General features: G+C 70.9%; 38 protein-coding genes, 1 tRNA gene and 2 rRNA genes. 12 read left to right on the top strand and 29 right to left on the bottom strand.

Annotated elements, in window-relative coordinates; all coding sequences use genetic code 11:
- The 4 genes from WG212_RS21985 to WG212_RS21970 all read right to left on the bottom strand — a co-directional run.
- On the bottom strand, positions 1-375 hold a 375-nt coding region (locus WG212_RS21985; protein ID WP_337189255.1), incomplete at its 3' end, for a DUF4304 domain-containing protein.
- On the bottom strand, positions 372-1,112 hold the full coding sequence (locus tag WG212_RS21980; protein WP_337189254.1) for a hypothetical protein: 741 nt from the start codon (positions 1,110-1,112) through the stop codon (positions 372-374). The genes WG212_RS21980 and WG212_RS21985, both read right to left, overlap by 4 nt.
- Positions 1,113-1,239: 127 nt before the next feature.
- On the bottom strand, positions 1,240-2,382 hold the full coding sequence (locus WG212_RS21975) for an L-lactate dehydrogenase (RefSeq protein WP_337189253.1): 1,143 nt from the start codon (positions 2,380-2,382) through the stop codon (positions 1,240-1,242).
- A 54-nt stretch (positions 2,383-2,436) separates the two neighbouring features.
- On the bottom strand, positions 2,437-3,198 hold the full coding sequence (locus WG212_RS21970; protein ID WP_337189252.1) for a hypothetical protein: 762 nt from the start codon (positions 3,196-3,198) through the stop codon (positions 2,437-2,439).
- A gap of 176 nt (positions 3,199-3,374) precedes the next feature.
- Between WG212_RS21970 and WG212_RS21965 the strand changes: the two genes are divergently transcribed.
- Entirely contained in the window at positions 3,375-3,707 is a 333-nt protein-coding gene (locus tag WG212_RS21965; RefSeq protein WP_293381460.1) for a hypothetical protein, read from the top strand.
- On the opposite strand, the gene WG212_RS21960 is transcribed toward WG212_RS21965, so the two are convergent.
- The 6 genes from WG212_RS21960 to rlmJ all read right to left on the bottom strand — a co-directional run bounded on the left by WG212_RS21960 (position 3,704) and on the right by rlmJ (position 9,174).
- Positions 3,704-4,390: a cytochrome b/b6 domain-containing protein gene (locus tag WG212_RS21960; protein WP_337189251.1), complete on the bottom strand. Its 687-nt coding sequence runs from the start codon at positions 4,388-4,390 to the stop codon at positions 3,704-3,706. The two genes, WG212_RS21965 and WG212_RS21960, sit on opposite strands and share 4 nt — an antisense overlap.
- 2 nt (positions 4,391-4,392) lie before the next feature.
- Entirely contained in the window at positions 4,393-4,896 is a 504-nt protein-coding gene (locus tag WG212_RS21955) for a cytochrome c (protein ID WP_337189250.1), read from the bottom strand.
- Between the two features lie 58 nt (positions 4,897-4,954).
- Positions 4,955-7,060 (bottom strand): AsmA family protein, encoded by a 2,106-nt coding sequence (locus WG212_RS21950; protein ID WP_337189249.1) that lies wholly within the window; start codon positions 7,058-7,060, stop codon positions 4,955-4,957.
- A gap of 55 nt (positions 7,061-7,115) precedes the next feature.
- Positions 7,116-7,676, bottom strand: a complete 561-nt coding sequence (locus tag WG212_RS21945; RefSeq protein WP_337189256.1) for a sugar transferase — start codon at positions 7,674-7,676, stop codon at positions 7,116-7,118.
- Between the two features lie 40 nt (positions 7,677-7,716).
- Positions 7,717-8,277: a hypothetical protein gene (locus tag WG212_RS21940; protein ID WP_337189248.1), complete on the bottom strand. Its 561-nt coding sequence runs from the start codon at positions 8,275-8,277 to the stop codon at positions 7,717-7,719.
- 69 nt (positions 8,278-8,346) lie between these two features.
- Positions 8,347-9,174, bottom strand: a complete 828-nt coding sequence (gene rlmJ, locus WG212_RS21935; protein ID WP_337189247.1) for a 23S rRNA (adenine(2030)-N(6))-methyltransferase RlmJ — start codon at positions 9,172-9,174, stop codon at positions 8,347-8,349.
- A gap of 66 nt (positions 9,175-9,240) precedes the next feature.
- Here rlmJ and WG212_RS21930 point away from each other — a divergent pair, with 66 nt between their 5' ends.
- Together WG212_RS21930 and WG212_RS21925 are read left to right on the top strand one after the other, a co-directional pair.
- Positions 9,241-10,272 carry a DNA topoisomerase IB gene (locus WG212_RS21930; RefSeq protein ID WP_337189246.1) on the top strand — a complete coding sequence of 344 codons (1,032 nt, stop codon included), beginning with the start codon at positions 9,241-9,243 and terminating at the stop codon, positions 10,270-10,272.
- Positions 10,273-10,358: 86 nt separating this feature from the next.
- A complete protein-coding gene (locus WG212_RS21925; protein ID WP_337189245.1) occupies positions 10,359-11,564 on the top strand; it encodes an LLM class flavin-dependent oxidoreductase in 1,206 nt (401 codons plus the stop codon).
- A 135-nt stretch (positions 11,565-11,699) separates the two neighbouring features.
- On the opposite strand, the gene WG212_RS21920 is transcribed toward WG212_RS21925, so the two are convergent.
- Positions 11,700-13,700 (bottom strand): TonB-dependent receptor, encoded by a 2,001-nt coding sequence (locus WG212_RS21920; RefSeq protein WP_337189244.1) that lies wholly within the window; start codon positions 13,698-13,700, stop codon positions 11,700-11,702.
- Positions 13,701-13,765: 65 nt separating this feature from the next.
- Here WG212_RS21920 and WG212_RS21915 point away from each other — a divergent pair, with 65 nt between their 5' ends.
- Positions 13,766-14,539: an SDR family oxidoreductase gene (locus WG212_RS21915; RefSeq protein WP_337189243.1), complete on the top strand. Its 774-nt coding sequence runs from the start codon at positions 13,766-13,768 to the stop codon at positions 14,537-14,539.
- Positions 14,540-14,842: 303 nt separating this feature from the next.
- The gene (locus WG212_RS21910) at positions 14,843-15,124 is read left to right on the top strand and encodes a hypothetical protein (RefSeq protein ID WP_337189242.1); all 282 of its coding nucleotides are present in this window, start codon (positions 14,843-14,845) and stop codon (positions 15,122-15,124) included.
- A gap of 193 nt (positions 15,125-15,317) precedes the next feature.
- Here the strand turns inward: WG212_RS21910 and WG212_RS21905 are convergent, their stop codons facing one another.
- The 3 genes from WG212_RS21905 to WG212_RS21895 are packed head-to-tail and all read right to left on the bottom strand — an operon-like array spanning position 15,318 to position 18,919.
- A complete protein-coding gene (locus WG212_RS21905; protein ID WP_337189241.1) occupies positions 15,318-16,142 on the bottom strand; it encodes a crotonase/enoyl-CoA hydratase family protein in 825 nt (274 codons plus the stop codon).
- Between the two features lie 12 nt (positions 16,143-16,154).
- Positions 16,155-17,063, bottom strand: a complete 909-nt coding sequence (locus WG212_RS21900) for a glutathione S-transferase family protein (RefSeq protein ID WP_337189240.1) — start codon at positions 17,061-17,063, stop codon at positions 16,155-16,157.
- Between the two features lie 2 nt (positions 17,064-17,065).
- On the bottom strand, positions 17,066-18,919 hold the full coding sequence (locus WG212_RS21895; protein ID WP_337189239.1) for an AMP-binding protein: 1,854 nt from the start codon (positions 18,917-18,919) through the stop codon (positions 17,066-17,068).
- Between the two features lie 123 nt (positions 18,920-19,042).
- Between WG212_RS21895 and WG212_RS21890 the strand changes: the two genes are divergently transcribed.
- A complete protein-coding gene (locus WG212_RS21890) occupies positions 19,043-20,866 on the top strand; it encodes an alpha/beta hydrolase (protein WP_337189238.1) in 1,824 nt (607 codons plus the stop codon).
- 1 nt (position 20,867) lies between these two features.
- Here the strand turns inward: WG212_RS21890 and WG212_RS21885 are convergent, their stop codons facing one another.
- The 5 genes from WG212_RS21885 to WG212_RS21865 all read right to left on the bottom strand — a co-directional run bounded on the left by WG212_RS21885 (position 20,868) and on the right by WG212_RS21865 (position 25,110).
- Entirely contained in the window at positions 20,868-21,596 is a 729-nt protein-coding gene (locus tag WG212_RS21885; protein WP_337189237.1) for a PEPxxWA-CTERM sorting domain-containing protein, read from the bottom strand.
- A 154-nt stretch (positions 21,597-21,750) separates the two neighbouring features.
- Positions 21,751-22,545 (bottom strand): glutathione S-transferase family protein, encoded by a 795-nt coding sequence (locus tag WG212_RS21880; RefSeq protein WP_337189236.1) that lies wholly within the window; start codon positions 22,543-22,545, stop codon positions 21,751-21,753.
- Positions 22,542-23,177 carry a glutathione S-transferase family protein gene (locus WG212_RS21875; RefSeq protein ID WP_337189235.1) on the bottom strand — a complete coding sequence of 212 codons (636 nt, stop codon included), beginning with the start codon at positions 23,175-23,177 and terminating at the stop codon, positions 22,542-22,544. The genes WG212_RS21880 and WG212_RS21875 overlap by 4 nt, the downstream gene beginning before the upstream one ends.
- A 167-nt stretch (positions 23,178-23,344) precedes the next feature.
- Complete coding sequence (locus WG212_RS21870) at positions 23,345-24,142, bottom strand: enoyl-CoA hydratase/isomerase family protein (RefSeq protein ID WP_337189234.1); 798 nt, start codon at positions 24,140-24,142, stop codon at positions 23,345-23,347.
- A 2-nt stretch (positions 24,143-24,144) separates the two neighbouring features.
- Positions 24,145-25,110, bottom strand: a complete 966-nt coding sequence (locus WG212_RS21865; RefSeq protein WP_337189233.1) for an alpha/beta hydrolase — start codon at positions 25,108-25,110, stop codon at positions 24,145-24,147.
- A gap of 160 nt (positions 25,111-25,270) precedes the next feature.
- On the opposite strand from WG212_RS21865, the gene WG212_RS21860 reads away from it, so the two are divergent.
- The 3 genes from WG212_RS21860 to WG212_RS21850 all read left to right on the top strand — a co-directional run bounded on the left by WG212_RS21860 (position 25,271) and on the right by WG212_RS21850 (position 27,605).
- Entirely contained in the window at positions 25,271-25,945 is a 675-nt protein-coding gene (locus WG212_RS21860) for a heme-binding beta-barrel domain-containing protein (protein WP_337189232.1), read from the top strand.
- Between the two features lie 78 nt (positions 25,946-26,023).
- The gene (locus WG212_RS21855; RefSeq protein ID WP_337189231.1) at positions 26,024-26,836 is read left to right on the top strand and encodes an enoyl-CoA hydratase-related protein; all 813 of its coding nucleotides are present in this window, start codon (positions 26,024-26,026) and stop codon (positions 26,834-26,836) included.
- A gap of 4 nt (positions 26,837-26,840) precedes the next feature.
- Positions 26,841-27,605 carry an SDR family NAD(P)-dependent oxidoreductase gene (locus tag WG212_RS21850; RefSeq protein WP_337189230.1) on the top strand — a complete coding sequence of 255 codons (765 nt, stop codon included), beginning with the start codon at positions 26,841-26,843 and terminating at the stop codon, positions 27,603-27,605.
- A 58-nt stretch (positions 27,606-27,663) separates the two neighbouring features.
- Here WG212_RS21850 and WG212_RS21845 read toward each other — a convergent pair whose 3' ends face one another.
- The 4 genes from WG212_RS21845 to WG212_RS21830 all read right to left on the bottom strand — a co-directional run bounded on the left by WG212_RS21845 (position 27,664) and on the right by WG212_RS21830 (position 33,603).
- Positions 27,664-28,284: a hypothetical protein gene (locus WG212_RS21845; protein ID WP_337189229.1), complete on the bottom strand. Its 621-nt coding sequence runs from the start codon at positions 28,282-28,284 to the stop codon at positions 27,664-27,666.
- A gap of 29 nt (positions 28,285-28,313) precedes the next feature.
- Complete coding sequence (gene ppc / locus WG212_RS21840) at positions 28,314-30,953, bottom strand: phosphoenolpyruvate carboxylase (protein WP_337189228.1); 2,640 nt, start codon at positions 30,951-30,953, stop codon at positions 28,314-28,316.
- Positions 30,954-31,148: 195 nt separating this feature from the next.
- Positions 31,149-32,780 (bottom strand): Na+/H+ antiporter, encoded by a 1,632-nt coding sequence (locus WG212_RS21835; protein ID WP_337189227.1) that lies wholly within the window; start codon positions 32,778-32,780, stop codon positions 31,149-31,151.
- Between the two features lie 151 nt (positions 32,781-32,931).
- On the bottom strand, positions 32,932-33,603 hold the full coding sequence (locus WG212_RS21830) for a bifunctional 4-hydroxy-2-oxoglutarate aldolase/2-dehydro-3-deoxy-phosphogluconate aldolase (protein WP_337189226.1): 672 nt from the start codon (positions 33,601-33,603) through the stop codon (positions 32,932-32,934).
- A 206-nt stretch (positions 33,604-33,809) separates the two neighbouring features.
- Between WG212_RS21830 and WG212_RS21825 the strand changes: the two genes are divergently transcribed.
- Positions 33,810-35,399 (top strand): amidohydrolase, encoded by a 1,590-nt coding sequence (locus WG212_RS21825; protein WP_337189225.1) that lies wholly within the window; start codon positions 33,810-33,812, stop codon positions 35,397-35,399.
- Between the two features lie 51 nt (positions 35,400-35,450).
- On the opposite strand, the gene WG212_RS21820 is transcribed toward WG212_RS21825, so the two are convergent.
- Together WG212_RS21820 and WG212_RS21815 are read right to left on the bottom strand one after the other, a co-directional pair.
- Positions 35,451-37,289, bottom strand: coding sequence for a PBP1A family penicillin-binding protein (locus tag WG212_RS21820; RefSeq protein ID WP_337189224.1), 1,839 nt, complete (start codon positions 37,287-37,289; stop codon positions 35,451-35,453).
- A gap of 342 nt (positions 37,290-37,631) precedes the next feature.
- Entirely contained in the window at positions 37,632-37,982 is a 351-nt protein-coding gene (locus WG212_RS21815) for a DUF1428 family protein (RefSeq protein ID WP_337189223.1), read from the bottom strand.
- 173 nt (positions 37,983-38,155) lie between these two features.
- Here WG212_RS21815 and pyk point away from each other — a divergent pair, with 173 nt between their 5' ends.
- Positions 38,156-39,583: a pyruvate kinase gene (pyk, locus tag WG212_RS21810; protein ID WP_337189222.1), complete on the top strand. Its 1,428-nt coding sequence runs from the start codon at positions 38,156-38,158 to the stop codon at positions 39,581-39,583.
- 96 nt (positions 39,584-39,679) lie between these two features.
- Complete coding sequence (locus tag WG212_RS21805; protein WP_337189221.1) at positions 39,680-40,036, top strand: YbaN family protein; 357 nt, start codon at positions 39,680-39,682, stop codon at positions 40,034-40,036.
- A 133-nt stretch (positions 40,037-40,169) separates the two neighbouring features.
- Here the strand turns inward: WG212_RS21805 and WG212_RS21800 are convergent, their stop codons facing one another.
- The 4 genes from WG212_RS21800 to WG212_RS21785 form a co-directional block, all read right to left on the bottom strand.
- A complete protein-coding gene (locus WG212_RS21800) occupies positions 40,170-40,613 on the bottom strand; it encodes a universal stress protein (RefSeq protein ID WP_337189220.1) in 444 nt (147 codons plus the stop codon).
- 178 nt (positions 40,614-40,791) lie between these two features.
- A tRNA-Met gene (locus tag WG212_RS21795) sits at positions 40,792-40,868 on the bottom strand.
- 76 nt (positions 40,869-40,944) lie between these two features.
- Positions 40,945-41,059: ribosomal RNA gene (gene rrf / locus WG212_RS21790) — 5S ribosomal RNA — on the bottom strand.
- Between the two features lie 65 nt (positions 41,060-41,124).
- Positions 41,125-41,381, bottom strand: a 23S ribosomal RNA gene (locus WG212_RS21785); the annotation flags it as partial.

Raw genomic sequence — 41,381 nt, 5'->3', positions numbered from 1 at the left:
CGAAGCCTGGTCCTCGAGCGACGTCACCCGGTCGAACCACGGAAGCCCATGGACCCGGACCATCTCCGCCACCTCTGCCGGCCCCTTGGGATCGTTCTTCCACCAGCGGTCGCGCCCGTCGATCAGATAGCCGATCCGCTGGCCGAACTGGATGATGCCGAGCTGTTCCTCGCAGGGAATCGCCTTCAGAATCCTGTCGGTTTCGAGGTCCTTGGCCCACAGGTTCACGGTCACGGCGCCGTCGATCCAGCTCTTCTGGAGGTCGAGCTGCTCCAGCATGTCGCCGCGGACGCGCGACCACATCCGTTTCTCGCGCTGGAAGCCGAGCGGGACCAGAAGGTTGTCGAGGGCCTTGGTGTAGGACAGACGGCTCATTTGATCGACTTCGGATCGTAGTAGATCGGACGGGTCTTGACTTCGGTGTCCTTGTATTTCTTGACGGCCCTCGCCGCCGCCCGCCGGCCGGAAACGGTATCCGGCTTGAGTTCCATCTGGAACGGCTTGGGCTCCTGCCCTGACGCTCGGACACGGGCGGGTGTCCGAACGTCAGGCTTCAGGACCCTGCCGTCTGGTAGCGTCACGTGGGGGTTGGGGTCCCATCCCGGTTTCTGAGCCACCCGCTCCCGCAACGCCGCATGCGCTTTCCGGCCCGTCCGCGTCGCCCAGTTGTCCCCCACGCGGAGATAGGGTTCCCGCTGAACGAACCGGAGCGGTGGCGCCCGGGCCACGGCCGGCGCCAGGCGCGCGGCGAGCATGGCGCCGGCTTCCACCCCCAGGACCGCTGCGGCCGGCGCGAGCGCAGGTACGGCCATCCAGGCGTTCTCCCGGCTGATGTCGCGCGTGACGCCCTTGAACGCCGCCTGCTGCCGGCGCAGTTCGGCGATGTCGTCGGCGTCGGGGCGATACATCCGCTCGGCCAGCGGCTGGACCGACGCCGGCTGCGTCGACGCCGAAGCAGCCCTCGCCGCCTCGCGCCGCCGCCGCTCCAGCTCGGCCTCCTGCCGGGCGTTGTAGGCGGCCTGCCACGCCACCGACCGGGCATAGGGCTCCGCAAGGGGATCGAGGACGCTGCGGGCGCGGTCGCCGCGAGCGTAGGAACCGGATTCGGCCAAGAGATTTCCCCCAGGGTTCGCGCTTAAGTGAGACGCCGGGATCGGCGGCGGCATTCTCCCGCCGGCAGCTCCGTCATCCGCACGCTCTCACAGCGAAGCCTGAAAGTAAAGAACAAATGGAGAACATCTAGCCCGTGTCGAGTAGGTCCCGCCTCGCCGTCCGCACGTCGTTGCAGCCTGTGAGGATCATCGCCACCGCGAGTTCAGCGCGCAGGGTATCCAGCATCTTCGCCACCGCCGCCTCGCCGCCGGCGCCGAGGGCCCAGGCCCAGGGGCGGCCGACGAAGCAGGCCTTGGCGCCCAGGGCCAACGCCTTGAGCACATCCAGGCCCGAGCGGACGCCGCCGTCCATATAGACCTCCAGGTCACCCCCCACCGCGTCGGCGATACGCGGCAGGGCGGCCACCGACGACTTCACGCCGTCGAGCTGGCGACCGCCGTGGTTCGAGACCACCAGGCCCTGGGCGCCGGCCCTGGCCGCCTCGCGCGCGTCGTCGACGTCCAGGACCCCCTTTATGACGATGGGCCCGTCCCAGTTCTCGCGCACCCAGTCGATGTCCTTCCAGGTGACCGAGCGGTCGAAATTTCGCGCGATCCAGGCCAGGAAATCGGTCACCCGCCGCCCCTCGGTCACCGCCGCCTGCACCGAACCCAGGGTATGGGGCCGCCCCTGGACGAAGACGTCCCAGGTCCAGCCCGGATGCGTCACGCCGTCCCAGGCCTGGGTCAGGGCCGCTTCCAGGCGGGACGCGCCGCTGAAGCCCGACCGGATATCGCGGTACCGTGAGCCCGGCAGCGGCAGATCGACGGTGAACATCAGCACGGGACAACCCGCCGCCTTGGCCCGCGCCAGCAGTTCGCGCATGTAGCCGCGGTCCTTCAGCATGTAGAGCTGGAACCAGGGCGGCGTCCCCGTGGCGGCCACCTCCTCGACCGAGCAGACGCCGACCGTCGAAAGGCAGAAGGGCACGCCGGCTTTCGTGGCTGCGCGGATCGCCTGGGCCTCCCCGCGGCGGGCGTACATCCCCGCCATGCCGACCGGGGCCAGGCCCACCGGCATCTTCAGGGCCTGGCCCAGGGTTTCGACGGTCATGTCCAGGCGGGTCATGTCGCGCATCACCCGCTGGCGCAGCGCGATCGCCTCCAGGTCGGCGACGTTGCGGCCCAGCGTGACCTCGGCGTACGAGCCGCCGTCGATATATTCGAAGAAGATGTTGGGCAGCCGGCGTCGCGCCAGCTCGCGATAGTCCGAAACCGAAGCCGCCCGCATCGCCGTCTCCCCCTGTCCGAGGGTTTTGGAGCCCGTTGCGGGCGGGCGCAAGCCTCAGCCGCCGGCGGCCACCGCCGCGGACTCGGGCCGCGGTCCGAAGCCGCCCGGCGCCAGGGTGATCCAGACCTGGTGGCCCCGGGCGACGCGACGACCTTCACCATCGAAGAGGGCGACGCCCGACATCTCCTTGCGGCCCTCGCGCGCGAGCGGCCAGGCCAGGACCACATACTCCCGCCCCGCCAGCACCGGCGCCTCGATCTCGCCGGTCATGGTGCCGAGCAGCGCGCCGTGACGCCCCTCGCCCTCGACCCAGGCGAAATAACCGGGACAGTCCAGCGCCGCCCAGACGATCTCGGGTCCGATCGCGCCGTCGGCCTCGGCGAAATCCGGATGCGGCGTCCATGTACACGCGACCACGCCCGTGGCGGCGCCTTCGACCTGGCCGGGGAATACACGCAGCCCGTCGCCCGCTTCGCGTTGCGGGCCGCAGGTGAAGCAGATGGGATGGATGCGCTGGGTATGGCCCAGATACCGCTCACCCGCCGCGCGCGCCTGGTCCAGCGTCGGCGCCAGCGGCGGCTCGGGCAGGTGCTGTCTCGCCGGGCCGCCCTGGGCGACCAGGCCGCCGTCCGCGCTCAGCAGCGCCGCGCCCCCCTCCACGCGCGCCAGGTTCAGGTCGGTGTCCAGCGGGATGGGCGCGCGCAGGACGGCCGTGGCCGGCCCCTCCACCTCACGCGAGAGAAGGCCGCACACATAGCCGCCGTTGCCGGAGTTGGGCGGGCCGCAGAACCGGCGGCCGATCTGGAGAAGGCTCAAAATGAAGGAACCCGCACGTCGAAAGAACAAAACAATTCTCGCGCTTTCCCATGCTGACGCCACGCAAGGGAAGCCAGATTCCGTCATCACGGCGTTGGACGCGGCGCCGGGGCGCGCTAAAGGCAGGAGATCAACCGCGCGCTTGCGGAATCGGACACCATCGACGGAGACACTTGGTGAGCGACCGGATCGAACGGCCCTGGGCCCTGATGCGTCACCACGCGGGCTGGGCTGACGTGTTCCACATCGACAGCGAGACCGCCGATTCCATCACCGGCTTCTACCCCGACCGCGAGACGGTCGGTCCCCCCGTGACCTACTCCACCCGCGCGATCCTGGCTCGCTATCCGACGCTGGAATCGGCGCGCGCGGCGCGGGAAGGCGCGGTCGCGGAGTGGCGCAAGCACGACGCCGGCGTCCGCGACGCCGAGACGAAACTGCGCGAAGCCGAAAAGCTGCGCGAGGAAGCCTGGCTCACCTCGCTGCGCGACGCGGCCGATCGCAGCTAGAGCCAGAAGCCTTTCGAGACGGCCCAGGCGGCGGTGGCGGCCAGCACGACGCCGACCGCCAGCCGCCAGAGCGGCGCCCGGGCCAGTCCCGGGTCGCCGGGCAGTTTCCGTCGGCCGGTGACCATGCCGCCCACCAGGTTCGTCCGCTTCCAGACCGCATAGAACGCGATGGCCGCGAGGTGCAGGGCGACCAGCGCCTGGAGCACACGGAAGCTCAGCTCGTGGATGTCGGCCATCCGCCGGCCGGTCTCGAAGCTGACCATGAACGAGAGCGGGCCGCCCTCGAAGCCGTCGATGTCCACCACGAACAGGCCCGTCCCGACCTGGACCAGCACGGACGCCAGGATCGCCAGCACGCTGAGCGCGCCCAGCGGATTGTGGCCCACGGTGGTCGACGGCTCGCGCCGGCCCAGGCTGCGGGCATAGGCCAGGACGGCGCGTGGCCCCTTCACGAAATGGGCGAAGCGCGAAGCCTCGCCTCCGGCGAAGCCCCAGTAGAGGCGGAACACCAGCAGACCGATGATCGCGTAGCCGCTCCAGCGATGCCAGGTCAGGTAATCGTCGGCCGACCACCACGAGAACACGAGCAGCGCCACGAGCAGCCAGTGGACGATGCGGGTCGGCCCGTCCCAGACGCGGACCGGCGCCCCGGAGTCCCTCAGGGACGGTGACGCGTCGGCCACGCCTAGCTCTTCTGCTGCCGATACTTGTCGTGGCAGCCCTTGCACGAGCCGCCGACCGGACGCACGGCCGCCTTCACGGCGTTGATGTCGCCCGAGGCGGCGGCGGCGTTCAGCTTGCCGATCTCGGTGCGGCTGGCGGTGGCCGCAGCGGTGAACCCCGCCGCATCGGTCCAGATGTTGGCCTTGGCCTCGCTCCTCGGCCGGGCCTCCACGCCGCTGCCGCGGGGGAACCATGTGGGCAGAGCGGTGACGAGCTGGTTCATGGTCGCAGCGCTCTTGGCCACCACCGCCTTGTCCGGCGAGCCTTTGCGCAACTCGTCGTTCAGGCTCTTGAAGGCCGCGCCCAGGCGCTCGAAGTTCTCATGGCGAACGTAAGCCGTCTTCGTCGCCGCGCTGGCGTTCGCCGGCATCTTATCGTCGTGGGCGAACGCGCCGCCAGCGGCCACGGCCGCCCCCACGCCGATGGCGATCGCAGCGGCCGTCAGCCTGTTGAACGTCGACGTCATGCTTGAACCTTCCAATCCCGTGGATCGAGGGGAGATTGAGCGGCGGAAGCTTCGCCCGTCAACGGGCGGCGGTCGTCGCGGTCTTCACAGGCGCGCCATCGCGCGAGGCTTCGGCGATCAACGCCCCGCAGTTGGCGTCCTTGGCCAGGCCCGGATCGACGAACGGCAGGATGGCCGCCAACGGCGACAGCATTGTCCCCAACGCCGCCGCCACTCCGCCCTGCGCCAGCGCGGGGCCGGGTTCGACGCCAACCCTGGGCGCCGTCAGCGGTCCCTTCGCGGTCACGGGAACCATCACGCGCACCAGCCGGAACGACTTGTCCTGGCCGCGGACGCGGAGGTCCATGCGTTCGGAGCGCAGGTCGATCTCGCCGCGGCCTGTCACGAGTACAGGCCCCGTATCGAGCACGATGCTGTCGGCGCGCATGACGCCGTTCCGGGCCTGGAAGTGGGCGACCCCGCAGCGGATCGGCGTGGTCGAGGAGTCCTTCGAGAGCAGGAGGCCGAGCCCCTTGACGACATTCACGCCCATCAGTTCGGCCACCGACCTGCGGATCTCGCCGCCTGGCGCCACCACCACCACCTCGCCGTCCGCCGTCGCGAAGGTCTTGCGGACACTGTCGCCCCGGCCGGCCAGGCGCGCGCGGCCCACCAACGCGCCTTCAAACGGGGGCGAACCCTGGAAGGTCACCGGGACCAGGCTCTCGATGCGGGCATTGCTCAGCCGCAGATCCAGGGCGGTCGCCGGCGTCCCGCCCCGGGCGTTCAGGGTGACATGGCCCTCGACGCGGCCGTGCGGCAGGTCCAGCCTCAACGGATCCGCCCGCAGCAGGCCGTCGTCCAGCCGCACCCGCACCGAGCCGGCCCTGAGCTCGATCGGGGTGTCCCGGATGGAAGCCGCGCGATAGGTGACATCGGCGTCCATGGCGCGAATCCTGCGGACATCGAGCGGCGTATCGGGGAAGAGTCGCTGCTGGGCGACCAGGCGGCGCGCCGCCGCCGCCTGTTCGGCTGAGGCGGTCTCGCCGGAGCCGGCCTTGGGCGCGGCGCCGAACACCGCGCCCAGATCGTCGAAATCCAGGCTGCGGGACTGCAACTCGGCCTTCAGCAGCGGCCGCTCGCGCCCGGTCTCCACCGAGAGGACCCCGGCAAGGTCGCTGTCGCCCACCCGGCCGCTCAGTCCGTCCACCTTCCACAGGAAGCCGGCGCGCGAAAGCCGCCCGCGCAGCGCGTAGGGTGGTGTGTTGGGAAGGGCCACGCCGGTGATCGGGAACAGGTCGGCCAGGTCCGGGCCGCGGATCGTGGCGTTCATCTGGAAGCGACCCAGGTCGAACGGACGGGGAATGGCTCCGTTCGCGGTCACGTGCGTGCGACCGGCGCGCAGGTCGACGTCGAAGGGATAGGGTTGGTCGCGCTCGACGTTCACCAGAGGCCCGCCCGTGACCTCGGCCCGGAAGGGTTGCCCGTTGATGGTCCCATCCCCGGTGAGCTGGAAGCCGGTATTCCCGGCGCCCAACCGCTCACGGGCTTCGATCAAGCCCAGGAAGCGGATATTTCGCTGGGCGTCCGAGTATTCGAGCCGTCCTTCGCGGATCACGAAATTCTGGATCGGCGGGAAGTCGGCGGGCGGATCCTGGCGGCCGGGGGAGAAGTCCCAGTTCTGGCGCCCCTGCCCGTCGGCCAGCAGGCGGAAATTCGGCCGATCCACCGCCAGCACGCGCAGGTCGGCCTTCCCCCACAGCAGCGGGACGAGGCGAATGCGTACGCGCAGGCGCTCGATCGTGCCCATCGGGGTCGTCCCTGCCCATTCGGGGTTGGCAATGGTGATGCCGTCGACGGTCGCCGTCGGCCGCCATGAGAACAGGTCGACGTGCAGGTCGCCCGAGATCGTCACCCTGCGATCGAGGCGCGTCGAGGCGGTTCGCTCCAGCGGGCCGCGGAACCAGTTCCAGTCCCAGACCGCGATCAGGACGGCGATGACGATGGCCAGGAGCGCGAGAAGCCCCCCGGCCCAGGCCAGGCGCCGGCGGCGCGGCCGTTCGGCGGCCTGAGGCGGCCGGCGGTCCGGCCGACGGGTGAAGCGTCGCCGGGCGCGACCCACCAGGTCGCGTGCGGCAGGGGCGCGCGAGTGAAGCGACGGGGGTCTGGCGGTCTCCTGGCTCATGATCACGTCTCCGGCGCAGGAAAACGCGCCGGCCGGGCGTGCGTTGCGGCGGAGCTTAGTGGCTCACGCCGCGCCCGCTGAGCGCGGCGCGGGCCGTGCGCGCGATGATCGCCAGGTCGAACAGCATGTTCGCGCGCTCCAGATACTCCCGGTCCAGCCTGACCTTCTCGGGGATCGGCAACTCGTCGCGCCCATTGACCTGGGCCCAGCCGGTCACGCCCGGCCGCAGGACGTGGACACCCGCCTCGGTGCGCGAGGCCACGAGGTCGTCCTGGTTGAACAGCGCCGGCCGGGGTCCCACCAGGCTCATGTCGCCCCGGAGCACGCTCCACAGCTGGGGCAACTCGTCCAGGCTGGATCGGCGCAGGACGCGGCCCAGCGGCGTCACCCAGCGGCCGGGGTCCTCCAACAGATGCGTCGCCACGTCGGGGGTGTCGATGCGCATGGTCCGGAACTTCGGCATGGCGAAGAGGCGGTTGTCCTGGCCCACGCGGCGCGACCAGTGGATGGCGGGGCCGGGGCTGTCCAACCGCACCGCCAGGGCGAGCGCCGCCAGCAGCGGCCACCCCAGGGCCAGGCCAACTGTCGAGACGACGATGTCGAATGCCCGCTTCAGCACCGCCCGTTGTTAGCGCCGGGCGTGCGAACGCGCCACGTCAGGCTTCGTCCGCTTCAGGTTCATCTGGCGCGACGGCCCTCTTCGCCTTGGCTTTGACGGGTTTGGGCGCAGGCTCCGCCGCGGCGTCCAGGGCCTCGGCGACCGGCACAGGCTCGGGCGCGACGGCCGGCACGGGTTCGGGCGACGGGACCGGATCTGCGGGAAGGACCCCGGTCGCGTCCAGCGCGGCCGCGGGTTCGGCTTCCGGCGGCGGCTCCACCACCGCAAGCGGGCTCATCGGCGCAGCTTCCCCGCCCACGGCCACTGCGGGAACCAGGGCCTCCGTCGCCGCCTCGCAGATCGTCTCGACGGCCTCTGCGGCAGCTTCGACCAGTTCGACGGCCGGCTCCAGGGCGGCCTCGACCGGCGCGACCAGCGTGTCGGCGGCCGCGAACAGCGCCTCCAGATTCACGGGACGCGCCAGGCGGGTCATCCACCAGTACGCCACGCCGCCGGCGGCCACCGCTCCAAAGTAGCTCCACAGCGGCGAGACTGCGCCGACGAGGAGGGCCGGAGACACACGAGGTTCGGGGAGGTCGGGAAGGTTGAAGGTCGCCATTTCGGATATCCTCTGCGGCGGATTGTGCGTCGCAGCATATCACGACCCCAGGACTTCGCATGTGCGAAATTATTGTGGCGACAGCCGATAGGTCCGCGCCGCCCCACCGGCGCCCAGAGCATGTGCGACCCAGCCACAGATGGCGGCGAACGCCGCCGAAAAGTCCGGGCCGCCCATCATCACCAGGGCGCAGCCATTCATCTTCATGGGGTCGTCCAGCGGCCGGACCCGCGCCTCGGCGACCAGCATCGGAGCCGGAACCTCGTCCTCGAGGTCGCGAAGGAACGAGTCCAGGGTCTCCAGGTCCTTGATCGGCAGCCAGACGAGGGCCTGGGCGGCCGAATTGCGCCCCTGAAGCGCCGCAAGGGTCTCGACGATCCGCCCGTAGTCGTCGGGACGCTCGAAGGGCGGGTCGATGAGAGCCAGGACGCGGCCCGACGCGGGACATTCCCGCACGGCCGCGTCATAGCCGTCGGCGTTCAGTGTCCGGACGCCGGGCCGCCCCTTCAGCGCCCGGGCGAGCGCCGCATGCTCGTCGGGCCGCAGTTCGCAGGCCAGGTAGCTGTCGCCGGGCCGCAGGGCCCCCGCGATCAGCCAGGGCGAGCCCGGATAGCGCCGGACCGCCCCGCCGCCGTTCAGCCTCGCCACCGCCCGGACCAGAGGCGCGAAATGGGCCGGCGCATCCGCCGCCGCCATCAGCCGCGCGATCCCCGCCTCGGCCTCACCGGACATCTTCGCCTCCTCGCCCGCCAGATCGTAAAGCCCCCGTCCGGCATGAGTGTCGATCACCGTGAGGGGCCCCTGGCCCACGGTCAGCCCGGCCAACACCTCGAGGAGGGCCGCATGCTTCACGAGGTCGGCGAAGTTGCCCGCGTGGAAGGCGTGGCGGTAATTCAAGCGGACCTCCTCGGGCGGAACCGGCGCGCCGCATACCACGTTGCCGAGCGGCGCGTGGAGGGGCCGATGGCCAGAGATATGCCGGTCGAGACGTCCGGGGCCGCCGGCGGGAAGCCGCCGCCCGGCCTGGTCTGGTGCAGCGACGGCGAACCCGGCCTGACCCGCCGCAGGACTCGCAGCGGCTTCGACTATGTCGACGTCGACGGCGTGCGGGTGCGCGACGCCGAGACCCTGGAGCGCATCCGCACGCTGGCCATCCCGCCCGCCTGGAGCGACGTGTGGATCTGCCCTCGGCCTCGAGGCCACATCCAGGCCGTCGGACGCGACGCCCGCGGCCGGAAGCAGTACCGCTACCACCCCCGCTGGCGGGAGGCGCGCGACGGTGAAAAATACGGCCGCCTCCTCGCCTTCGGGCGGGCCCTGCCCCGCCTGCGCCGGCAGGTCGAGGCCGACCTTTCGCGGCGCGGCCTGCCGCGCGAGAAGGTGCTGGCCGCCGTCGTGCGGACCCTGGAGCGCACGCTGATCCGCGTGGGCAACGAGACCTACGCCCGCCAGAATCGCAGTTTCGGCCTCACCACGCTGCGCGACCGGCATGCGCGGATCGGCGCCGAACGGGCGATCTTCGAATTCCGCGGCAAGAGCGGCAAGGTCCACGTCACCGGCTTCCGCGATCGCCGCCTCGCCCGGGTTCTAAAAGCCTGTCAGGATCTCCCCGGCCAGCGACTGTTCCAGTACGTCGACGAGGACGGCGGCCGGCACGCGGTGGAGAGCGGCGACGTCAACGCCTACATCCGCGACGCGATGGGCCAGGACTTCTCGGCCAAGGACTTCCGCACCTGGGCCGGCACGGTCGCGGCCGCCCGGGCGCTCGTCCTCTGTGGCCGCGGCACCAGCGACGCCGACGGGCGGCGCAATGTCCAGACCTGCATCAAGGCCGTGGCGCGCCTGCTGGGCAACACCGCCGCCGTCGCCCGAAGCGCCTACATCCATCCCGCCATTCTCGAGGCTTACGAGGCCGGCCGGCTGGACCTTTCCAACCTCGACGGCCGCCGCTTCGAACTCGCCGTTCTGCGGCAGCTCGAAAGAGGGCCCGGCTGACGCGGGGTCGGCCTCGCGGCGCGCACGCGGCGGCGCTATCGTGATCGCCGACAACGTGCGGACAAACCGCGCGGCCGGAGGATCTGATGCTCAACCCGCGCCTGCGCTTCGGCGCCTTCATCGCGCCCTTCCACCCGGTGGAGGAGAACCCCACGCTCGCGCTCGAACGCGACCTGGAGCTGGTCCAGCACCTGGACGCCCTCGGCTACGAGGAGGCCTGGATCGGCGAGCACCATTCGGCCGGCTACGAGCTGATCGCCTCGCCCGAACTGTTCATCGCCTTCGCGGCCGAGCGGACGAAGCACATCCGCCTGGGCACGGGCGTCTCGTCCCTGCCCTATCACCATCCGCTGATGCTGGCCGACCGGATCAACCAGCTCGACCACATGACCCGCGGCCGGGTGATGTTCGGCGTCGGGCCGGGCGCCCTGATCTCGGACGCCCGGATGATGGGCATCCCGCCCGAGGCGCAGCGCGACCGCATGGACGAGGCCCTCGAGGTGCTGGTGCGCCTGCTGCGGGGCGAGGAGGTCACCCACAAGTCGGACTGGTTCGAGCTCTGGCAGGCGCGGCTCCAGATGACGCCCTACTCCCGTCCCTCGGTCGAGATCGCCGTGGCCAACCAGGTGTCGCCCACCGGCGCGCGCGCGGCGGGCCGGCACGGCCTGAGCCTGCTCTCGCTGGGCGCCACGGGAACGGCGGCCTTCAACGCCCTGGCGTCCAACTGGAACATCGCCACGGAGCTGGCCGCCGACAACGGCAAGACCATGGACCGCCAGGGCTGGCGCCTGGTCGGCCCCATGCACATCGCCCCTACGCGCGAGCAGGCCATGGAGGACTGCCGCTTCGGCCTGGAGAAGTGGATCTACTACTTCCGCGAGATCGCCAACCTGCCGGTCGTCCCCGAGGGACCCGATCCGGTGAAGGCGCTGATCGAGAGCGGCACGGCGGTGATCGGCACGCCCGACGACGCGGTGCGGCGCATCCAGCAGCTCGTGGACGAGAGCGGCGGCTTCGGCGCCTTCCTGTTCATGGACCACAACTGGGCGCCGTGGGCGCAGAAGAAACTCAGCTACGAGCTCGTCGCCCGCTACGTAGCGCCGAAGTTCCAGCAGCTCAACGAGAACCGCGAGGCGTCCATCGCCTGGGTCGGCGGCAAGAAGGCCGAGTTCACCGGCCAGACGATGGCGGCCATGGGCGCGCGCATCGCCCAGCACATCGCCGAGAAGGGCGCCAAGGACATCCGCCCCGAGTTCGCCGCCATGCTGGGCGCGACGACCAAGCCCGAGTAGCCCGCGCCACAGGCGCGCTCCGGCCCACTGCGGAGACGGAATTCGACCGCGGAAGACGCGGAAAATCGGCTGGCGCGCGCCCTTCCGCGCCTTTCCGCGTTTTCCGCGGTTCCCTGATTGCGCCTGACGGCGCGGTCAGCGCCGCCAGGCGAAGCCGACGCGGACCGTGCGCGGCGCAGCGAAGCTTTCGGTCCCGTCGGCCGTCTCGCCGACCTCCAGCTTGGCGTCGAACAGGTTCTCGGCGGCGACGAACAGCTCGCCGTGGTCGGTGAGGCTCCAGCCGGCGCGCAGGTCGACCTGGAGGCCGGGCGACAGCCGCCGCGTGTTCAGGTCGTCCTCCCAGCGCGCGCTCTCGTAGCGGGCGTCGGCCATCAGGGTCAGGCGCGCGGCGGGGCGCACCGTGACGCCCCCGGTCACCGTCCACTTCGGCGTCTGGGCCGGACGCAGGCCCGTGAGCTGCGGCGCGCCGGCCCCGCCGTCCACCTCGGCGTCGGTATAGGCCGCCGCCGCGCGCCAGGAGAGCGCCGGCTCCGCCTCGCCGCCCGCCTCGGCCTCCAGGCCCAAGGCCTCGATCTCGCCGGCGTTCTGCCGCTGGCGCAGCACGCCGCCGGCGGGGATGAAGCCCGCCGTGGGGAAGGTCCCCGGCCCGATCCCGACGGTGACATTGGTGATCGGGTCCTTCAGCCGGTTCCAGAACACGCCCGCGCTCCAGCGGAACGGCGCCTCGCCCGCCACGCCCGCCTCCAGGCCCTGGAGGGTCTCGGGCTTCAGGGCGGGGTTGGCCTCGGTGATGTCGTTGCCCACCCGGAAGGGCCGGTGCAGCTCGTTCAGGGTCGGCGGCCGGAAGCCGGCATAGGCCGCCCCGCGCAGATAGACCCCCTCGGCCACGGCGTAGCGCACGCCCAGGCGGCCGGTCGGCGTGGTGTCGGCGCGGTTCGGCCCGCCCTGGTCCAGCACCACCGCGCCGTTGGTGGTGTCGATCTCGCGCCGCACCGCATCATAGGCCCGCGACCGGTCCAGGCGCACGCCGCCGGTCAGCAGCCACGGACCCTCGTCCACCACGCCTTCCACATAGGCCCCGGCCACCAGGGTCTTGCCGCCGGCCTCGCGGTCGCGGGTGAATTCCCCATTCATGAAGCGGAAGCGCTCGCGCACCTTGCCGTCGGTCAGGCGCACGTCGGCGCCGGCCTCCCAGGCCATCGCGCCGCTCACGCCCTGCAACGCCGCGTTCAGGCCATAGCCCGTGGCGGGCGTGCCGTACTGGTCGTTGGCCGGCGTGGTGGCCGCGCGTCCCGCGCCCACGGCCACCGAGCTGTTCTCCAGGTCGCTGCGCCGCACCCAGCCCTGCACGCGCCAGCCGCCCACCCCCTGGGCCGCTGGCTGTGCCAGGGTCACCGAGGCCGACTGGCCTGTGGCGTTCGAGCGCGCGCCGCGCAGGCCCGCTTCCTGGTTCACCTGGAAGGCGCTGATCCGCGCCGCCGCCTGCACCCCGCCCAGGTCGCCCTGGACCCTGAGCGCCGCCGAGGCGTCGTCCAGGCGCAGGCGCGTATCGGCCGCGCCGCGGCGGGGGCCGCGCACCGCGTGGTAGCCGTCCGTCCGCGACGCCGCGACCGTGGCCAGCACGCCGGGCGTCCCGGCGGCGACGGCGGCGCGATAGCTGTCGCGCTGGCCGCCGGAGACCTCGAAGGCCGCGATCCCGTCGGGCGTCGCCCGCTCCTGCAAGGCCACCACGCCCGTCAGCGCGCCCGCGCCGTAAGGACCCGCCCCGGCCCCGCGGACCACCGTGGCGCCATCCAGCCCTTCGGACGACAGCCCGCTCCAGATCACCCAGCCGCCGAACGGGTCGTTCTGTGGCGCCCCGTCCAGGGTGACCAAGGCCCGACCCGCACCGGAGGGCGCGATGGCGCGCAGCGACAGGCCCTGGGTGGTCGGATTGGCCGCGCCGCTCCCCGTGCGGCGGAATAGCGAGACGCCGGGCGCCGTCTTCAGCGCCTCGTCCAGGCGGGGTTCGGCCCTCAGCGCCTCGGGGCCGATCTGCACCGCGCTGAACGCCGCCTCGCCGCCCAGCGGCGCCAGCCGGGGCGCACGGACGATGACGATCTCGACTTCCGGGGGCGGGGGCGGCAAATCGCTCATGGCGCCTCGCAAAGCCTGGTGGGTGGACGGGGAGCCGGGGCTTAGCAGCGCAGGGAGAGAGCGCAATGCCAAAGGTCGCCGCCAGGGTTGCGATCGTCACGGGGGCCGGCAGCGGGATCGGCAGGGCCGTCTCGGCGGCGCTGATGGCCGACGGCTGGAGCGTCGCGCTCGCCGGCCGCCGCGAGGCCGAGCTGGCCGCCACCGCCGCCCTGGGCAAGGGCAAGGGCGGGGGCGAGGGCGCGCCCTGCCTGGTCCAGCCTACCGACATTTCGGACGAGGGCTCGGTGGACGCCCTCTTCGCCGCCGTGAAGGCCCGCTTCGGCCGCCTGGACCTGCTGTTCAACAACGCCGGGACCGGCGCGCCGCCGACAGCTCTGGAGGATCACAGCCTGGACCACTGGAAGCGCGTGGTGGACGTCAACCTGACGGGCGCCTTCCTCTGCACCCGCGCCGCATTCCGCCTGATGAAGGACCAGGACCCCCGCGGCGGCCGCATCATCAACAACGGCTCGATCTCGGCGCATGCGCCCCGGCCGCGGTCCATCGCCTACACCGCCACCAAGCACGCCATCACGGGCCTCACCCGCTCCACCGCGCTGGACGGCCGGGCCTACGACATCGCCTGCGGGCAGATCGACATCGGCAACGCCGCCACCGACATGACCCGGCAGATCGCCCGGGGCGTCCCCCAAGCCGACGGAACGCTCAAGCCCGAGCCCGTCATGGACGTGCAAGCCGTGGCCGACGCCGTGCTGTACATGGCCGGCCTGCCGCTGGGGGCCAACGTCCAGTTCATGACCGTCATGGCCACCCAGATGCCGTTCATCGGGCGCGGATAACCCACGCACCGGTGCGAGACATCCCGGCCGGCGGCATGGACCGCAGCGCCCGACGCGGACGCAGGCGCCGCGATGGCCCATGCGCCGGGGACTTCCGCCCCGCCTGACTGATCATCGATAACTGATCGTTCGTTTTGCATCGCAGCATCTTTGCTGCATCGCGACAAATTGGGGCTTGCGCGACGCGAAGGATCGCGGAATCTCTGAGCCTACAGGCAGCGAGCCCGGGCGTCAGTCACCGGCCGCAGCCTGAGAGGAACGCCGGAAAGGGGTTGTCGAAACCCCCTGCACCGGAAACCACACATGATCCGCTTCGTCACCATCGCCGCCGCCGCCGCTGCGCTGATCGCCGGCCCGGCCGCCGCCCAATCGATGAAGATCTCGACCCGGGACAAGACGCCCGAGCAACTCCACGCCGACATCGCCAAGGCCGCGAAGAAGGTCTGCACCCGGGCCGTCGTCGGCGCCTCGTTCCCCCGCGAGATGTATGCGTCTTGCTACAAGTACGCCGTGAAGACGGCTGTCGCCGATGTGAACGACCCGGCCCTGGCCCGCGTCGCCGGCTCGCAGATGGCCGCCAACTGAGCGGCTGATCCGGACGCCCTGGATGACCCGACCCGCATGTCGGGTGCGCCATCCGACGCCGGGCGGGCGCGCAGCGTACCGCGTCCCGCCCGATGCGTCCTTCCGGTCTGGCTTCCGGTCTGGTCCGGAGCTGTGCGGGCGCCGACCTGCCAGGCCTCAGCCTGTCAGAGACCGTCCGGCGGCGAACACGGCCCTAGAGTTCAACTTCGCTGAAGTTGGGCGCGCGCTTCTCCATGTTCGCCCGCACGGCCTCGACCTGATTGGGCGAGCCGATGAGGGCCGTCTGTTCCCGGCTTTCCTCCATCAGCATCTCGCGCTGGTCGGCCTCGGCGGCGAGGTTGAGCAGCCGTTTGGCGGCGCGCATCGCATGCGGATTGCGGCCGGCCGCCTCCCGGGCGAAGGCCAGGGCCTCGGCGCGCGGATCGGCCATCACGCGGGTGGCCATGCCGATGCGCATAGCCTCCTCTCCGTCGAAGATGCGGCCCGAGTAGGTGAGCTCCCGGGCGATGTCGTCGCGGACGAGCTGGCGCATGAGCACGAGGCCCGCCATGTCCGGCACCAGGCCCCAGCGGATTTCGAAGACCGACAGCTTCACGTCGGGGGTGACGAACCTCATGTCCGGCCCCAGGGCGAGTTGGAAGCCGCCGCCGTAGGCCACCCCGTGAACGGCCGCGATCACCGGTACGGGAATCTCGCGCCAGACCATCACCGCGTGCTGCGCCCGGTTCGAGCCGCCCGGGGTGCGGTTGTTGGTGACCAGGGCGCCGGCCGTTCCCTGCCCGGCTGATCGTTCCCCCGACGCCATCGCCCCGAAGTTCGAGGTGTCCAGCCCGGCGCAGAAGGCTCGGCCTTCGCCCGACAGCACCACGGCGCGCACCGACGCTTCGCCCTTGAGCCGCTCGCCCGCCTGGATCAGGGCGTCGAACATGGCGTTGTCCAGGGCGTTCATCTTGTCGGCGCGCACGAGACGGACGTCTGCCACCCCGTCGACAATGTCGATCTGAACCCGGTCATTCATAGTTGTCTTCCTCTAGCGGCGGGCCAGCACATAGCCGGCGCGCGGAAAATGCACATGGACAGCGCCCGATTCCGAGGTGTCGCGCGCGATCACGATGCGATCCCGTGTGAGGCCGGCGAGAACGCCCTCGATCGGGTCGCGTCCATAGTCGTCGGCCTGGACCACCACGGCGTCGCCCGCGGCGAAACCCGAAGGGTCATCGGCGTCGACGCCCGTAGCGCCCGCCGGCGCGCTGGCGCGGGCGACGCCCACGGCCTCGGCGGGATCGAGGTCGGAACGCCGGCCATGGCCCAGGCCCTGGATCCGGTCGCGCCAGGCGCGCAGGCGGGTCAGATCCGCGGTCAGATCATCGAAGCTCCGCGCCGAAGCGCCGGCCAGCCACCACACGTTCATCCAGGCGGCCACATCCGAGAGCCCCGGCCCGGCTCCGCCCAGGAAGTCATGGCCCTTCAGCCCCGCGTCAATCCAGGCGGCGTAGGCGCGCCACTGGCTGCGCATGATGGGCGCGGCGGCCTTCATGGCGTTCACGTCGAACGGCCGTCCCGACAGCTTCTCGCGGTCGGCGGCGAACTCACGGGGGATCGCATCCCCGATCTCGGCGAAGATCACCGCCACGCTGGCCTGGAACCAGAGGCGGTCGGCCCACAGGTTCACCGCCCAGTCGGCGCCGCGCACCACCGGCGGGTCGGGGAACCGGCGCTCGATCTCGGCCAGGATCGCCTGGCTGTCGCAATAGACGTCGGCCCCGATCTGCATCACGGGGATGCGCCTGTAGCCGCCGGTCAGCGGAATCAGGTGCGGCTTGGGCATGATCACCGGCTGGATCACCGAGCGCCACGCCAGCCCCTTGATCCCCAGCATCAGCCGCACCTTCTCCGAGAAGGGCGAGGTGTCGTAGTGGTGGAGGATCAGCTCGGCCATCGTCAGACCACGACCACGCCCGGCCCGGGCGGGTCGGCGTAGAGCCCGCCCACGAGAGCCTGACGCCGCTCCAGCACGGCGCGCTGGTTCACATAGCCCTTGTCGGTGATCTCGCCGGCGTCGATCGACGGTGGCTCGGCCATGATCGTGAAGCGCGCGATGCGCCGCGACGAGCCGCCGGCGGCGCGGTTGAACGCCACGATCCGTTCGCGCAGCACCTCGGCCAGCTTCGGCAGCGGATCGGCGCCCAGCCCGGCCAGGGCCGCCGGTGACGGCCAGATCAGGGCGGCGGCGAAGGGCTTGTCCTGTCCGGCGATCACCATGTCGAAGGCAAAGGGCGTGCAAGCGGCCACCAGGTCGGGGCGCAGGGTCCCCACCGAGACCCAGGTGCCGGAATCCAGCTTGAAGTCCTCGGTCACCCGGCCGTCGAACACCAGGCCCTGGGCCGGATCGTCCGGATCCAGGAATCGGCAGGCGTCGCCCAGCTTGTAGAAACCTTCCTCATCGAACGCCGCAGCGGTCTTCTCGGGGTCGTTGTGATAGCCGGTGGTGACGGTCGGACCCTTGACCCGCACCTCCAGCTTCGAGCCGTTCGGGACCAGCTTGAGCGTGATGCCCGGCAGAGGCAGGCCGATCAGCCCCACCTTCTCCGTGATCCAGTGGACCACCGTGATCCCTTGCGTCTCGGTGGCGCCGTACATGGTCACCAGCGGGATGCGAAAGCCGGTCTCGGCGATGGCCAGCGCCTGCAGCCGCTCGGACACGTCGGTCGAGAGTGTTGCGCCGCCGTAGCCCATGCTGCGCATGTTGCGGAAGAAGCTCTTCCGCAGGACCGGGTCCGTCTCCATCGCCTCGACGAGCATCCCGAACGCCACCGGCGCCGAGCCGAACGTCATGGGCGAGATCTCGTACAGGTTCTTGATGGTGGTCTCGAAGAGGCCAGGGATGGGCTTGCCTTCGTCGAGATGCAGCGTGGCGCCGGCCCACATGGCGCCGTTGAAGCCGATGTTGCCGGCCGAGATGTGGCTCCAGGGCATCCACTCCAGCACCTGGGGAACCAGGTCGGGATCGGCCGGCTCGGCGCGCAGACCCTCGGCGCCCGCGATCACCCCGGCGAACATGCCGTGCGTCTGCGGCACGCCCTTGGGCATCCCGGTCGAGCCCGAGGTGAAGAGGTACTTGGCCACGGTGGCGTGGGTCAGCGCCTCGCGCGCCGCCGCGACGGCCGGCGTCGGCGGGGTCGCGGTCAGCTCGGACAGCGGGATCGTGCCCGCCCCACCGTCCACGGTGACGAAGGTGAGGCCGAGGTCCAGCGCCCGCAGGGTCTCGAAGGCGCGGGCGAACATCGCGCTGTCGGCCGCGAACACCACCTTGGGCCTGACCGTGGCGAAGCAGTGCTTCAGCTTGGCATGGTCGGTCGAGATCAGGCTGTAGGCCGGGCTGATCGGCGCCACCGGGACGCCGGCCGCATAGCCGCCCAGCATGACCAGCGCATGCTCGACCGAATTGGCCGACAGCACCAGCACGCTGTCCGTCGCACCCAGGCCGCGGTCCAGCAGCCATTGGGCGATCCCCTCGGCCGCCCGCAGCGCTTCGCCATAGGTCACGCCTCGCCAGGGCCCGTGCCCTGGCGCCCGCTGCAGGATGAACGGACGGTCGGGATGGGCCGCGGCCTTTTCCGCCAGCAGATGCGCGATCGAGCGCGGACCGGCGCCCGGCGGGTGGTTGGAGCGGATGTAGTACGTACCGTCGGCCTTCCTCTCCACCGAGACGTCCGGCGCCTTCTGAGGCAGGTCCTTGAACGGCGGCAGCGTCGCGCCGGCCGCCGGAGCGGCCCGATCGTCGGCGGGGCTCATGCCCGTCCTCCCTTGGGGGTTTGCGAGCAACCCTATGCCAACCGCGTCCGGGTTCAACGGCGACGCCACGTCAACGGGCGTGGACGCCTGCCGCGGCGGCGCCCGTCTTGCACGTAGGGAGTGATGTTCCTTGAACTGGACTCCGGGGGGCGCTCCAATGGCCCCGACATGGCGCGGACAGCATCGGATCTCGAATCCGGCGACGCGGAGGCCGCGCGGTTCCTCCGCGCCGTTGACCGGTCCATTGAACCTGCGCAGCCGCGGATCGGCGGCGCGCCGGTCACCCTGCCTGCGCGCGCGCTCGCCGTCGGGGTGTTCGACCGCCGGGGCGGCATCGTGGCGCGCGATGCGCGTTTCGCCGACTGGTTCGACGCGGACGAGGCCGCCGAGGCCGCCTCGAACGCCCTGCGCGGCGGCGGCGGACCCGTCCTGGCCCCGCTGGCGACGTGCGACGGCGCGACGACGGTGATCCTCGCCGCCTCGATCCAAACCGCCGACGCCTGGCCGTTGCCGGACGAGGCGCGGACGATCCTGACGGCAGCGCCCGGCGCTTTCGCCGTCATCGGCTATCGCCCGTTCGAAGATCGCCACGTCGCGGGACGGGCGCTCGACAGCTGGCGCCTCACGCCGCTGGAGGCCCGCGTGATGCTGGGCCTGATCTCGGGCGGCGACCTCGTGGAGGCCGCCCGCCGCGCCGGCTGCGGCTACGAGACGGCGCGCAAGGCGCTCAAGCTCGCGCTGCGCAAGGCCGGGGCGGCGCGCCAGGCCGACCTCGTGCGCCTGCTGCACGCCGCCGTCGGCGGCGGCGACCTGCAGCTCGACCAGGCGCCGGCGCTGGCCGCCGCGCTGGGACTTTCGGAACGGGCCGCCTCGGCCTGCGTCCTCTTGGCCCTGGGCCTGACCCGCAGCGAGGCGGCGGCCACGCTGCGGATCAGCGAGCACACGATCAAGGACGAGCTGAAGCTCCTGTTCGACCGCTTCGACCTGCGCAGCGCCACCGACCTCAGCCGGCTGACCACCGAGGCCGTGGTGCTGATGGGCCTGGCCGCCAATCCCAACATGACGGTCGGCGCCTCATGGGGCGCGCTGCGGCCGCTCCGCTTCGTCAACCGGCCGGACGGCGCGGGCAAGATCGCCCTCTCCGACTTCGGGCCGACCAGCGGCGAACCCGTCCTCCTGTTCCATACCGCGACGACGGGCAGCCTGCTGGACCGGGGGCTGGTGCGGGCCCTCCACGCGCGCGGCCTGCGCCCCATCGCCATCGAACGCCCGGGCTTCGGCCTGACCGACCCGCCGCTGCGCGACGGCCCCGAGACAGCGGTCGACGACGTGCTGGCCGTCATGGACGCCTTCGACCTCAAGCGCGTCCGCATCCTCGCCCGCGGCGGGGAGTACCTGGTCATGATGCTCGGCCAGCGCTGCCCGGAGCGCCTGCAGCGCGTGGTGCTGGTGAACCCCTTCACACCCTACGCCTTCGACAGCCGCTGGGACGGGTTCCTGAACGGGGCCAAGCGCACCTTCATGCGCCACCCGCACCTGATCGAGCCCCTCGCACGCTTCCTGGCCCAGCGGGCCAGCCCGAAGGTCTACGAACGGCTGACCCGCGACGCCCTGAAGGGCAGCGCGCCCGACACAGCTCTGATGACCCGCGCCGAGGTCGTGGACGACTATGTGGAATCCGCGCGCCTGGCGCCGCTGAAGTCCACCTGGGGCTTCGTCTTCGAGCAGCGCAACTACCTGACCTGGGCGCCCCCGCCACTCGCCGACGGCGCGCGCTGGACCCGCCTGATCGGCGCGCACGACGTGCTCTACCGCCCCGGTGACGCCGATGCGCTTTGGGAGGCGGCCCTGCCCGGCCACCGCCGCGTGTGCGTGGAGGACGGCGGCCGCTTCCTCCACGCCTCACACCCCGACCTCGTGGCCGAGGAGCTGCTGCTCGAACCCTAGGCTAGGCCCACGCCGGACCGCTCCGGCGGCGCAGCATCGCACCGGCCGCACCGAAGCCCAGGATCATCATGGCCCAGGTCGAAGGCTCCGGCACCACGCCGCCGCCGTTGGTCGGAAGCGCCGTGTAGGTGATCGTCACCTGGGAGACGCCGCTGTTGTTGAACCAGCCCGACCCGTCGGTCGACCCGAGGTAGAGCCGCGTGGCCCCCTCCGGCGCGAAGAACTGCTGCACGTCGCCGATTCCCGTCCCCGTCAGCCCGTCGCCGATCCAGAAGATCTGGTTGAGCACCGGCGAGATGGTCGCGGCGCCCATCTGGCCGGTCGCGAACCGCGCCGGCGGGTCATTGGCGATAGGCCCGTCGTCGTTCAGGAAGACGCCGACCAGCGCGTTCCACCGCACCCCGTCCGCGCCGGCAATGCCGGTCACCGGATTGTTGGCCATGTTCACCGTTCCGCCGTTGCCGTCCGCCGACGCGACCGGCGTTCCGCCGCTGAAGTTGAAACCCCCGATCGCGGAGAAGGTGATGACCCCGCTCGTGTCGAAGTCGATCAGCGCCAGGATCGGGCTCGCGTTCGGCGCGGTGTCGCCGCAGCAGGCGTAGCCGTCCGGCTTGCCCGCCAGGAAGGGGTTCGCCTTGCCTGGCACGTCGACCACGACCGTGGCGGCCTGCGCCGCCGTGCCCGCCGCCAGCAGGATCACGCTCCCGAAGATCGCTCCAAGACGCTTCATCTCCACACCTCCACCCAAGGGATCGCGGCCCCCGAAGAAAGGCCGCTTCATGAGAGGAAGGCGCCCAAAACATCAGCCACGGGTCACCCGCCCGGCGGATCTGGTAAAAAATTCACGAACGCGCCGTTCGCAGAAGCCGCCGGGGCCGAGCCCGTCAGCCGAAATCGGGCGCGAAGCGGATGTTGTCGCGCTCCAGCCCCTTGGCCACCACCTCGAGGCCGCCGGACTTGACCATCCACTCCAGGCGGTGGTCGCGGTACTCGCGCTTGAAGAGGCCCTTCTCCACCATCTCGGCCACGTTCGGCAGGGTGGCGCCGCCGGCGTTCAGGCGGGCGATGTCGGCGGCGCAGGCCGCCACCGAAGGCCGCGCATTGGCCCGCGCCAGCCAGGCGGCCAGCCTCGAGCCCTCGGGCGGTGGATGGCCGTGGCCCACCGAGCCGTTCAGATAGGGCGCGACCGCAAGGTCGCCCCAGCCGAAGGCCTCGCCGTTGAACCATTCCCGCGCGCCCAACTGGCCCTCCAGCCAGGCGTGGAAGCCGGCGGTCTGGCGCCGCGCCGCCGCCGTCAGCGCCTCGGCCGCCGCGCCCTCGGCCCGCCGGAACCAGCGGATTTCGGAGAGGCCCCAGTTGATGGCCTCGTAGTGGGTGTCCATCACCTCTTCCAGCATCCGCACGCGGGCGCGGTCGGCCGCCGCGGCGGGGCGCATAGCCGGCTCGGGATAGGCGTCGTCCAGGTACTCCAGGATGATCGTGGAATCGAAGATCCGCACGTCGCCGTCGACCAGCGCCGGCACCTCGGCCCGCGGGCTGGCGGCCACGAACTCGCCGCCGGCTCCCCCGGCGCCCAGGCCGCCGGGCATCTCCGCCTCGAACGCCAGGCCCTTCTCGCGCAGCGCGATCTTGACCTTCTGGGCGTAGGGCGAGAGCGGATGGTCGTAGAGCCGGATCACGACCGCAGCGCCTCCGACAGGTCCATCTTCTGGGCGGCCTTGGCGGCCTTGAACGCGGCTCGCTCGGAGAGGCGCGTCCAATAGGCCTGGATCGCCGGCGAGAACTTCGCGTCCAGCTTCAGTTGCCGCGCGAGGAGAAGGGCGTAACCCACGGAAATATCTGCCGCCGTGAACCGCCCGGCACACAGCCAGTCGCCCCTGGCCAGCGCCCGGTCCACGTGCCGCAGCCGGCTGAGGAACCACTGGGCGTAGTCGTCGGCCGCCGCATCGGCCTTGCCCGGCTCGAACTGGCGGTAGCGCAGCACGAGCGTCTGCGGGAACGTGAGCGTCGCCTCGCCGAAATGCAGCCAGTTGAGCCACGCGCCATAGGCCGGGTCGTCCACGCCCACGGCCAGGTCGCTCGGGCCGTAGCGGGTCGCCAGGTACTGCACGATGGCCGAGCTCTCGGTCATGAAGGTCTCGCCGTCCCTCATGGCCGGGATGGTGCCCAGCGGATTGACCTCCAGATAGGCCGGCTCGCGCACCCGCGGCGGGAACGGCAGCAGGTGCAGCCGGTAGTTCAGCCCCAGCTCCTCCAGCGCCCACAGCGGCCGGAACGACCGCGCATCCGGACAGTGCCACAGCTCGATCATGGGTCAGTCTCCTGCCTTCCGGCCGGCAACGCGCGCCGCAGGCGCAGTCATTCACCACCAAGACGCCAAGGACGCCAAGAGGTTGGGTCGCTAACAGCATCTTGGCGAACTTGGCGTCTTGGCGGTTCGGTAGCGGCGCTGACGCGCCAAGGGCGTCCGAGCACGGGCTACCCCTCCCGCCGCGCGTACTGCGGCCTGCGCTTCTCCAGGAACGCCTGGACGCCCTCCTGGAAGTCGCCGTCGGAGCTGGCCAGGATCTGGTTGCGGTCCTCCATGGCGATGGCGGCTTCCAGCCCCTGGGCGTCGATGGCGTGGTTCAGCGCCTCCTTGGTCAGGCGCAGGCCCAGCGGCGTGGCGTGGAGCATGTCGTCCACGAACCCCTGCGCCTCGGCCGCCATCTGGCCGGGCTCGACCACCCGGCTGACCAGGCCCAGCTCGTAGGCCCGCGCGGCGTCGATGAAGCGGCCGGTCAGCATGTATTCCGCCGCCACCGACGAGCCCACCATCCGCGGCAGGAAGTAGCTCACCCCGATGTCGCAGGCCGACAGGCCGATGCGGATGAAGGCGGCGTTCATCCGCGTCTTCGGCGTGGCGATCCGCACGTCGGACGCCAGCGCCAGCGCGAAACCGCCGCCCGCCGCCGCGCCGTCCACGCAGGCTATGATCGGCTGCGGGCAGCGCCGCATGGCGATGACGATCTCGCTGATCTCGCGCTGGCGCGTCAGCCCCGCCCCGATCGAGCGTGAGCCCTGCGGGTCGCCGCGCTCCTTCAGGTCCAGCCCGGCGCAGAACGCCGGGCCCGCGCCCGACAGCACCACCACCCGCACGTCGCGCCGCCAGTAGAGGTCCACGAAGAACTCGCGCAGTTCCTTCACAAGGTTGCGGCTCAACGCATTCAGCCGGTCGGGCCGGTTCATGGTGGCCCAGACCACCTCGCCGTCCTGGCGCAGTTCGAGGTCGGCCATGGTCAAAGCCCTTTCAGCCAGTCGAGCAGGAGTGTGGTCACCGCGTCGGGCCGCTCCTGCTGGGTCCAGTGCCCGCAGCCCGGCAGCACGTGGACGCCGCGCAGGTCGGTCACGAAGGCGCGCATCAGGGCGCCGGGGTCGGGGATGCGGCCGAAGCCGTTGAACGCCGGGTCGCGGTCGCCGCCGATCAGCAGCGTCGGCATCTCCAGCTTGCGGCCCTTGAACTGCTGCAGCCAGGCGAAGTCGCGCTCGTGGTTGCGGTAGCGGTTGATCGGCCCGCGGAAGCCCGAGCCCTCGAACTCGGCGACGTAGTAATCCAGCTCCTCGCCGGTCAGCCAGGCCGGGAAGGGATCGGGATCGACCATGCCCTCCAGCAGGGAGGCACCGTGTTTCTTCATCGGCCACGTTCCGTCCGGCGCGTCGCCGCAGATGCCGTAGTAGAACTTGCGCAGGAAGCCGCGCACATCGGCCTCGGCTTCGGCTTCGGGCGGGCCGACGTTCTGGAACCAGGCCTGGTAGAAGAAGATCCCCTTGTCGGTGAACGCCTCCCTGAAGATCTCCGTGAACGGCCGCTGCGGCACGCCCGTGAATGGTACGGACAGCCCCGCCACCGCCCGGATCTTCTCGGGCCGCGAGAGCGCCGTGTTCCAGACGATGGGCGCGCCCCAGTCGTGGCCGATGATTATGCCCTTGCCGTCGCCCGACAGCGCGTCGATCACCCCTGCCACGTCGCCGGTCAGGGCCTCCATGTCGTAGGCCTCGATCGGATGCGGCTTGTCCGAGCCGCCGTAGCCGCGCACATCGATGGCGGCCACCTGGTAGCCCGCCTGCGCGATCGGCCCGATCTGGTCGCGCCAGGACCACCAGCTCTCGGGGAAGCCGTGGACCATGACCACCAGCGGCCCCTCGCCCTCGATCGCCGCGCGGATCTTCACCTGGCCCGCGTCGATCGTACGGAACTCCGGCATGAACGCCTCCCGAACGCCTGTTTGGCCGCCATGCTTCGTCCCGGGCGCCCGACGTGGCAAGCATGACCATGCGGCAGGGTCGCATCCGAGCCAGGCGCTTGCGCCGGGCCGCCAAGTCGCTAACCGGAGATCTGGGGCGATCCGGCCATTGGAGGGCGACATGCACGACTTTCCCGACGACATCTTCACCGAGCCGGAGGACATCGATCCCGACACCCTGGCCAACCTCGGGCCCCTGCGCCGGCTGGCGGGGATCTGGGAGGGGCTCAAGGGGGTCGACCTGAACCCCAAGGCCGACGGACCTGAACAGAGATCGTATCTCGAACGCATCGAGATGCAGCCGATCGACCCGCAGCCAAACGGCCCGCAACTCTTCTACGGCCTGCGCTACCACGTGCACATCGTCGCCAGCGACGAGGACACCACGTTCCACGATCAGGTCGGCCACTGGCTGTGGGAACCGGCCACCGGACTGGTGATGCAGACCCTTTCCATTCCGCGCGGACAGGTGGCGCTGGCCAGCGGTCATGCCGCACCCGACGCCGACCGCATCGTCGTGGAAGCCCGACGTGGCGGCCCTGGCTACGGAATCTGCTCGACGGATTTCCTTGAGGCGGCGTTCCGCACCGACGCCTACACACTGGACGTCACGCTGCATCCCGACGGCGACTGGAGCTACGTCTCGGACACCGTGCTCCAGGTGCGCGGCCGCGAGGAGCCGTTCCACCATCTGGACCGCAACCGGCTGCGCAAGGTGGCCGAGCCGACGCCGAACCCCCTACTGAAGATCCGCCGCGACCACGTCGCCCGCGCCAAGGCCCACGGCCTGAGCTGAGCCGGCGCGCGCCTGCCCCGAGGTCACCGTTGACCCGCCTGCGGCCGGCGCGAACACTGGCCGCGGGAGGATGCGCCGATGGTCTCGCTGACCGAGAAGAGCGCCCGCTTCGAGCACACCCGGGTGACGCTCGAGGACCATGTGGCGACGATCACGCTGAACCGGCCGCATCGCCGCAACGCGCTGAACTATCCCGCCTATGACGAGCTGGAGCAGGGCCTGCGCGCGGCCGCGGCCGATCCCGAGGTGCGCTGCCTGATCGTCACGGGCGCCGACCCCGCCTTCTGTTCCGGCGACGACGTGGGCGAGATCATGGCCGGGCCGAAGCCGGTGTCGCGCGCGCCCATGCCGGTCACCTTCACCGCCACCCCGGCCGCCCTCGCGGCCCTGGAGTGCGACAAGCCGATCATCGCCGCGGTCAACGGCGCGGCCGTGGGCTGGGGGATGGAGCTGGCCCTGTTCGCCGACATCCGCATCGCCTCTGAACAGGCCAGGTTCGGCGAGTTGTTCGTCAAGCGCGGCCTGGTCTGCGACGTCGGCGGATTCTATCGCCTGCCGGCCATCGTCGGCCCGGCGAAGGCCGCCGAACTCCTCTTCACCGGCGACGTGATCGACGCGGCCGAGGCCCTGCGGATCGGGCTGGTGACCCAGGTGACGCCGCACGAGGACCTCCTGCCCGCCGCCCGGGCGCTGGCCGGCCGGATCGCCGCCAACCCGCCGCTGGCGGTGCGCCACCTGAAGGCCGGGCTGTCGAAGTACGCCTACGGCGACCCGCGCGAGATCGGGGCCTGGGCCATCGAGAAGATCCGCCTGCTGATGCAGACCGAAGACCACAAGGAGGGCGTCGCCAGCTTCCTCGAGAAGCGGCCGCCCGTTTTCCAGGGACGCTAGACACATGACCACCCGATCCGTCGCCGACGCCGTCGTCCTCGTCACGGGCGCCGCCTCCGGCATGGGCAAGGCCACCGCCGAGGTCTTCGCCGCCGAGGGCGCCCACGTGGCCGTCACCGACCTGAAGCTGGAGACCGCCGCCCCCGTGGCCGAGGCCATCCGCCAGTCGGGCGGCAGCGCCGAGGCCTGGGCGCTCGACGTCTCGGACCCGCAGGCGATCCAGGACACCGTCGATTCCGTCGCGCTGAAGTTCGGACGGCTGGACATCGTCGTGAACAACGCCGGGATATCGGCCTTTTCACCCATAGATTCCGAAAATTACGACGATATCTGGAGTCGGGCGATGAACGTGCTGGTCACCTCGCACCAGCGCGTCGTCCGCGCCGCCCTGCCTTACCTGCGCCAATCCGAGGCGCCGCGGATCGTCAATATCGCCTCGACCGAGGCCCTGGGTGCCACCAGCCGCGACAGCCCCTATTCCGCCGCCAAGGCCGCCGTCACCGGCCTCACCCGGGCGCTCGCCGTCGAGCTGGGCCCCGAGGGGATCACCGTCAACTGCATCTGCCCCGGCCCTATCCTCACCGGGATGACCGAGGCCATCTCGGAGGCCGACAAACAGACCTTCGCCAGGCGCCGCACGGCCCTGCGCCGCTACGGCCGTCCCGAGGAGGTGGCGCACATGACGCTCAGCCTCTGCCTGCCGGCCGCCTCCTACATCACCGGCGTCACCATCCCCGTCGACGGGGGCCTGATGGCGCGCAACGCCTGAGCGTCGCCTGGCGGCGAAACCGGGACGGCGCCCTTGGGGTGACGGTCCGGCCCGCGCGTCAGTCCTTCTTGCCCAGGCCCGGCTTCCCCAGGCCCGGCAGGCGGGGCAGCCAGCGCTTCTTGGCCTCGGGCCTGGCGGCCGACGCCGGGGTCTGGATCACCGGATCGGCGGTCGGCGCCTCGGCCTCGGCGGTCGTGACGGGCTGCACGCCCAGGTCCCGGTCGCAGCGCGCGTCGCGTGTCTCCGCCTCGAACACGGTGGCGGTCAGCACGGGCTGGCGGCCCGGCTTGGCCGTACTGACGAAGACCGAGACGGCGCGGCGCCCCGGAAGGTTGCACCACGTCTCACGCGAGGCCCAGTCGCCAGGCTCCCAGGCGGTGCGTGCGGGCGCGAAGATCTCGCTGCGCCGCTTGATGGCCGACTGCACCACGTCCTTGATGACCACGGGCTCGCCGGCCGTCACCCGGACGGTGCAGCTCACCGGGTCCTGGCCGCGACGGATCGAGACGTCGCTGCCGTCGATATCCCCGACCGGCGCACCCTCCAGGATCGCCGACAGGCATGCGCCCGTGGCCGAGCGCGCCTCCTGCACGGGGTCGGCCGCCGCCACAGGGGGCGCGAGGAGGACGGCGACGAGGATCAGGCTGCTGCGCATGGCGCCCCGTTGGACCAGCTTCACGGCGGGCATATGGCGAAGTCGCGGCGGCGTCAGCCCGTGTTGCGCAGGCCGGACGCGATCCCCGCCACGGTGAGCTGGATGGCCAGCTTGATCTGGGGGTCCTCGTCGCCGGCGCGTCGCCGGGCGAGGAGTTCGAGTTGCAGGTGATTCAGCGGGTCCACCACCTCGGCCGCCAGCGCCACCGACTCGGCCATCTCCGGGTGGTTGTCGAGCAGCCGCGTTCCGCCCCGGATCGCCAGCACCAGTTCAACGGCCGCGCCATGCTCGGCCCGGATCGCCTCGAAGATCGCCCGGCCGGCCGGATGCAGGGCGGCATATTTCGCCGCGATGGCCATGTCGGACTGGGCCAGGGCTACCTCCATGTTGGAGACCAGGCTGGCGAACACCTGATCCTCGGTCAACTCGCGCAGGGCCGACGCGTCCAGGCCCGCCCGTCGCGCGCCGCCCGCGAAGCCGAACCAAGCCGGCAGCATGAAGCGCGCCTGGGACCATGAGAACACCCAGGGGATCGCCCGCAGATCCTCGATCCGCCGGCTGGGCGTGCGCGACGCCGGTCGGCTGCCGATGTTCAGGCCCACGATCTCGGCGATCGGCGTGGCGCCCCAGAAGAACGCCTCGAAGCCGGCGTCGTCGTAGATCAGCGCGCGATAGGCGCCGAACGACGCCTGGGCCAGGGTCTCCAGCGCCGGGGCGACGGGCCGGGCGTCGTCGGGCCGGGCGCTGGCCATCAGGACAGCCCCCGCCAGACTCTCCAGGTTCCGCCGGGCGGTGGGCTGGTCGCCGAACCGGCGCGAGATCATCTCGCCCTGCTCGGTCAGGCGCATGCGCCCCCTCACCGTGCCGGGCGGCTGGGCCATTACGGCCTCGGCCGCCGGCCCGCCGCCGCGGCCCACCGAGCCGCCGCGCCCGTGGAAGAACGACAGCTCCACGCCCCGCGCCCGCGCCGCCGCCGACAGCGCCTGGGCCGCCTTGGCGACGTTGTGGCGCGAGGCCACATAGCCGCCGTCCTTGTTGGAGTCCGAGTAACCCAGCATCACCTCGCGCCGGCCGGGTTCACCGAACATCGCCTCGGGGACCGCAGCGTCCAGCCACTGTTCCAGCAGGTCGGGCCCGTTCTCCAGGTCGGCGATGGTTTCCAGCAGCGGCGTGACGCGCACCGCGCTGCGGCCTTTCTCGCCGCCCTGCACCAAGCCCGCCTGCTTCATCAGGACCAGCGGCTCCAGGATGTCGGACAGGGTTGCGGTCTTCGAGACGACGTAGGCGCCCAGCGCCCGCTCGCCGTACAGCCGCACGGCCTCCGCCGCGGCGTCCAGCGTGGCCAGTTCGCGCATGGTCTCGTCGCTGTAGTCCAGGAACGGCGAGCGGAGCGGCCGGTCGTGGGAAAGCTCCTTGGTCAGCACCCGCACCCGTTCGGTCTCGTCCGAGCCCAGGTAGTCGATGTTGACGCTGGCCCGGACGTACAGCTCATGGATCATCCGCTCGTGGACGTCGGCGTTCTGGCGCAGATCCAGCGACAGCAGGTGGAACCCGCAGGCCCGCGCCAGCGCGATGAGGGTGCGCAGCCGTGCGCCCACAGCCCGCTCGCCCAGGTGCTTGCGGATCGACTGACGGAGAGTCTCCAGGTCGGCCACGAACTCGGCGGCGCTCGCATAGGCCGGCGACCGGCTGCCCCAGGCGGTTCCCGCCAGGCGATCGGTGGTGGCCGAGAGCCGGTCCGACACCTCCTGCAACGCCTGGCGATAGGGCTCGTCCTGGCGATGCACCGAGGGGTCTGCGGAGGCCTGGGCGAGGGCGATCACCCCGGGGCTCGCCGGCGCCAGTTCGGAGGTCACGGCGAGGTCGAACCACAGCCTCCGCACCTCGTCGAAATAGTGATTCAGGATCAGCCGCGCCTGCGACCGCAGCGCCAGCCTTAGGGTCTCGCCGTTGACCCCCGGATGGCCGTCACGGTCGCCGCCCAGCCAGGACCCCAGCCGCAGCGGCGTCGCGGTCTCGAACCGCTCGCTCCAGCCATCATAGATCTCGGTCAGGGCCGGAAGGATCGACCGGCGCACGATGGCCAGCGAGTTGCGGATCTCGTCGGCGGGGCTGATGCGCTCGGGCCGGTGCATCCGCGCCTTCCAGAGCAGGGCCACTTCGCGGAACAGGTCTTCGCGCAGACGCCGCTCGACGTGCGTCGGCAGCCGGTGGGTGCGCAGCGACATCAGCCGCGCGATCTCGGCCTCCCGCTCCACCACCGCGCGGCGACGCACCTCGGTGGGATGGGCGGTCAGAACCGGGGCCACGGCCATCTTCGTCACGAGGCGAGCGGCCGTCCGCTCGCCCAGCCGGTCCACCGCTTCGGCCAGGGTGCGCGGCAGCTCTCCGGGATTTTCCTCGGCCTCGATGGCGCGGCGGCGACCGGCCACGTCCTCACCCAGGTTCGACAGCATCGAGGCGCAAGTGAAGGCGCGCGCCAGATAGACCGCCTGATCCGGACGCAGGCCCGAGAACAGGGCCTCCAGCGCCTCTTCGTCATCCTGGCCGGCCGTCTCGCGGGCGCGGCGCACGAGAGCCGCCGCCTCCTCACCGTCGAGGTAGGCGATCACCTCGTCCAGCAGGTCCTCCAGATAGCGGACGGCGTCTCCCGCCCCCCGGGCGACGGCAGCCGCCGGCGTCATGTCCATCATGGGTTCCTCGGTGGACTGGCTTGGGCCGAGAGGGCCAGCATAGCGTACGGCCGTGGGCCGTCAGCCATGATCGTGCGAGAGACAGGAATCGCAATGCCGGACGCCCATCTTCCCGCCAGCGTCGCACCCTGATCCGGAGGAGGCCGACGCCATGTCCCCCGGAAGCGCCGGCGGATCGAGGCGTGGCCGGGAGCCTCAGCCGGTGTAGCGCGCTTCCAGCAGGTCGATATCGCGCACGAGTTTCCGGGCCGGTTCGTCTTCGATCTCTCGGGCCCGCGCGCGCCGGAAGATCTCGTCCCGCTCCGCCTGCAACCCGACGAGCCGAAGCTGGCGCTCGATCTGTTCGGTCCGGCGGGAGGCCGCCGCCGCCTCGGGCGTCCCCATCCGGCCGTCGATCTGGTCGCGATAGAGCTCCATGATCCGTGAGGCGGCGTCGATATAGAGGTCGGTGTCGTCGCGGCCCGCGCTCAGGTCGTGCTGGGCCGTTTCGATCGCCCGGATCGCGGCCTGCGCCGCCGCCACGCGCGTCTGATCGATCTCGACCTGGTGCGAGGGCTCGCGCGGCGGCTCCAGCCCTCGCAGCACACGGGGCAGGCCCAGGCTGGCGACGACCAGCGAGACGAGGATGACGCCGCCCGCCAGGAAGATCGCGAGATCGCGCGCCGGGAACGCCGAGCCGTCGGCCATCGCCAGGGGCAGCGTCAGGACACCGGCCAAGGTGATCGCGCCCCGTACGCCCGCCAGCGACATCGCCGCCACCAGCCGCAGGCTCACGCGCTGCGGTCGCTCTCCGCGGCGCCGGGCCCGGAACCAGGTCAGGCGCAACGAGGCCCACACCCATGCGAACCGCATGGCGCCCAGCGCCAGGCTGATCGCCAGCACGTAGACGGCGAGCCACCACACCTCGGCATGCCCCGTGGCGCGCACCGTCTCGCTGGCCTTGCCCAGCAGGCCCGGCATCTGCTCGCCGAGCAGCACGAAGATGACGCCGTTGGCGGCGAACTGGACCACGTCCCAGACAGCGGCCCGGCGCACGCGCGTGACCGCCAGCGCCCGGCCCGTCTGCTCGGTGAACCCCATGGTCACGCCCGCGGCCACCGCCGCCAGGATGCCCGAACACTGGAGGTGTTCGGCCGCGATGTACGCGCCGAAGGGGATCAGGAGGCTGATGAGGATCTGGGCGCTGGTGTCTTCGCCCAGCCTGCGCGTCAGCCATCCTTTCGCGACCGATACGGCCCAGGTGACGCCCACACCCACCGCTATGCCGCCTGCGGCAAGCCAGGCGAAGGTGAGGACGGCGTCCTGGATCACGAAGGCCCCCGTGAGCATCGCCGCCACCGCGAAGCGCATGCACACGAGGCCCGACGCGTCGTTGAGCAACGCCTCGCCCTCGAGGATGTGCATGACCCGACGGGGAATGGGCGTGCGGGACGCGATGGCCGACACGGCGATGGGGTCGGTGGGCGAGATGACGGCCGCCAGGGCGAACGCGACCGGCAGCGGCATGGCCGGGATCATCCAATGGATCATCAGGCCCACTCCCAGGACCGTCAGGACGACCAGGCCGATGGCCAGTTCCAGCACCATCGCCCGGTCACGGAGCAGGTCGGCCTTGGGGATCCGCCACCCGTCGAGGAACAGGAGCGGCGGCAGGAAGAGCAGGAAGAACAGCTCGGGCTGAAGCTCGACCGTGGGGACCGAAGACAGGGCGATCATCGCCCCAAGGCCCACCTGGACGAGTGGAAGCGGCAACCGGATCAGGCGCGCGAGCGAGCCGCTGATCACCACCGCCAGCAGCAGAAACAGGATCGTGTCGACAGAACTCAAGGCGCCGCCATCCGGGCGCTGTCACCCGAGACCGCCGCCGCGGGGCCACGCAGACGCGGGGCTCCTTCCGCCGGATCGCCGCCCGATCCGGCCTGGGTCGCCCGTCGCAGCCTCACCGGGCCCCGTTCAAACCTGTCATCGCCCGAACCGGTCATCGTCCGCGGATCGCCCGGACCCGCGCGACGGTCTCGGCCACCCGCGCTTCCAGGCCCGCATAGTCGCCGGCGTCCAGAAGAGCCTTGGTGATCAGGTTCGAACCCATGCCGCAGGCGACGATGCCGGCGTCGAACCACGGCTTCAGTGACTCCTCGGTCACGTCCACGCCGCCGGTCGGCATGATCCGGGTCCAGGGCATCGGCCCCAGCACCGCCTTGACGAAGTCGGGCCCGCCCACCGAGCCGCCGGGGAACATCTTCACGATCTCGCAGCCGAGTTCATGGGCCTGACCGATCTCGGAGGGCGTGGCGCAGCCGGGGCTGTAGGGGATCATGCGGCGATTGCAGAGCCGGGCCACCTCGGGGTTCAGCAGCGGACCCACCACGAAGTTCGCGCCGTTGGCCAGGTAGAGCGCCGCCGTCGGCGCGTCCACGATCGACCCCACGCCCATCACCACGGTCGGGTCGGCCTTCGCGAAGTGCTGCGTCACCTCAAGGAAGACCTCGGCGGCGAAATCACCCCGATGGGTGAACTCCACGCACTTGGCCCCACCGTTGGCGCAGGCCTGGATCACCCCCACGCAGACCGCCGGGTCGGCATGGTAGAAGACCGGGATGACCCCCTGGTCCATCATCGCATTGAGGGTGAACAGGCGGTCGCGGGCCATGCGGGCGTCTCCGGGGCGGACAGGATCGGCCGGCGCGGCGGCGCAACGGCGCCACGCATGTAATCCGCTGCGCGCCCCGCGCGGAAGACCGCGACCGCCTTAAAGTCTCTCGCCGCGTTCCTGCCGACCGCCCTGGCCCCCGCCCACGCCTGCGCTAAGGTCGTCTCTCGGCGGGCCGACGTCCCGCACGCGCGGGGAAAGACGCCATGCCGACACCGATCCTGAAGTCCGCAGCCACCGTCCTGGCCGCCATCCTGCTGGGGACCGCGGCGCACGCCGCACCCCTGCCGGTGCTCAAGAAGCAGGCTATCGCCGGCGTCGACGCCCGGGCGAAGCTCGCTCAGCAGATGAACGACAAGATCTTCTCGTTCGGCGAGCTGGCTTTCCACGAGGTCGAGACCTCGGCCTACATCACGAAGATTCTCGAAGACAACGGCTTCACCGTCCGGCGCGGCGTCGCAGGCCTGCCGACCGGCTGGATCGCCACCTGGACCAGCGGTCAGGGCGGACCGGTGATCGCCATCGGCACCGACATCGACGGCATCCCGAAAGCCTCCCAGACGCCGGGTATTCCCTGGCGCCAGCCCCAGGTCGAGGGGGCGCCGGGCCACGGCGAGGGCCACAACTCGGGCAACGCCGTCAACGTCGTGGCCGCCCTGGCCGTCAAGGAACTGATGGTCCGCGACGGCATCCCCGGCACGCTGATGCTCTGGCCCGGCGTCGCCGAGGAGTTGCTGGCGGGCAAGGCCTACATGGTGCGCGACGGCGTCTTCAAGGACGTGGACGCGGTGATCTTCACCCATGTCGGCGACAATCTGGCCACGGCCTGGGGCCCTACCAGCGGCACCGGCCTCGTTTCGGTCGAATATACGTTCCGCGGCGCCTCGGCCCATTCGGCGGGCCGGCCCTGGATGGGGCGTTCGGCCCTGGACGGCGTGTCGCTCATGAACATCGGCTGGGAGTTCCGTCGCGAACACATCCGGCCCGAACAGCGCTCGCACTACGTCGTCACGGACGGCGGCGACCAGCCCAACGTCGTCCCGCAGGTGGCGAAGGTCTGGTACTATTTCCGCGAGCAGGACTTCAAAGGCATCTCCGCCCTCTACGAGGTCGGCAACCGTATCGCCGACGGCGCGGCGATGATGACCGACACCACGGTCGAGCGCCGCATCCTGGGCACGGCCGCGCCGCGCCACTTCAACCGGCCGATGGCCGAAGCCGCCTACGCCAACATCCAGGCCGTGGGCCTTCCGAAGTGGACCGCCGACCAGCAGGCCTTCGCCAAGGCGGTGCAACAAGAGATCGGCGCCGAACGGCGGGACGGCCTCGCCACCGAACTGCGCAAGCTCCAGCCGCCGCCCGAAAAGCCCGAGAGCGGCGGCTCGGACGACATCGGCGACGTCTCCTGGGTCGCCCCCACCATCACCATCCTCTATCCGGCCAACATCCCCGGCCTGCCCGGCCACGCCTGGTCCAGCGCCATCGCAATGGCGACCCCGATCGCCCACGACGGCGTCGTCGCCGGCGCCAAGGTGGTGGCCGCGACCACCCTGGACCTGCTGCTTCGCCCCGACCTGCGAAAGGCGGCCAAGGCCTACTTCACCGATGTCCAGCAGAAGGACGAGGCGTACGTTCCGATGATCTCGGCCGCCGACAAGCCGCCGATCGAGATCAACGCCGACATCATGGCCCGCTACCGGCCCCAGATGCGGCCGCTCTATTACGACGAGACCCGCTATCCCACCTACCTGGACCAGCTCGGTGTGACCTGGCCCACGCTGGAGCGCCCGAAGTAGGCCTCGTGAGGTGACGTCACCGGGGGCGTCCACAAAGCCCCACCCCCGGGCTCAGAAGACCGGTGTCGCATCTTCCTCGGCCGGAACCCCGGTCTCGGGCTCCGCCTGGAAGGCGCCGGCATCCGGCGGCTCGGGCCGCTCGGGCGCGGGGGGGCCGGGCGGTATGGCCTGGCGCGGAACCTTCGGGAGGGCGGCGGTCATGAAGGCGCGCCACATCTCGGCCGGCGCCGTCGCTCCGCTGATCCGGGCCATCGGCCGCGCATCGTCGCGCCCCATCCAGGCGCAACTCGCGAAGCCGCCGGTGTAGCCGCAGAACCAGGCGTCCTTGTAGTCCGACGTCGTACCGGTCTTCCCCGCCAGGTCGTAGCCCGGCACGCGCGCCCGCCCGCCGGTGCCCGCGGTCATCACCGTGCGCAGCATGCGGTTCATTTCGCTCAGCGCCGGATTGGCGACCGCCTGGGCCGGGGCGCCCGTGCTTCTCTGGTAGATCGTCCGCCCGCCTGAGCGGATTCGCTCGATCCCATAGGCCTGAACGCGCACGCCACCGCTGGCGAAGGCGGCGTAGGCCTGGGTCATCTCCAGCGGCGAGACCAGGCTGGTCCCCAGCGCCATCGCCGGATCGATGTTCACCGGCGAGGCGATCCCGAGCCGTCGCGCCGTCGCGGCCACGGCCGGCCGGCCCGCCTCGTCCGCCAGCCGCGCGGCCACCGTGTTGACCGACCGGGCGAGCGCCGTTTCCAGCGTCACCGTCCCCAGGAAGGCGCCGGCCTCATAGTTGGCGGGCGTCCAACCCGCTATCGTCACCGGCTCGTCGACGACGGGCGTGTCGGGCGTCAGCCCCTGCTCCACAGCGGTCAGGTACACGAAGGGCTTCCAGGCCGATCCCGCCTGCCGCCGCGCCGTCACCGCGCGGTTGTAGGGCGCGCGCGCATGGTCCACGCCCCCCGTCAGCGCTCGAACGCGCCCGCCTCCATCCAGGGCCACGATCGCCGCCTGTTCCGCCGCCTGGGCCTTGTAGCGGGTCACCGTCGCCTGGGCCGCGGCGCCGGCCGCCGCCGACATCGCACTGTCGAGCGTGGTCTCGACCACCAGGTCGCGGGACGGCCTGGGGACCATCCGGCGAACCTCCGTATCCACCCAGTCCACGAAATACTGTGCGGACGCCGTGGGCGGCGCCTTCCAGACCCGCGGCTTCTGCGCAGCGCCCTTGTCGCGCTGGGCGGCGGTGATGGCGCCCGTCTCCACCATCGCCGCGAGCACGAGGCGGGCCCGCTCCTCGCAACGCTCGGGCTGATCCACGGGATTGTAACCCGTGGGCGACTTCAGCACGCCCGCCAGCATGGCCGCTTCCTTCAGCGTGAGTTTCGCCGCCGGCTTGTTGAAATAGCGCTGGGCCGCCGCCTCCAGCCCATAGGCGCCCGAGCCGAAGTAGACCCGGCTGAGGTAGAGGCCGAGGATCTGGGCCTTGGTGTAGGTCCGCTCCAGCTCCACGGCGTAGACCAGCTCGGTGGCCTTGCGCTCCAGCGTCCGCTCCTGGGTCAGGAACAGGTTGCGGGCGAGTTGCTGGGTGATCGTCGAGGCCCCCTGGGTGGGACGCCCCGCGCCGATCCCGTCGACCACGGCGCGGGCGATGCCGCGCGGGTCGAAACCGTTGTGCTGGTAGAAGCGGCGGTCCTCGATGGCCACGAACGCCGCCGGCACGTGCGCGGGCAGTTTCGAGACGTCCACCGGCGGCGCGTAGCGCCCGCCACGAACGCCGATCACGCCGCCCGAGCGATCCAGATAGGTGATCTGCGGCGCCCGCGTGATCGGCGGCATCCGGGGGAGCTCCGCCCCCTGGACGGCCAGGGCGGGGGCGACGGCCAGGGCGAGCGCGGCGGCGGATAGCAAGGCTTACGGCTCCCGGTACGCGTCCCCGCCCCTATCTGTCGCGCGCCGCCCGCCCGGCCAAGATAATTCGCCGTCATGCGGCCCCGTTACGCAGCTTGCGCGTCGGGCCTGCACCGCATCTGCACGAAGGGCAAGGCGTGTGCCGATGCGACCCTGACGCTCCAGGGTGCGTCAGCGCCCCATATCACCGCCAAGACGCCAAGAGCGCCAAGGCGTCCTGAGCCGGTCCGCGGGCCTCTTGGCAGCCTTGGCGACTTGGCGGTCTTCTTCCCGCGCCTTCGGCGCGTCTCTTCGCGTTCGTTCGCGGTTCCAAAGACGGCTTCGCCGCTCGCGCCCAACGCCTCAGAGATTCACGAAGCTCTGAAAGCCGCCGTAGATCATGCGCTTGCCGTCGAAGGGCGGCGCATCGCCCGACTTCAGGCGCTCGTCGGCCATCACCTTGGCGTTGATGACGTCGCGCGAGGCCCGGTCCGGATAGGTGATCCACGAGAAGACCACGATCTCGTCGTCCGCCGCCTGCACCGCGCGCGGGAACGAGGTCAGCTCGCCGTAGGGCGCGTCGTCGGCCCAGCATTCCACGTAGCTCAGCGCGCCGTGCTCCATCCAGATCGAGCCGGCCAGCTCGGCCAGGGCGCGGTAGGCGTCCACGTTGGCCTTCGGCACGGCCAGCACGAAACCGTCGACATAGGGCATGGAGCTCTCCTTTGATCGTCACCTGGTTCCCGAGGACGGGCCAGCCGCACGAAACCCGACATCCGGCAAACCGTTCCGGCGGCTCCGCCGTTGCTTGCCGCCCGCGCCGGGGACAGCCAAATTCGGCGCGGTGGATTCGACGTCGGACCCACGAAGACCTTGGGAGCGCCCGCGTGGCTGAAGCGATCCGGCGCCGCCGGCGGGTGAAGATCGTCGCCACCATCGGGCCGGCGTCGTCCAGCCCCGAGCGCCTCGAGGAGCTGTTCCGCACCGGCGCCGACGTGTTCCGCCTCAACTTCAGTCACGGCGCCCAGGACCAGCACGCCGAGGTGATCGACCGCATCCGCAGGATAGAGAAGAAGTGCGGCCGGCCCATCGGCATCCTGGCGGATCTCCAGGGCCCCAAGCTGCGCGTCGGCCGCTTCGCCGGCGGCGGCGTGGTCCTGCAATGGGGCCGCACCCTGCGTCTCGACCTTCAGGAACGCCCGGGCGACGGCCAGCGGGTCCAGCTACCTCATCCGGAGATCATGGCTGCGGCCGCTCCAGGCTCGATCCTGCTGCTGGACGACGGCAAGATCCGGCTGGAAGTCACGCGCCAGACGCCCGAGTTCCTGGACACACGCGTGATCGTCGGCGGCCGGCTTTCCGACCACAAGGGCGTCAACCTGCCGGGCCTCACCCTGCCGATCCCGGCGCTGACGAAGAAGGATCGCTCCGACCTCGCCTTCGCCCTCGAGCACGGCTGCGACTACATCGGCCTCTCGTTCGTCCAGCGGCCCGAGGACGTGGCCGAGGCCCGCGAACTGGTGGGCGATCGCGCCTTCATCCTCTCCAAGATCGAGAAGCCCGGCGCGCTCCAGTCGATCGACGAGGTGATCCAGCTCTCGGACGCCATCATGGTGGCGCGCGGCGACCTGGGCGTCGAACTGCCCGCCGAAGATGTACCGCTGATCCAGAAGCGCCTGATCCGGGCCGCCCACCGTCACGGGTGCCCGGTCGTGGTGGCGACCCAGATGATGGAGAGCATGATCGAGAACCCGACTCCGACGCGGGCCGAGGCCTCCGACGTGGCCACCGCGGTTTTCGACGGCGCCGATGCGGTCATGCTCTCGGCCGAGAGCGCCACGGGCAAGTATCCGGTCGAGACCGTGCGGATGATGGACCGGATCATCGCCCGCACCGAGGACGACGAGGACCTGAAGGCCGCCCGCGCAGCCCTTCGTCCCACGCCCGAGAAGTCGGCGGGTGACGCCATCTGCGCCGCCGCCCGCCAGGTGGCCGAGACCATCGACGCCAAAGCCATCGCCGCCTTCTCGCTTTCGGGCCGCACGGCCATCCGCATCGCCCGCGAGCGTCCCGACGTGCCCATCCTCGGCCTGACGCCCAGCATCGAGATCGCCCGTCGGATGGCGCTGGTGTGGGGCGTCCATGCGCTGGCGTCAGAGACCACCCACACCATGACCGAGACCGTATCCCAGGCCGCGGCCCTGGCCCTCAAGAGCGGCTTCGCGCGCCGGCGCGAGGAGATCGTGGTGGTGGCGGGCGTCCCCTTCGGCCGTTCGGGCGGAACCAACTCGCTGCGCGTGGCTCAGGTCGTCTGACCGCCGCCTTCCGGAAGGACACCACCGCTGGACCCGCCGCCCCACGACCCGCCGCCCCCGACCGCGACGGCCCCGACCGCGACGGCCCCGCGACGGGTGAAGGTCATCATCTACCGCACCGTCGGGTGGGCGGCGGTGGGCCTCGCCACCGCAGGCGTGGTCCTGCCCGTCCTGCCCACGACGCCGTTCCTCTTGGTCGCGGCCTGGGCCTTCGCCCGCAGTTCGCCCGAACTCGCCGAGCGGCTGCGCAACCATCCGCGCTTCGGCCCCGTCCTGCGCGACTGGCAGGACCGGGGCGCCATCCCGGCCAAGGCGAAGGCCACCGCCATCGTCCTGATGGCCGCGAGCTGGGGGCTGCTGGCCCTGACCCTGTCCAACCCGTGGATCCTCGGTGGCGTGGCGGCCACGCTCTGCTGCGTCGCCATCTTCCTGCTCACGCGCCCGAACGCCTGAACACGGGCCATGCGAGGTCAGCCGGCCACGGCGCGCGCCGTCCGGCCGCCGAACCCGCGCGCACCGCCAGCTAGCGCGAGGGCCAGCACCTGACGCGCCCCCAGCTCCCGGCACAGATCCGGGACACCAAGGCCTATTTCAGGACGAGCACAGGGACCGTGCTGCGCGTCACAACTTCCGAGGCCTGGCTGCCCAGCAGGAGGCGTCCGACACCGCGCCGACCGTGCGAGGCCATCGCGATCAGGTCGCAACCCTGAGCTTTTGCTGTCTCCAGGATGGCTTCGGCGGGCTGGCTGCGAGGCACATGGACGCCGTCGGCCGCAACGCCGGCGCCGGCGGCCGCGGCCTTGGCGGCGTTGAGGGCCCGGCTGGCGTTCTCGTCCTGCGCGCCGCTATATGCGGCCATATCGAAGGCGGGGGACGCCAGGACCCCCGGATCGGTGAACACAGGCAACGGCTCGGACGCGATGACGAATGTCACCTTGGCCCCGAGAGCCTTCGCCAGTTCCACGCCCGCCTGAACGCCCTTCTGCGCCACCTCCGAACCGTCCGTCGGAATCAGGATGTGCCGATACATGCCGCGATCTCCCTCGATGTGACCGGGCCACGGATACCGGAACGCCACCGGGCAGGCCCGAACGCCATCAAACGAACTCTCAGCCCGGATCGCAACCCGCTGGCGTGGCCATCCAGGCCGAGATTCAGGGCTGGAAACGCAAAACCCCCGTCACGGAGGTGACGGGGGTCAGCTGTTTTGGGTGCGGGAACAGGATTTGAACCTGTGACCTTCAGGTTATGAGCCTGACGAGCTACCGGGCTGCTCCATCCCGCGTCAAAATCGGTCGATCAAGGACCGGCCAAGCCGGCATCGTGAATTGAAGGGTTCTGGATCCTGATCCGCTTTGTAGACCTGGCGGCGACCTACTCTCCCGCGCCTTAAGACGAAGTACCATCGGCTCTGAGAAGCTTAACGACCGAGTTCGGGATGGGATCGGGTGGGGACTTCTCGACAAAGCCACCAGGTCAACGAAGCGGATCAGATGAGAAGACATCAGAGCCTGCAAAGCAGCTCATGAGTTCAACTAAGAACGATCAAGCCGATCGAGCGATTAGTACCAGTAAGCTCCATGCGTCGCCGCACTTCCACACCTGGCCTATCAACGTGGTGGTCTACCACGGCTCTCGGCGAAGCCTTGTTTTGAGGTTAGTTTCCCGCTTAGATGCTTTCAGCGGTTATCTATTCCACACTTAGCTACCCTGCTGCGCGGCTGGCGCCACGACAGGTCCACCAGAGGTGTGTCCATCCCGGTCCTCTCGTACTAGGGACAGATCCTCTCAAGCTTCG

The sequence above is a fragment of the Phenylobacterium sp. genome (assembly GCF_037189685.1).
Classification (GTDB): domain Bacteria; phylum Pseudomonadota; class Alphaproteobacteria; order Caulobacterales; family Caulobacteraceae; genus Phenylobacterium.
The sequence above is the reverse complement of the archived record's forward strand: the minus strand, read 5'-3'. Positions and strand labels throughout refer to the sequence as shown.

Excerpts from the sequence above, each read along its gene's own strand:
- WG212_RS21975 (WP_337189253.1), bottom strand. The coding sequence starts at position 2,382 with ATGCGGGCGGCTTCGGTTTCGGACTATCGCGAGCTGGCGCGACGCCGG.
- WG212_RS21955 (WP_337189250.1), bottom strand. The coding sequence starts at position 4,896 with ATGACGTCGACGTTCAACAGGCTGACGGCCGCTGCGATCGCCATCGGC.
- WG212_RS21950 (WP_337189249.1), bottom strand. The coding sequence starts at position 7,060 with ATGAGCCAGGAGACCGCCAGACCCCCGTCGCTTCACTCGCGCGCCCCT.
- WG212_RS21940 (WP_337189248.1), bottom strand. The coding sequence starts at position 8,277 with ATGGCGACCTTCAACCTTCCCGACCTCCCCGAACCTCGTGTGTCTCCG.
- WG212_RS21930 (WP_337189246.1), top strand. The coding sequence starts at position 9,241 with ATGGCCAGAGATATGCCGGTCGAGACGTCCGGGGCCGCCGGCGGGAAG.
- WG212_RS21925 (WP_337189245.1), top strand. The coding sequence starts at position 10,359 with ATGCTCAACCCGCGCCTGCGCTTCGGCGCCTTCATCGCGCCCTTCCAC.
- WG212_RS21920 (WP_337189244.1), bottom strand. The coding sequence starts at position 13,700 with ATGAGCGATTTGCCGCCCCCGCCCCCGGAAGTCGAGATCGTCATCGTC.
- WG212_RS21915 (WP_337189243.1), top strand. The coding sequence starts at position 13,766 with ATGCCAAAGGTCGCCGCCAGGGTTGCGATCGTCACGGGGGCCGGCAGC.
- WG212_RS21910 (WP_337189242.1), top strand. The coding sequence starts at position 14,843 with ATGATCCGCTTCGTCACCATCGCCGCCGCCGCCGCTGCGCTGATCGCC.
- WG212_RS21905 (WP_337189241.1), bottom strand. The coding sequence starts at position 16,142 with ATGAATGACCGGGTTCAGATCGACATTGTCGACGGGGTGGCAGACGTC.
- WG212_RS21900 (WP_337189240.1), bottom strand. The coding sequence starts at position 17,063 with ATGGCCGAGCTGATCCTCCACCACTACGACACCTCGCCCTTCTCGGAG.
- WG212_RS21895 (WP_337189239.1), bottom strand. The coding sequence starts at position 18,919 with ATGAGCCCCGCCGACGATCGGGCCGCTCCGGCGGCCGGCGCGACGCTG.
- WG212_RS21890 (WP_337189238.1), top strand. The coding sequence starts at position 19,043 with ATGTTCCTTGAACTGGACTCCGGGGGGCGCTCCAATGGCCCCGACATG.
- WG212_RS21885 (WP_337189237.1), bottom strand. The coding sequence starts at position 21,596 with ATGAAGCGTCTTGGAGCGATCTTCGGGAGCGTGATCCTGCTGGCGGCG.
- WG212_RS21875 (WP_337189235.1), bottom strand. The coding sequence starts at position 23,177 with ATGATCGAGCTGTGGCACTGTCCGGATGCGCGGTCGTTCCGGCCGCTG.
- WG212_RS21870 (WP_337189234.1), bottom strand. The coding sequence starts at position 24,142 with ATGGCCGACCTCGAACTGCGCCAGGACGGCGAGGTGGTCTGGGCCACC.
- WG212_RS21865 (WP_337189233.1), bottom strand. The coding sequence starts at position 25,110 with ATGCCGGAGTTCCGTACGATCGACGCGGGCCAGGTGAAGATCCGCGCG.
- WG212_RS21860 (WP_337189232.1), top strand. The coding sequence starts at position 25,271 with ATGCACGACTTTCCCGACGACATCTTCACCGAGCCGGAGGACATCGAT.
- WG212_RS21855 (WP_337189231.1), top strand. The coding sequence starts at position 26,024 with ATGGTCTCGCTGACCGAGAAGAGCGCCCGCTTCGAGCACACCCGGGTG.
- WG212_RS21850 (WP_337189230.1), top strand. The coding sequence starts at position 26,841 with ATGACCACCCGATCCGTCGCCGACGCCGTCGTCCTCGTCACGGGCGCC.
- ppc (WP_337189228.1), bottom strand. The coding sequence starts at position 30,953 with ATGATGGACATGACGCCGGCGGCTGCCGTCGCCCGGGGGGCGGGAGAC.
- WG212_RS21830 (WP_337189226.1), bottom strand. The coding sequence starts at position 33,603 with ATGGCCCGCGACCGCCTGTTCACCCTCAATGCGATGATGGACCAGGGG.
- WG212_RS21825 (WP_337189225.1), top strand. The coding sequence starts at position 33,810 with ATGCCGACACCGATCCTGAAGTCCGCAGCCACCGTCCTGGCCGCCATC.
- WG212_RS21815 (WP_337189223.1), bottom strand. The coding sequence starts at position 37,982 with ATGCCCTATGTCGACGGTTTCGTGCTGGCCGTGCCGAAGGCCAACGTG.
- WG212_RS21800 (WP_337189220.1), bottom strand. The coding sequence starts at position 40,613 with ATGTATCGGCACATCCTGATTCCGACGGACGGTTCGGAGGTGGCGCAG.